Origin of the sequence: Vibrio sp. OPT24, assembly GCF_015163545.1 — a bacterium.
In the GTDB taxonomy this organism is placed as follows: domain Bacteria; phylum Pseudomonadota; class Gammaproteobacteria; order Enterobacterales; family Vibrionaceae; genus Vibrio; species Vibrio cyclitrophicus.
Genome location: NZ_JADDYI010000053.1, coordinates 1,350,542 through 1,402,206, shown reverse-complemented (window position 1 = coordinate 1,402,206; position 51,665 = coordinate 1,350,542). Strand labels below are relative to the sequence as shown.

Here is a 51,665-nt window from a genome sequence, read left to right as displayed (position 1 = left end):
CCCCCCCCCCCCCCGCAGTGCGGAAATGAACTGCTTAGTCGCAATAGATTGTGGCGTATGTTCTGCACAGAGAGTCGATACCGAGAATTGTATGTCCGGCTGTAGTGACAACACACAAACCGAGTCGTCATGTTGATACTGCTCTGCCGTCCACGGATCCACAATCGCAAACCCGGCTTGGTATTTAACTAGTTCAGCAGCCGCGCTATATCCACGCACAGATATTGGATAATGATAATGCTCATCTCGCGCCACAAGGCTTTGATGCAACAGCAGCCCTAATGGGTCACGGCTATCGAGCCCGATGATTGGCAAAGGATAATTGATCAGATCATCGAGGGTTAATTCCAAGGGTAAATGATCAACCGTATTAGAAGGAGCCAAAACCTTGAGGGATTCGGTTAAGAGCGTTTCATTTAATATGGTAGGCGGTGCTTCGTCCCCAAACGCAATAGCAATATCAAGCTCATGCTTTAATAGCCCAGCGCACAGTTCATCACGGTTTGCTGTCAGCAACTCAAAAGAGAGATCTTGCTTACTGCCATTTTGCTCGCGAGACATTTGGGCGATTACCGGAGTCAGTAATTTAGTCGCTAAAATCGGCGGCGCACCAATACGTAAATGCTGATGGCCTTGCTTCACTTTGTTGGTCAAAGATCGAAACTGACCCAGTTGCTGATACACTTTTTCAGCTTCGGGCAACAAGGTTTTTGCCTCTACCGTTGGCACTAGTCGCCCTTTAACACGTTCGAATAAACCAAACCCGAGTTGTTGCTCGGTGTGCGCCAGAATACGGGTCACGTTAGGCTGAGACACATGCAAACTGCGCGCGGCTCCAGATACGGTTCCAGTCTGCATAATGGCGTAAAAGACTTCCAACTGTCTTAGGTTCAAATTGATGTCCTTATGGTTCACGAAACCAGTTTAGGCTTGGCTTTCTAGTATTGGCTAAGTTGTCTATCTGTTTAATTAGCTAGCTATTTATCTATCCATTCTGCTATTTGCGTGAGTTTATTTTAATAACTCTTTTATCTTAGGTTGAAGTATCTCAGCCCAAACTTGATAAGCCTTAGCATTCAAATGCAAATCATCACAACTGTATTCATTGGATAGTAATTTATTCGGTGCTAGCACACGGTTTACATCCAAAAACTCGATATCATGTTGTTCGCAATAAGCCTGTAGTCTTTTGATGAGTTCTGAAACTTGAGGATTCAACCCTTGCAGTTTAGATCCTACATAAAGCGTTGATTGCACCAAGATTCGAATATCGTTTTCTTGCCATACCTTAAGCATATCAACATAGTTCTGATAGATATGCTCAACGCTGTAACCTTGTGCAAGATCGTTAATTCCCGCCATAAAACACACCAGCTTTGGCTTCACATTCAACGTGGTATCAATACGGCGCAACATACCGGTTGTGGTATCGCCTGCAAGGCCACGGTTGACCATTGATACATCACGGAAAATATCCGCCCACGGTGCCCATTCAGTAATCGAATCACCAAACATGACTAAGTCTGCATTCGGAGAAAAATGGCGATGATTATCTGATGTCATTATGTAACGGCTCATGCTGTGGCCTCGCTGTTGAATCTCAGATTGAAGTGCAATCGATTCGAGGATTTCACTATCTGGTGTAGTACTATCAAACTGAGCAAGTAACCCTTCGATGTGAGGCTTGAAAGGGCTAAGACGAGTACTTAGTTGATGCTGTTCTTTAAGGGAAGATAATCGCTCTAACAAAGCATATAGAGATTGGTTTTGACCGACTTCTTGGAATAACTGATATAAATCGAGGACAGGATGTTGTTGCAGTGCGGCAAGTAATTGCTTGTCTTCCATGGTGTTATCTAACCCTTCAATTATCTGATGATGAACTCAAGATAATATCCGATTGCGGACGGGATAGATAACACTAGAAGCAGAGAGTTACTTTTCTTTAACCAATAAGTGATTGCGATTATCACGGCTTCTCTTAATGAGATCGTTGCTCTCATCTATTTCATCTGACTTAGCAAGGCGGTCATAAAGCAAAACATTCACGGTTGCCGCTAAATTCATGCAACCAACCGTTGGCACATACACAACGTGATCCGCTCTATCGGCAACATCTTGAGAAATAGAACCGTCTTCAGGGCCAAAAATATAGATAGCGTTTTCTGGGTGTTTAAAACGCGGAAGTGGTGTTGCACCCTCAGCAAGTTCCACACACACAATTTGTGTTTCAGGCTCAAGGTCGTCTAAAAATGACTCAACACCAGTAAGCGGGATCGTACGCGCTGCGCTTTTAGTGTCGGTATGGAATTTAGCGGCTTTTTCGTAGCGTTGCCCTGTATATTTAACTTCGTCGACTTGATAACAACCAGCCGCACGCATAACAGCGCCAACATTCGTAGGACTCTTTGGGTTAGTTAAACCAATAGTCACATGGCTTTTGTTCATGAATCTTCTCACTTAACGAATAGACATAGCAGGGTGCTACAAAGCGTCGCATTCTAACAAAGCAATGTCGAATGCAAAAGCACATAAACGCACCAAATAACGACGTGCACTGCCCTTGATTACATAGGCCTGTGAGCAAGAAAACAGAACCACCTTCATATTTACCAAACAAATGCTATTTGGGATAACAATTAAACAACAAGTTCATTTACATTTTTAAATCACATTAATAATCTGTTGAAAACTGCATTGGACAATCGCACAGGAACCGTGACATGACCCTAACCATCAAAAACCGCCTCTATATTCTCTCTTTCATACCTTTGTTACTCATGGCGATTGGTATGATGAGCGTGACTTATATGAAGAGCACCGAGCTAACCGCACAACAAGTAGAATCGACGCGTAGCAATATGATGGCGATGAAAGAAAAAGAACTCAAAGCGTACCTGCAAATGGCCTACTCTGCGATCAGTCCATTTTTGGACAGAGGCGCAACGCTAGAAGAAGCTTTACCAACATTGAGAACATTAGAATATGGCGAATCTGGTTATATTTTTGGTTATGACTCGAAAGGTGTCCGAGTTGTGGTTGGTCAAAGTAACGATGGCATCGGTAAAAACTACTATGACCTTCAAGACAAGCAAGGCAACTACTTAATCCGCGACCTGATCAAGAATGCTAAATTAGGGGAATTCACGACTTACTATTTCCCGAAGCCGGACCAATCTGTCGCGCTACCTAAACTCAGCTACTCAGTATTTGTGCCGCAGTGGGATTTGATGTTGGGTACTGGCTTCTACACTGATGACATCGACGCTGTTATTGCCGAAATGAAAGAAAGCTCAAATGCCGCGCTACAAAGCTCATTAACGGCTATCGCGATTTTCTGTGGCTTTATTGCCCTTATTGTCGCGATATTTGCTGTCGCGGTGAATCGCACTATCATGCAGCCACTTGAGCAGTTTGACCGCTCAATTAGTGCTTTTGCCAGTGGCGAAGCCGATCTCACGGCCCGAATGGAAGCATTCAAAGCCCCAGAATTCACCAAGCTTAGCGAAAATTTCAATGCCTTCGTTGCTAGCCTACAAACCATCATTCGCAGCGTAAGTGATGTTGGCCAGCAAGTTGTCGCTGAAACCAGCAGTATGTCTTCTCGTGCCGCACAGGTTGATGAGATTGCCAGTGGCCAACGTGAAGAAACTGAACAAGTCGCGACGGCAATGACCGAGATGACGACTACCGCACAAGAGATCTCGAGTAATGCGAGTCAAGCTGCGGATTCCGCGAAACAAGCAGAAAACAACGCTAAAGAAGCTCAACAGATTGTCAATGCGGCTGCAAACTCGGTTGCAGGCCTTGCCAGCGAAGTATCAGAAGCGAACACTGTGGTATCAAGACTAGAGGGTGATGTACAAAACATTTCGTCTTCATTGACAGTCATTCAAGACATTGCGGAACAAACTAACTTATTAGCATTGAATGCTGCAATTGAGGCCGCACGTGCCGGTGAACAAGGACGTGGATTTGCGGTGGTAGCTGACGAGGTTCGTAAGTTGGCAAGTCGAACCCAAGAAAGTACAGGTGACATTCACAAGATGATTCAACAGCTAAAAGCCGCTTCAGATGCTGCCGTAAAAGCCATGGATTCGAGCCAAAATCGAAGTGCTCAAACCGTGGAAGAAGCGAATGCCGCTGCTGCAGCACTGGCGAAAATTCAGGCGTCGATTGATACCATCATGGATATGAATTCACTGATTGCCACCGCGACGGAACAACAAAACATTGTAGGCCAAGAGATCTCACAACGTATCGTCGTAATCTCAGATCAAAGCTCGCAATCAGCATCGCTGGCGAATCAGAACCGCACTGGTAGCCAAAACCTAAACAGCCGCGCGAATGAGCTTTACCACTTGGTGGATCGCTTCACGGTCTAGGACATTTACGGTCTATTAAATAGCAAGTAAACGCAACTTAACGTTAAGACTTTTCACACTAAATAAAAACGGGCTTCAGAATCTCTAATCTGAAGCCCGTTTTTTTTATCGGTGGTAGCTTTAGATCATAAACTAATCCAATTGTTCAGAAAGAAAGTCTACTAACAATCGAACCTTAGAAGATAGGTTGCGATTTTGCGGATAAAGCGCCCAGATCCCCTCTTTATCGTCTCGATAGTCAGACAGTACTTCAACCAACCCTCCTGATTCTAGATCTTCACTTACGTAGTATTCAGGCAACTGTACCAAGCCAATGCTCTGCTTGGCTGCATCTAACAAGGCTAAACCACTATTGCACTTAATGCGCCCATTAACACGAACCGAACGAGGTCGGCCATTTTCTTTAAAACGCCAATGTTCGAAACCACCGACTAAACATTGATGATTGTTCAATTCAGAGAGCGTATGTGGCTCACCATACCGTTCAATGTACTCTGGGCTGGCACATACATAGAGTTGGCGTTGAGAGAGCTTCTTTGCCACCAGGCTTGAATCTTCTAAGCGACCAAGACGAATCGCTACATCAACACCAGAATCGATAAGATCAAGTTTTTGATTAGTCAGCATCAATTCAAGTTCTACCTGTGGATGAAGCTTTAAAAATTGATGTAACAGAGGCGCGAGTTGGCGCTCACCATAAGTCACAGGCGCGGTCACTTTAAGCAACCCTTTAGGTGTCGACTGCATCTGCGTGACCGCAAGTTCAGCAATTTCTAAACCTTCGACCAACAACTTACATTGTTGATAATAGAGTTGCCCAGCCTCTGTTAGGGAAACCTTACGTGTCGTTCGATTAAGCAGTTTTACTGCCAAACGTTCTTCGAGGTTTGCCACTCTACGGCTGATTTGAGCCACTGATGTAGCAAGCTTCTGCGCTGCACCAGTAAAGCTTTCACGCTCTGCTACTGCAACAAACTCACTTACCCCTTCCCAATTAGCCATGCCTTTACCTTATGCTAAACAACGGTTACCCATACAGTGTATTGAAGTTATAAATCAGTGTCACTTGCTTGATATGCTCTGTACATAAACCTTCGCTATCTGCAATCGTTCAAAACGATCTCAACCAAGCCCTGACATTTCTAAATATTTCTCACTGAACACTAACAAATTTAGTATTTCTTCTGACACTAGTCTTACCACTTCATTGATATGTTGGTTCTGTACCGCAACACAGGTACTTCAACAAAGAACAAAGTAAGGTACTCATATGAAAAAATTAATCATACTTGCATCAACTCTTGTACTCAGCACGACAGCGTTTGCAGCAACTAAAACAACGATTCAAGAAACAACGCTAAAATCTGATACTTTTGTTACTGAAGCGGAAGCATACGATGCAGGAACCAACCTTATGGATGAGCTAAGCACAAAGACATCTTTTGAGCTTTCTAGAGAACTGCCACAGTTCCAACAAACAACTAAGTACAATTCATTCAAGATTGATGATGCGAATATGGAAGTGAAAAAAATCACCAACATGAGCGGCGACACCCATTATCAAGCTAACGTAAAAGTTGACTACCGTTACACATATAAAGACGGTCGTAGCAGCTAATACTGACTAGATCGGCAAAGCACCTGCGTGCCTAAAATAAAACCCCGTATCTAAAAAGTCTTTATATAAAGAATGCTCGTATATAAAAATAAAGCCCGCACTCATTGAGTGCGGGCTTTTTAGTGTTCATTTTGGCTATTTTTTAATAATTCATTTTCGATAAATCTTTTTAGTTGTCGCTACTCACTATAGATTGACCGTCTAGCCAGTAACTCTCTTGAACAGCATCTCTTAGACTTCGAATTGAGAAACCAAACCATCTAGCGCTTCACATTGCTCCGCCAAAGCCATACATGCGTTTTCTGCACTGTTCGCCATTTCCACCATTTGCATAGTGCTTTCAGCTATACGTTGAACGTTCTGGTTCACTTCTTCCGATACTTGAGATTGCTGAGAAGCCGCAGTTGCGATTTGCGTGTTCATCTCATTCATCATACCGATAGAGTTACGAATTTCACTCAATGACGACGCAGCTGTACTCGCTTGAACAATGGTTTTCTCGCCACTAACTTTACTTTCGTTCATCACGCTCACCGCTTGTTTAGCGCCAACTTCTAAGCGTTCAATCATCGACTGAATTTCACCCGTACTGTCTTGAGTTTTACTTGCCAAGGCTCTAACTTCATCAGCAACAACAGCGAAACCACGACCTTGTTCACCAGCACGTGCCGCTTCAATCGCAGCGTTCAATGCAAGTAGGTTAGTTTGTTCAGCAATGCCTCTAATTACACCAAGAATAGAAGCAATGTTCTTAACATCACTGTCTAGTTCATGAACAACACCACTCGCGTTTTCGATATCATGCGCCAAGCGCTCAATCGAACTCACCGTTAAGCCTAAAGTTTTATCTGCAGATTCCACTTCTCTATTTGCCGTATTGCTTGCAGAAGCCGCTTCTAACGCATTACCACTTACGGCAACGCTGGTTGCTTGCATCTCATGAACTGCAGCAGCAACTACTTCACTCTCTTTCTGTTGATTAGAAGAAAACTGAGCCACACCTTGAGTCAGTGATTTGATGTTTTCCATCTCAGAACGTACAGCGTTAGAAGTGGTAATAACCTGTTCGATGGTCACATGAATCTTGCCAACAAACTGGTTGAAAGCAGAGCTAAGTCGAGCAATTTCATCACTCCCCTCAACGCTCATACGTTGAGAAAGATCACCATCGCCAGAAGCAATTTCAACCATCGCTTTTTCAACATTTTGAATCGGTTTAACGATAAAGCGATTCGACAACCATAACGCGAAAGCAGCAGCCAGGATCGCCACACCCATGCCGACTTCAATGATCACCTTGCTTGATTCAATAGATTCATCGGCTTGTTGACGAAGTTCTTTCTGCTTCAATTCGATCAAGGTTCTGATGTCACGAAGTTGATCTCGAATAATCGCAAACTCAGCATCTAACGCAGGAGAGTAATCAATGTTGTATTGGTATGCATTCTCAGGGTCGGCAAACATAGGTTCGTGCAATGCCACCCACTTGCTCATCGCGTTAACAAGCTTTGATAATTCACCACGAGAAGATGGATCCAACACCCCTGCTTGATATAAGGTTTCGACACTTTGAAAACGAGGCACCGCTTTGTAAGCATTGTCTTTAAATTCAAACTTTTGGTACTCAATCGCCGCTTGGTCTTTTGCTAATAATAGACCTTGAGCAGAAGCGATAACTTGGTAAATATCACGATAGCCATCTTCCAAATTATCTAACACTGGCTGAACCACATTATTCAACTCATGGTTGATTGCAGCTTGAGCGTTAGATTTAAGAACATTAAGCACAGTAACAGTAGAAAAAACGATCACGATAACCATTAATGGGATCGCAATTTTACTCTTAATTGAAAGGTTGTTGATACTCATAAGGGGGCTTATAACCACACAATAAATAGGGACGCGCGCATAATATACAGTATCAATTTAAAAGCTAGCTAAAAGTTTGTGAACCTAGTCGCATAGCAAACGTTACCCTTGAATCGACTGTCTATTATTCAACCAAAGGTCAACATTAAAAAGTAGAGCCAAAGACATTTTTGCACTTATTTACCACAGACATGCTCAAATACTGGAGAAGTCATAGAAATAGCACCATAATGTACGGCTCAAAAGTAAATAGGTATGAACATGAAAATTTGTGGTGTTGAAATCAAAGGTAACGATGCTGTCATCTGTCTTCTTTCTCTGTCAGATGGTGTATTTAATATCCCTGATTGCCGAGTTTCTAAAGTTGCGATTAGCGACGCAAACGACACGCAGAATATGAAAGACTTTCAATTCTCTTTTGCAAAGTTGATGGAAGATTACCAAGTAGATAAAGTTGTAATTCGTCAACGCCAAACAAAAGGCAAATTTGCTGGCGGTGGCTTTGGCTTCAAACTAGAAGCAGCAATTCAACTGATCGACGGCCTAGACGTAACGGTTGTATCACCTGCTGACATCAAAGAGAGCCTAAAGCGCAACCCTCTTATGATGAAGTTCAAAGAGACTGGCCTTAAGCAATACCAAGAAGCACCGTTTACAACGGCTTACGCTTGCTTGATGCAGCGCTAATCAATAGACGCTAACCAATGATTAAAACGGAAAGAGCCTGAAGATTCAGGCTCTTTTTATATCTATCGATCAAGTGCTGCTTGCCTACGAACTTTTAGTAACTCTGGCTTTTTCACGACCAAATATACCGCTGTCGCTGACAACGCGAATCCCATTGCGCCGTAGATATCAAACGACTCTCCAAAAATAAGCCAAGCTTGAATTGCCGTCGTTGGTGGTACTAAATAAAACACCGATGCTACACTCGAAGAAGCCCCATGCTCCACCATGTACAACAACAACAGAATAGCAATGCAAGATAAGACAATCACTAACCAAGCTAACGTTAGTGTAAATTCAATAGTCCAATTCACATGCATGGTTTCGTAACGCACGGCGAAAGGTAAAAATAGCGAAGCCGCAGCAAGATATTGCACCATCGCACCACCGACCATGTCTGTCCCTTTGCAGAAACGCTTTTGGTACAATGTACCGACCGTGATACCCACCAGCGAAACCAAACACAACAACGTCGCCATGCCCTTTTGGTCATCAGATTGCCATTCAATATTGCCCATCAACACCAAACTAATACCCGCAAAACCGAGGGCTAATCCTAGCCATTGTGCGAAATTAAAACGCTGCGAACTACAGCTGATCATAATCAATGCGGTAAGAATCGGTTGTAAGCCAACAAGTAGAGAACTCAACCCGGCAGGCATACCCATATCAATCGCCAGATAGGTGCCACCAAGGTAGAAACCATGAATCAAGATGCCGACCACACAAGCATGGAAGAATGCGCGACCAAGAGGGATACGACGCTTAAGGATTGCAATCAAAACCAAGAACAGCACCACGTTGGCTACCATCCTCAGGGAAAGTAATGTTGCGGGTTCCGCGTATTCCACACCAAGACGTGCACCGACAAAGCCTGACGACCACAATATTACAAACACAAACGGAATCATTTTAATCAGCATTACAAACCTCTGGTCAACTCTTCATCAATGCTGTTACCTTAGTTGGGTACAGATAACTAATAAAGATACAGATATAACACTTTAAATGGTTACAGATTGAGAGTGAGCAACGAGGGAGAAAAACGTGGAAGCAGAACTCAGCGGCAATAAATACCTTGCTACCGAACAACATATTAAGGCTCAGATCGATAAAGGACTCTTTCAACCAGACGATCGCCTTCCCTCAATTCGTCAATTAAGCGAGCAGCTTGGTGTGAGTAAAAATACCGTGATTCGCGCCTACCAAGAACTGGAAGCGACAGGCTGGGTTTATTCAGTACCTAAATCAGGCTATCGTGTGAAAGCGCCCAATACCACCAGCTGGGATGCACCAAGCCAACCTCAAAAAGTTGACCTCTTATCTGTCACTAAATCAGTTCTCTCTCGCCCCAAAGGTCGTTTAAAGCTTCTAGCTGGCTCTGCCCATCCCAACATCAATAACCCCGCAATACGAAGCTTGTACGCTGAGATCGGTCGCCACAGCCGATTGCAAACTCAGTTACCCGGTTACTACCAATTGCCTCCTGGTGACGAGCAATTAGTAAAACAATTGTTAAAGATCACCCACGATCTAGGCGTACCTGCGGGATCGAAAGAGATTGCGATTACGCATGGCGCACAACAGGCGATCAGTTTGGCTTTACGCGCGCTCACCAAACCGGGCGACATCGTGGCGGTAGAGTCACCGTGTTACTTCGGCAATTTGTTGTTGCTCGAGTCGCTAGGTTTAAAAGCCCTTGAAATACCAAGCAGTGTTAGCCACGGAATCGACATCCCTTCTCTACAAAGTGCACTGGATAAATGGGATGTAAAAACGCTAGTGCTAACACCAAACTTTACCAATCCAACGGGCTCACGGATGCCATTATCTAATCGAAAAACGCTGTTGGAGATAACCGGAACTTTGCCGATTATCGAGGATGATGTGTTTGGTAGCCTGGCGTTTGATGCACCTATTGCCAGCCTAAAAGAGCTTGATGACCAAGATCGAGTTATCTACGTGAATTCGCTCTCTAAAACCTTAGACTCACGCCTACGTATAGGTTGGTTGCTCTCGGGGCGTTACCAAGCTCAAGTCGAAAAATATCTCCTTTGTGACAACATGGGGAGCTCAAACCTGATGCAATCCGCAGTAGGTCAGTTTCTCACTACAGGCAAATACCGCAGTCATCTTTCTAAAATGAAACGACTCTATCAAACCAATCAAAAGCAGTTCCAAAGCCTATTAATCCATGCATTAGATAGCTACCCTCACCTTGTCGGGCGTTACCACCTATCAAAACCTGAAGGCTCATTTTTAAACTGGATAACACTACCGGAATCGGTCGACAGTTATTCCGTCTATCAAGATTGCTTAAAACATAAATTAGGTATTTTACCTGGTACTGTCTTTGGCACACACGACCAATACAAACACTGTTTGCGCTTCACGGTCGCGAACATTGAAGAGAACAAAGATTGGAAAGAAGGGATAGTGACACTGGCTATGATCATCGCTAAACATACACATTAACCGTTCACTTTCCTCAATTAGAACTGACACCAACAAAAAAGCCCCACTCAACCAAGCGGGGCTTTCACTATATCCATAGCCAAAGGCTAATTAGCGTAGCCTTCAAGCAACCTACTCTCTAAGCAAGTTGATATTTAAGCGATTAACCTTCCCAAGCAAACTGTTCAAATACTTTGTCTACTGGTGTTTGAGCAACGTGGTTTACGTAGTTACTGATCACTTTCTGCGACAAGCCAAGAATCACTTCTAGCACTTGTTGTTGACCGTAACCCGCAGCGAAAAAAGCTGCCATTTCACTTTCTGGCACATTGCCACGATTACGTACCATACTTAGCGTGAAATCATGCAGTGCTTGAAGTTTTTCAGTTGGCAGTGCAGCACGGTTACGCAGTGCTTCGGTAATCGCTGGGTCTACATTCATTGAATGTGCGATACCCGTATGTGCAGGAACGCAGTAGTGACACTCATGTTCAACGTTGATAGTTTGCCATACCACTGTCAGCTCATCGGCATCAAAAGATGACTCATTAAATGCTTGATGAAGCTGTGTGTAAGCTTTCAGAGTATTTGGTGATTCAGCCATCACACCAAAAAGACCAGGAACTCGGCCCATTTGTTTTACTGCACCCTCAAGAATAGGTTTGCTTTGTTCTGGTGCTGATTCTACTGAATGAATTTTAAAGTTGCTCATGTTCTATTCCTTTCGATTCTTTATCTTAATTTGGTTCACAATCGGAGTGATATGAGACTGTTCTCCGTTGGCGTGAAAACAATATAGAACAAACAAGAACGATCGTTCAAGTTTTATTTTGAACATTCGTTCAAATAGGCTGAATTTATCGAATCAACAATTATGGAATAACTATATTCATTTGAACAGTTCTAACCCTAACTGCATGATTTAAAATAAAAAACCAACCAGGTAACACCTGATGGGTTTTGTTCTAAGTCTGAATTATTACTTAAATCAACGCTCCAATATTAACGGCACAAGCCCTCAGGTGATCTAATCACATTTAATCTCATCACAAGGTTAGACATTTTCACCTTCAAACTGGTAAAGATCTCTAAGCGTGTCTTTTAGCCATAGAACGATTGGGTTATAAGCATTGCGTTTATGCCAAATCATGGTGAACGGGATTAGCAGCTTTTTGGCATTCTCTTCATCTAGAGGAATAGGCAGACAAGTAAGATTAGGATGAAGTTGTTCAACGTAACGTCGGCAGTAATTCGGTGCCACGGTAGTCATGGTGTGGTTTGACTGAGCCGCCATAAACAAAGACTGCTCAAAACCCGCTAGCGTAAGTGCGATATGTCGGTCGAGTTGCAAATCTGTGAGAATTTCATCCAACGCCCATGCTTCACTTTTCTCCCACACAATATTGATGTGAGGGTATTTGAGGAAAGCCTCAAGGTTCCACTCTTCTTGCAAGGCTGGGTGGTCTTTTCTCAGATACACCACGGGCAAATCGTGGAACAGCACCTCGAAATCAATGAAGTATGGCAGTGCGTCTAGAGATTCTTTCGAACGTGGGTGGCTTTCTCGCCCTGAAAATCCAATATCAGATTCGCCACGTACGATGGAATCTATCGAATCGTAATCCCAATTACGCATTTTAATCTTCGCATTGGGATAACGTTGATACACACTTTGCGTCAATTCGTTCAGCATGATCAATAATAACGGAGATTCAGCTTCTAAGTTTAAACGTAAATCCTTTGGGGCATCGTCGCCACGAGTAGTGAGTATTTGACTACCAATCTGCAACCAGTCTTGAAGATCTTTCACCATGCTCAGTGCAAGTGGTGTTGGCGTTAAGCCCCTCGGCGTTTTCACAAATAGAGGATCATCGAACCAGTCTCGCAGCTTAGTCAGTGATTTGCTTACCGTTGAAGGCGTTACGTTAAGCTTTTTGGCAGCTTTTGAAACACTCTGTTCTTGCAACAGCAATTGCAGAGTGAATAACAAATTCAGATCAAGACGGGCTAGTGGCTTCTTCATAATCACTTTTTACTTGGGAAGGACTTATCCATAGTATTAGAGCAATACTGATAACTCCACCAGCAGCCAATATAAATACCAACATATTCAATGCACTTAGCCCGATAACGCCCATAAGCCAGATAAACAGTGCTGAAGTACATACTTGGGAAACTCCGAGTATTGAACTTGCCACACCTGCGCGCTGTGAATAACAGCTCAATGCTTGGCTCATCGCGACACCAAAACCCAATGAGAAGCCGCCGCACACAAAAGCAAAGCCCAACAACGTCACGTAATGCCCTAACCCACCATCAATCGATGCGAGCAACAAGATAGCCGCAACGACAAAGCAAACTTGTGAAGTCAGCATTAAGTTCTTTTGCTTAAACACATTCAAAGCAAATGGTGCAGAGAATGACACCAACATACTCACCAATGCGGTTAATGCCATAGTGTAAGAATACTGACCTCGGTCGAAGCCAAGCTCTGTCATAATCAACAGTGGAGAGACATTCACATAAGTGAGAATTGCGGTCACTCCTAGGCTGGTCATGATCACTCGGCTGATAAACAACGGGTCTTTGAACGTTTCAGTTGAAGTCGGTTGAAATGTCTCAGATAAAGAAGCTTTCGCTAACACCGACCCTATAACTTTAGGTTTAGTCTCTTTTAGCACGAGCACCGACAACAAACACACCACCACACCCATGCTCGCCATGGTCGTGAACAAACTCGGCCACGGGTAAACCGTCATGATTAAGTGGCCAATCACAGGCGCAAGCACTGGTACGATGCAGGTAATGCCATTCATCATCGACAGCACCTTAGCGCGTTTTTGGTCATCCAATACATCTCGCAAGATAGCGAACGCCACCACATAACAAGAGCCAGCCCCCACACCTTGAAAGAAACGCACGAGAAGAAATGGTTCTGCACTGGTCACAACACCGCCGAACCTCGAAGAGGTAGCAAAGACAATTGCACCGAAAATAGCGACAGGTTTTCTTCCTACACTGTCGGCAAATTTACCGGCAAACAACATGGTGGTTGCCATTCCTGCGAGATAAATAGAGAACGCGGCATGAAGCTGAGCCTCAGACGCATTTAGGTCCGCGGCAATTTGAGGCAACCCAACTAAATACAAATCAATAGCCGTCGGATACAAGAGAACAAGCGTAAAACTACAAAATAGAAAACGGTACATAACACCCCCACATAATTGGTGTGAGGATAATAAGAGCGAAACGCCAAACTACCGAGTGGCATCTACGACAACAGATCTTTCCATTTACGACAAACCATAATGCTACAACTGGATCCTCTCCTTCTTGACGCTCACCAATTAACTCTCATCAGATAAAGAAATAAGACAAGACTCCATAAAAGAAGCGAGGTTTGACTGGCTTTCACTTAAATTAATGCATCCATTAAACATCCGTATCAAGCGAATTACTAAACGGCTATTAATTTGAAAAAGTTATCAAAAAGCTAAAATAAATCACAAGGTGAATACCAAAAATCACCAACCATATACACCACAAATTCCTCTGAAATGATTTTAGAAAAATTCAAAAATTATTAGTATTTAACCCCTAACTTTAGTGAGTAATTTGATAGTCTTGGCAACAAATATTTACAATCCAACTAAAAATTAATTGGGTACCTCGAGGTTGTTTTCTTGAATATGAAATTATTCGGTAGTTCTTTGATTCTGTCAGGAACTGCATTAGGGGCTGGTATGCTTGCCATTCCCATGGTCCTGGCCCAATTTGGCTTCATGATCAGCTCTGCGCTGATGCTACTTATCTTTATCGGCACCACTTACTCAGCTCTTCTACTGGCAGAAGCGTGCACTAAAACTAAAGACAACAGTGGAATGAGCAGCGTTGCTTACCTAACTCTGGGCAGCAAAGGTAAACACTTTATCAATGCACTCTTTTACCTGCTGCTGGTATGCATGCTGATCGCTTATATCTTGGGTGTTGGCGATATCATTCATAAGCAATTGCTCGATGTGGGCGTAGACATCTCTGCATCGGCTGCTTATACCGTTTTCAGCCTATTAATGGGTGTGATTGTGGTAGCGGGTAAATCGTATATCGACAAGTTAAATCGCAGTTTATTCATCATGATGGTGGTGATGCTATTTATTGTTATCGCCTCTTTGTTTAGCAACATTCGCCTTGATTACCTGACTCAATCCAGCAAATACACGGCTAACGATGTGGTGCAATACAGTGCGGTTATCTTTACTAGCTTTGCCTCTATGGTGGTGATCCCGTCCCTGGTTATCTACAACCGAGAAGCCACTCAAAAACAGATCCGCAATATGATTCTGCTGGGCTCGGTGATTCCACTAATCTGCTACCTAACTTGGTTATTTGCGATTATCGGCAACCTTGGCACAGATGCAATCAGCCAATTCCATAATATTTCAGAACTGATCTCAGCGTTTAGCGGACAGTCTGCTTGGCTGAAAGTCGTGATTGCTTTGTTCTCAGCATTGGCATTGGTGACCTCTTTCCTTGGTGTGTCGATGGCACTTTACGACCAAAACAAAGATGCCGTCACCAATAACAAACTGCTAGCTTACGCTCTGACCTTTGTATTGCCTTTGGCACTCGCTGAACTGTTCGCGAGCCAGTTTGTGAGCATGCTGGATTATGCGGGCATGGTATTGGTGTTCTTAGCTATATGGGGCCCTCTCGCGATGGTAGTTAAGGTTCGTAGACCTGATTTCCCTCACCTTCAAACTGAAGGCAGCTATACTGCAGCCGGTGGCGACACGGCACTTATCGCAACATTCGGTTTTGGTGCTCTGATCTTTATATCTTGGTTCATGAGTTAGCCCCCAAACGAATGACATACCGACTGTCATTTAAACGATAGTCGGTACCAAAAAGCCTTGAACATAGAACGAGAGCCTAGAGCTTAACTATGTAAATCAACACGCCGACGATAAACATGAATGCCATTCTTACCTCAATGTAGAGAAAGCAGGATATCGAGATATTGCGATATCTTACTTTAAAGAGTATATTTCACGTTAGTCGAAAACAGCAGCCAAACGCCATGTCAGATATGAATGAAGTTTTAAAGTCAATCAACAACCCAGTACGAAGGGATATTCTACACTGGCTAAAGTCACCGCATGAGCACTTTAACCTAGAGAAACAACTCGTTGATATCGACGTTGAAGGGGTATGTGTCAGCATTATTCAAGAGAAAAGTGGCTTATCCCAATCGACCGTCTCGTCTTATCTTTCTAACTTGCAACGTGCAAAGCTGGTTACTTCAAAACGCATTGGCTCGTGGACGTACTACAAGCGTAATGACGAATACATCGAGAAGTTTTTAAAAGAGTTATCTAACTCACTCTAACAAGCAGAATCAAAACAGACTGGGTGGATAACGCCGCCCATTTTAATCTTGTCTATTTTTAGAAGATTAGATATCGAAATTTCTCAATATCTAGCTATGTAGATATGTAATTAAATAGAAAAAATATACGAAAAATTAAACGGAGTTGGTAAACATGAGCAAGTCTATTCAATCTTTTAATCCTAGTAATGGAGAACTGCTTGGTGAAGTCAATAGCGCCTCTAGAGATGAAGTCGTTCAAACGATCCGCCAGTCAAAGTCAGCACAAAAGGTATGGAAAAAACTCCCGATAAATGAGCGCGTGCGAACCATTATTAGAGCTTACCAACACCTTGATCAGTATGCAGATTCCCTCTCAGAACTACTTGCTCGCGAAATGGGTAAAGATATCCGACGCGCCACTGGTGAAGCAACAGGCGCAATTTACATGGGGCAGCATTATGCAGAAGAAGCACACCGCGCGCTCAACACTCGCAAATTGTCAGGGTCAACAGAGCTTCAATACCGCCCACTAGGTGTTGTCGGAGTTATATCTCCTTGGAACTACCCTGTGATGATGGCAAACAACCTCATTGTGCCAGCACTGGTCGCGGGCAATAGCGTGATTCTAAAACCTTCAGAAGAAACGCCTCTCATCGCTGAAGCATTCTTTGGTGAGCTGCAAAAACACCTACCCGAAGGCGTATTAACAATTTTGCATGGCGACCGAGAAACTGGTGAGGCATTAGTCGAAGGCGACATCCAAATGATCGCGTTCACTGGCTCAAAAGCAACAGGCCAAGACATCATGCGACGCGCAGCGAGCAAGGTAAAACGCTTGGTCATGGAGCTAGGTGGCAAAGACCCAATGATAGTGATGCGTGATGCCAACCTAGAACAAGCAGCTCGCTTTGCCGTCGCAGGCAGCTTTGAGAACTCAGGACAAATGTGTACTTCGATTGAACGTATCTATGTTGATGATCGTATCGCTGAAAAATTTGAACAACGTGTCACCGAGATCGCCAACATGTACCAGATTGGCCCGTGGGATATGCCTAACGTAAACATAGGACCGATCATCAATGCCACGCAGCATGGAAAAATCGTTGAACAATTAAAAGACGCACAACAAAAAGGGGCAACTTTCCTTCTAGGCGGGATTGAACAACCAGATCGTTATATCCGTCCTACTGTTATCACTGGAATGACTCCTGAAATGAAGTTAGAAACAGAAGAGACTTTTGGACCAGTGGTCGCTATCACTCGCTACTCCAACATTGATGATGCAATCGAACGTGCTAATGCCAGCGAGTATGGATTGGGAGCTGTGGTATTCGGCAACCAAGGTGCCAACGAGGTTGCTGATGAACTTGACGCTGGCATGGTTGGCATCAATCAAGGTCAGGGCGGTAGTGGTGACGCTCCCTGGGTTGGTGCGAAACAGAGTGGCCTTGGCTACCACGGTTCAGTAGATGGTCATCGTCAATTTGCTCAAGTGAAAGTAGTTTCAAAATAAGGATTCATAATGAATAACGAACAGAAATTCTACGTTGTTAGACGAGAAGCAGGCACTCAGTGCAGTGACCTACCAGTCTGGGCACCAAAATCGGCTAATCCATTTTCACTTAATAACAGCGTCAGCGCAGTATCACGCATTGAAGTAAACAATGTACCTGGAGCTTTCCAGCTAAGAGATGTACTTCTTCCTGAAGAGGTTAAGCGGATACTTGATGAAGCGAACCAACTTGGTTTCACAGAAGATGCCGCAGTTTCATTGCCAAGAGAAATACGCCATAACCGAAACCTCAACCTGATCGCCGATCCTAAAACACTCGAAATCATCTGGAACCGATGCAAAGATCATTTCGTTGATAAGTACGACCATTTTGCTGGTGTGAAACCACTTGGAATCAACGGTCGTTTTCGATTTTATCGCTACGATGAAGGGGATTTCTTTAAAATGCACACCGATGGCTCTTGGCCCGGTAGTCAAGTTGTCGATGGAGAACTGATCGATGACTCTTTTGGCGACCGTTGGAGCATGTATACTTTCTTGCTTCTATTGAGTGATGATTTCGTCGGTGGTGAAACCCAATTCATGGTTAACCGTGACGACCCGAGTAAGCCTGCTCGTCGTCAAAGGCATGAGAATGCGGATATAGAATCGGTTAAAACACCTAGTGGTAGTGTCCTATGTTTTCCTCACGGTACTCACCCTGCCCATTGTATACACGGCTCAGCACCAATACTTTCTGGGACTAAATACATTATTCGTACTGACGTATTGTTTGAGCTTTAACTTGTCGTTTTTATAAAGCGCAGTCTTAGTCGCTTCAACCCTAAAAAATGTCCCGCACTAAGCGGGACATTTCGTTATGTAAGATAGCTCTTAACTCTTAACTCTTAACTTTAAGCCATTAGCCATGATCTCGGAAAAATTAACTCTTAAACGTATTCGAGAGTTCTTTTAGTGATGTTGCCAATTCTGCTTGTTCTTTCGCTGTCGCCGCAATTTGAGTCGCGCCCGTCGTAGATTCTGTCGACTTCTGCTCTACCGCCACTACGTTCTGAGCAATGTCTTGTGTCACTACCGCTTGCTCTTCTGTTGCCGTTGCAATCTGCTCTGTCATACTGAATATCTCGCTCACAGCACCAGAAATATCTTGTAGCGTTTGTTCTACGTCTCGCGAATCTTCAACCGCTCTTGATGACATTTTTTTACTGTTATCAATCACATTGAACGCTGTTTGTACATCAGACTGTAGCGAACTAATGAAGCCTTCAATTTCCAACGTCGACTCTTGAGTGCGTTGAGCCAATGTACGGACTTCATCAGCTACAACAGCGAAACCACGACCTTGTTCACCAGCACGAGCCGCTTCGATCGCAGCGTTTAGCGCCAACAAGTTTGTTTGATCAGCAACCGACTTAATCACATCGATCACGCTATTAATATTATTACTGCTTTCGTGTAGATGAGTAATTTTCTCAGCTAAGCCGTTAATCTCAGACGCTAAGATTTCAATCGATTCATAAGAGTGTTGGACCGTGCTCAAGCCCTCTTGTGACTGTTGATCCACCATTTTCGCCGAAGTCGCCGTTTGCTGCGTTTTAGCCGCGACTTCATTCACGGTTGCCGAAAGCTCCTCAGTTGCCGTTGCAATCAGCCCAATTTGGTTTTGTTGCTCAACCAAGGTATTGGAGTTGTATTGGCAAGTTTGCGCCGTCTCTTCTGCTGCCGAAGCGAGTGTTAAGCTCGATTGAGACAAGTTGTCGATCACCTGCGAGAACTTCTCTAAAGTTTCGTTAAGCGATAAAGATATCTGGCCAAGCTCGCTGCTACCTACGTAAGTCGCACGAACTGTCAAATCATTATCATCACGAACTTTTGAAAGCACTAAAGTAAGGTCTTTCACTCGTGTGGTTAGATCGGTTATAGCCTTGAAGCTAACAAAAGTTGCAAACAAAGTAATCACAACAAACATCGCGATACTCGCCATCATGGCAGTCTGCGCTTCTGTCGTTTTTTGTTCCGTGAGTGCGATCAGTGAATCAGCTAACTGGTTCTCTGTTTTCTTCAACTGAACAATACGCGCCGTTGATTGTGCAAACCAGTAAACAGGGTCAACATCAAAACCACTCATTTTCGATTGTGCAAGCTGTCGAAGTTTTTCAACTTCTGCGACAGATCGATCATTCAATTGTTGCTCAAAAAAACTCACATTGCTTGGGGTGCTCAGCACTTTAAAGTTAGAGAAATAGGTATTTTGCTCAGTCATTAAAGAGATAAACCTCACAAGCATACCCGGGCCAAACTCATTTTTAGAGAAGGTATTATTGAGTACAGCACGTTCAATACCAGCACGCTCTTTGCCTTGCAAGAAGTTGTAGTAAGCGATGGTTTCTGTAGTAATGGTGGCATCCGAACTCAACTCTGCAATCAATGCCGATACGCTCAATAACTTTGCGTTAAGTTGAGTGTAGTAACCTAGAGCCTCAGAAAGTGGGATAGATTGAGAGTCGACTCGATTACGAATAGAAGTGATCTGATTGAGGCTTCGGCTGATTTCTGTATTCAACTTTGTGATTTGCGGTAAATCGATATCAGCCGACTGCCAATATTCGCTTCTCTGGTCACGTCGAGTATCCGCACTTGCTCTTTGTGAACGTAGTTCACTGACAAACTGAGTACCCTGTGAGCCGATAAAACCGGCAGTCATTCCACGCTCTTTCTGTAACTCGTGCACTAATTCACTGTATACAACCGACAAACGCGTCAGTTGGTTTAATGATGACATTTCACTGGTGGTCTCTACGCCTTTTGATATCGCAGAAACACTAAGCCATAGAAAGCCTAAGATCGGCAAAATAAGCAAAGCGATGATTTTTTGCTTAAAAGACATATCGGTTAATTTCATTTTTATTCCCTAGCAGCTAACAAATCTCTTTCTGGTTGTAATTAGACACACTTATATATCAGTGTGCCCTTGTTGAGATCATATAATTATTCAGTTTTAGTAATTACCATTCCCTATCGGCGGCAATCGATAAACCTAACACTTAACCTTGTAGAACTCATTGACTTGTTTATAAAACTGTTAGCTATGCAACTTAAGCGGAAAACAAATACGATCTTCAACATTTTTCCGGCGCAAGTGACTGAAAATTGACAGGTTTCACATAACCACAAAGTGGTAGACCACACTAACTGTACAAGCCTTATCAAGCTATGTCCTCACGACCGTCTATATATTCAACATCAACTATGTATAATGCCGAGCTCGTAAAATTAACGTAGATGCATAATTAGAGGTTTTTTATGGATTGTCCTGCTTGCGAACAAAACATTGGATGGGAATGGGTAGAAGAGGCAGCAATTGAACCCAACGAAGAATTCAACTGCCCAGAATGCGATGAAATTTTAATGTATACCATTGATGAAGGCACCTATTACGGTGCGCAACATAAAACCGTAGAAGTTGTTGACGCATAAATTGCAGCCTGCAGTTACACACTAGCCATTTTGTTTCAATCATTTAGCAAATAACTAGACTAAGCAGCCTGTTTTCTTACTGGTGTGGCTTTACTAGAACGAGCGTTCAGCATAAAATATTGAGTATGTGTTCAGTTTAATGAAGTAGATGTTATGGCTAAAACGGCAAAGTTCGATAGACAAGATGTAGTAGACAAAGCAACTAACCTGTATTGGGAAAAAGGCTTTCACGCAACATCTATGCGTAACCTACAGGACGTGATTGATATGCGCCCGGGAAGCATCTACGCGACTTTTGGCAGCAAAGAAGGACTGTTTAAGGAAACTCTTGCTCGCTATACCGAACTTGGCATCCTCAATCTGAACCGCTTTCGCAATGAAACTGACTCGCCCATTCAAGCACTCGAAAACTTTGTAAGACGCGTTGTTGTCGAGTCTAAACAGAGTTCACCTAACGGCATGTGTATGCTGGCAAAAACGGTTGCTGAACTCACTGATGAACATTCAGAATTATTGGAAGAAGCAAAGAAATCACTAAAGATCATGGAAGGTGAATTTGCTAAAGTGATTGCGGAAGCACAAGAGCTAGGTGAGATAAGCAAAGAGCGAGAACCCGCTCAACTTGCTCGTCATGTTCAGGTTCAAATTGCAGGCTTGCGTACCTACGCGAAAACCTGTGACGACATCGATTTGCTTAACTCAATGGTTGAAGACGTATTTAAGTATCATCCTTTCTAAAAGCTGAGCTTATTTAGAAGCCATACAAAAAGACTCCACTGTTAGCCTAAAGCGCTAGAGTGGAGTCTTTTTAGTTTTGATCTAGTTAAGTTAACTTTACAGTTTGAGGGTTACACCTTTCTCATGATCAACGCTTGCGCATTAAGCATCGCCTCTTTGGTGCTGACGTCTAAGGTTTTGACGTTCGCAAAGCGCTCGACTTCTTTAATCGCCACATCGTGCGCGAAGATCACCAACCTCGCTCGTTCGATGTCTTTTGGTGTGATGCGATTACCAATCCCGTTAGCACCTTGTGTTTCGACTTTAATCCGAACCCCAAGATGATGCGCCGCTTTTTCCAGAGACTTAGCCGCTAAGAAAGTGTGAGCAACACCAGACGGACAAGAAGTGATCGCGAGTACATCCGCTTGCCCTTCTTCCGTCACCGAACCACCAGCAAACTGGTTGGCACTCGCCTCACCTTCGACCACCTTCTTTTTCAGCAATATTACGATTAAAGCGGTGGTAAGCGCACCCGCGAGCGTGCCAATGATGTAGCCAATCTTGCCATCAACTACTGGCAACACTATCCAGCCACCCCATGGTGCATGGTTGACCACATGGAACATGAAGCCAACCACATTACCGACAATGCCACCAGCCACGACTGCAGGTAGAACACGTGCAGGGTCCGCAGCAGCAAATGGAATCGCACCTTCACTGATGCCGATCATTCCCATGATGCCAGCGGCTTTTCCGGCTTCTCGTTCGTCTCGTTTGAATTTCTTCGGTGATATGAAAGTTGCCAATGCCATACCCAATGGCGGTGTACAAATCGCAATGCCGACGCCTCCCATCAACCAAGGCTGGGTATTCACCTGCGTTTGAGCAAACAACGTAGCAACCTTGTTGATTGGGCCGCCCATATCAAAGGCCGTCATCGCGCCTAAAATACTGCCGAGCACCATCTTTCCTGAACCCGCCATGCCCGTGAGCATTTGGTTCATTTCAAGCATTACTTGAGCTATCGGAGAGCCAATCACCCACATCACCGCACCACAAGTGACGAAGGTGCCAACGAGTGGATAGATGAAGATAGAGCTTAACGAGATCATACTGTCTGGCAGCTTGATCTTCTTTAGTAGGTTCACCACAAAACCCGCAAAGAAGCCGACCACTATCGCCCCAAGAAAGCCTGTGTTGTATTGATTCACCGCAACCCAAGAACCAATCATACCGGGCGCTAAACCCGGTTTGTCGGCCATTGAGTAGGCGATGTAGCCGCCTAATACGGCAGTAAAGAGGGTTAAGCCAGCGATGCCCATCTGCGCGATATCTGCCAGCACGCCACTCTCTGGTACTGCGCCGTGACCCGACATCATCACCGACAAAGACAACAACACACCGCCCGCGACCACGAATGGGATCATGTGCGAAGTTCCGTACAGCAGGTGTTCTTTTAGACGATTAAGAGATTGAGCCCAAGGGCTAAGTGGTTCGACGTAAACTTCATGATGGCTTGAGGCGTAACTATCGAACGATTCAGAATTAGCTTCGAGAAACAACTCTTGAGCTTCCTCGACCGACTCAACCGCCTTTAATTTTGTAACAAAGTTATCTTCAATCAGCTTGGTCGAGATCTGAGCCAGTACCTCGATATGATGGTCATCATTGTTGTCAGGCGAAGCGAGCATGAAGAACACATCAGACAGTTCACCACCATCAGCACCATAATCAATACCCGCTCGGCTAATCCCAACCGCAACGGCAGGCTTAGCAACCGCGGTACTTTTCGCGTGTGGAATGGCGATACCATCGTCAAAGCCCGTATTACCAATGGCCTCACGCTTCCAAATGTCATCAAGGAATTCACTTTTATTGGAAAGCTTACCAGCACGGTCGAGCAGTTCGACAAGCTCTTCAAATACCGCCTGTTTTGAGTCTGCTTTCAATTCCAAGCAGATAATCTCGGGCTCGATAATGTCAGTGATATCCATGTGCTGCCTCGTCCGAGTACCAATTTGAATGAATGAGATAAAGAGGTTAATAAGATGAAAAGATTAACGGTGTGGGGGCACTCAATATATAGGACGAAAGGTGCATTAACTGGATTATTGTAACCAAGAACTCAGAGTGTGACTTTCACCTTGGAATAAAAAACGCCAATCCATAAAATCCACAGAACCCATAACAATATCGCCCCTCCCCTATGCGAGCTTTCCATACTGGATTTCCCACGCAAGATAGCTTTTGCAAAATAGCTTCTGAAAGGTAGCTTATGTAACGTAACAGGGACGAGATTAAGCCGAGAATAATAATGAGAATTGTAGCGGTAACTGCGTGCCCTACAGGCATCGCACACACCTATATGGCAGCTGATGCTTTAAATAAAACAGCCCCTAAATTCAACGTTTCAATCAAAGTTGAAACACAAGGCGCTATGGGTATTGAAAACTTACTCTCTGCACAGGACATTAGCCTCGCAGACAAGGTGTTGATCGTCTCTGATATCGACATTGAACAGCCAAGCCGCTTCGACCCAGCTAAAACCTTATTCATTCCAATGGAAGAAGTGTTGTTGAGTGTCGATAAAGTCTTTATTAAGCATTGTCGAACCTAAACCTTTCATGAACGAATATCAGATCACCTTCTTCGTTGACGATCCTGCAGCTAACTCACACGTTGCGCAGCCACTTAGCCGCTTAGCAAAGAAATTCAAAAGTACCATCCGAATTATCAACATCACTCAAAATCGAACGGCTGATCTCTCCAAATCTGTTGCAATGTTGCAAGTGGGCCTACTTCGTGGCGATTTGTGCCAGATCACTGCCATTGGCATCGATGCCGAGCTAGCGTGTTTCGTTCTTAAAGATGTGATTGCTGAGCATTACGCCATGGTCGGCTCACAAGTGAACCATGAGTTCTCGAAAGACTTAATCCAGCGCATGCCGCAGATATGCCCGCCTTGTGACATCAAGTGGCACCATGCCAAAGCACAAACTCAACTGACCAAATTTGAATGCTTGAAAGGGCTTGCTCATCTGGTGTATCCACAAGATCCGGATGAACTGATTCTGGCGTTTATTAAACGAGAGGAACGCTCTTCGACGTGTGTGTCACCTGGGATCGCACTGCCGCATGTGATGTTTGAATCGACTCAAGATCTCTCGATTGCAGTCATTGTCAGTGATGATCCTATTGATTGGGCATCACGCATTGGTGAAGTGCATGTTGCCATCGCTTTGGTACTGCCTACCAAGCCACAGCGAGAGCACATTGTGGCGGCCACTAATCTAACCAGAAACCTGCTTCACGATCAGGTCAACGAGCGTTTACAAAAGACCCGTAGCAGTGTCGACCTACAGGCCCTATTGATGTACATCTCTTCACGCCTGATTTAGTTCATCTCCCCTTTTAAATTCATTTCCCTAATCAACTAAGTTACTCACTCTATTGGTTATAATCTCAATGGCTCACACAATAAAAAACGGCTGAGCAATCACGCTCAGCCGTTCTATTTCTAAATTGCCTATCTTGTAGGTTTAGTTACCTAAGCCGTTTTGTTCTCTTGTTTCGCATCTTCCACCGAGTCGTCCACGGCTTTCACCAACATTAGACCAACGATAAACACGATACCGCCACATAGCACGAACATCATTCTTCCCCAGAATGGGTTCGGTAGAGCAAACATCGCCATTACTGCCACACCAGATACTGCAATCAGTGAGCCCAGCATGTGACGTTGTTTGTTATCCAATTTCTTCTGTGCTGTTGATTCAGAAACCAACGGTGTCGCAAGATTGTTGAAGAAGGTGTCTACATCTTTCTGACGAGACGCTTCTAGTGGTTTGTAGAACAGAGTCGACAGAATGAAGAAACCACCTGTAAACGTTAAGTGAGCAATCAGACCTACCGCTACTTTCAAATCAGACCATTCACGGCCTGTTAGCGGCTCTAGGTTGAACCAGTTTTGTAGCATTTCAGCTGTAATCACGAAGCCTACGATGTAAGACACAATCGCGCCAACCACTAGCGTGCCCCAACCTGCCCAGTCCGGTGTCTTCTTAATGAAGAAGCCACAGAATGCTGGAATCGTCATTGGGAAACCGATTAATGCACCAACGTACATCATAGTGTCGAACAAGCTCAAACCTTTCAGCGAGTTGATAAACAGTGCGATAAGGATGATAGCGACACCGAAAACCGAAGACATCAACTTAGACACAACCATCAACTCTTTCTCTGTCGCGTTTGGACGAAGAATAGGTTGGTAGAAGTTGATAACAAAGATACCTGAGTTACGGTTTAAACCTGAGTCCATTGAAGACATAGTTGCTGCAAACATCGCTGCGATGAGAAGCCCCACCATACCTGCTGGCATGTATTGCTCTACGAAGTATAGGTAAGCGAAGTCGCCCGCTTTAGAACCAGCATCTGGGTAATGCGCCGCAAGATCAACGCCTTGCCCTGCCACGAACCAAGGTGGCATGAACCAAATGATTGGACCAATTGTCATCAGAATACACGCCAACAGAGCCGCTTTTTTCGCATTCTTTGAATCTTTTGCAGCTAAGTAACGATAAGAGTTCAACATGTTGTTGGTGATACTGAACTGTTTGAAGAAGATGAAGAATGCCCAGATTCCGAAGATGCTTACGTAGTTCAGATTGTTACCAGAAACAAATGACGCGCCTTCTGCAACAGGGAAATCGTTGATGATTTCAGTAACGCCACCACCCTGCACGATAGCCACGGCTGCACACGTTACCGTTACCGCCATGATGATAACCATCTGCATGAAGTCAGACGCGATAACCGCCCATGAACCGCCAGTAACCGACATCACCAGTACAACAAGACCGGTTAGAACGATGGTTGTCGTCATATCGAAGCCAAAGATGCCCGATGCAATGATCGCCAAGCCATTTAGCCAGATACCTGCAGATACAATACTGTTCGGCATGCCAGACCAAGTAAACACTTGCTCGTTGAAGCTACCAAATCGCATGCGTATCGCGTCAATTGGCGTTACTACACGCAGTTGACGAAATTTCGGAGCAAAGTACAGGTAGTTCATCAAGTAACCAAATGCGTTTGCTAGGAAGATTACCGCGACAGCCATACCATCGGCATACGCTTTACCTGCTGCACCGGTGAAAGTCCAAGCACTGAACTGAGTCATAAACGCAGTTGCGCCAACCATCCACCAAAGCATGTTACCGCCCCCGCGGAAATAGTCACTGGTTGTACTGGTGAACGTTCTAAACATCCAACCTATTGCGATAAGGAAAAGGAAATAAATTCCTACGATCAGAGTATTGAGTTCCATGAATTAAGTCTTCTTTATTATTAATATCTGAAGAGCATATTATCCATAGAAAATTTAATTTGTAGTATTATAAGTCAAGATTGTGATGGGACATATAAACCTGAATATTCGATTTCGAGGCATTAACTACGCGCTAGTAAACAAAGAATAATCCGACATGAAGTAAACATTTAAAATCAATCACTTAAAAGAACCTCAATCAGTAACTCGGACAACAATAACAAGATTTTGTCGTCTCGATAAGTGGTTTTTAATTTACTTAACATTCATTAAATGCATCGCGTTAATACATCAACTATCACACGTTTAATTCAATTAATAGAGAGCGGAAATAATAAGCAACTCGCAAAGCTAACCCTTAATGTTATTAATTAGGGGTATTTAGTGAAGTGGGATAAATAGAAAAACGAGCTTAGAGATGAAGCGTAGGAATAAACACTAGAGGAAAACACAAAGTAAGTGACCACCACAGCTCAGAGCCAGCAGTGATGCTCTAGTCATACAAATTTCGGTCGTATAAGCTCAGGTCAGAAAAGGGAACTTTAGAGTATATTAGATTGAACCACGATATTCGGTTGGGGTTTTTCCTGTTCGGTTTTTAAATACTCGGCAGAAGTAGTTCACATCTTTAAAGCCACAGCGGACTGACACTTCATTGAGTTTGAAGTTGTACTTCTTAAGCATGAACTTAGCGCGGTCGACACGAACACGGGTAATGTACTCCGCCAGGGTCATGTGGCCTTGTTGACGGAACATTCGCGACAAGTGGTTCGATGAAATGCTAAAGCGTGAGGCAATGCTGTCTCGGGTGATTTGGCGGTGGAAGTTCTCTTGAATGTAGATACAAATCCCCTGATACACATCCTGTACTCGGCTATGAGATTTTTCTACGGGCGCTTCCAGCATGGTTTTACTGTATTGCAGTAGAGCTTGCAGCAATAACTCATCCATCGGCTGCTTGTTACTTTCCCTCGCGAGTGAACTGAGCGCTTCAAGAATGTTATCAATCGCAAACCCAGAGCGAGTCTGAATACTGTGCTTTTGAATATCGTAAAAGCTCTCTTCCCCTTTGCGCTTACTCACCAAACTTAAACCAAGCTGACGACGCCCAAACAACATGCTCAACACCGAACAGTCAGTATCCCAGTTCGGCTTATTCCAACAGTTGGGTGGGATGAAAATCGCGTCTCCGGCTTTGGCAATAACGTTGGTTATTTTGCGATCATGACTCTCCATTTCATTAATATACTCTCCGTCTAGCACCAACTCTAAGCGCGGAAAATTCACCTGATAACTGCACGCTGGAGGCGTATGAAAATCTCCAGCAAACCAGATGTTGTGAAACGGTTCTCGCTCATTTAATACAGAGGAGATTAAGTCATGAAATATCATTTTTAAAACTCTTATGGGCAACAATAAGGCTACGGGAATAGATATACTCCTTAGTGAAACATAGTGCTATTGAGCAAAATCACAATTTGAGATCTAGGTTACAAAAATCCAGTTTTAGAAATAAATTTCCAGTGCGGAAATTGATGAAGCACGTTGTTTCCTGGATAACGAAATACGCCCAAGCCCTTATAAATAAAAGCCTCAAAACATCTTAAACTCTGTCAACACAAGCCTAAAAACGACCACTCGACCGATCAAAATCACACTCCATTTATAACGCAACAATCATCCAGTAAATGCATTTTTTCTTCACTACAGAAGCTAAGCCATAGATTCCAAAATACCCCTAACAAAATAAAAATAGAGTAGGGGTTCATTATGATCACAACATTGATCAATCAAGATTTGATTAAGCTTTCGCTTAGCGCTGATTCAAAAGAAGACGTATTTAAAGAGCTGATAGACGTACTTTATGCGCAAGGTCGAATTTCAGACAAAGCACAGTTTCTTGCCGACATTAAGGCGCGTGAAGAACAAGGCAACACAGGGTTTGAAGAAGGCATCGCCCTGCCACATGCGAAAAGCGCTGCGGTGATCAAACCCGCGGTTGTTATCGGCGTCCATAAACAGGGCATCGAATACGGCGCCGATGACGGTCAGCCATCAAAACTGTTCTTCATGATTGCCTCTCCTGATGGCGGCGATAATCACCACATCGAAGTATTGGCAGAGCTTTCTTCAAAACTGATTGAAGAAGGCTTTATTGAAAGCTTTATGAATGCTCAATCTGAACAAGAAGCATTAGAACTACTGCTTAGCAAACCTGAGCCTTCAGAAACGGAAACCAACGTTGAGAAACAAGGCTTCATCATTGGTGTGACAGGCTGCCCAGCTGGCGTTGCGCACACTTATTTGGCAGCTGAAGCGCTAGAGAAAGGCGCGGCGGCTCTTGGCTACGACATCAAGGTCGAAACTAACGGTTCTATTGGTGTTAAAAACAGCCCGACTCAAGAAGAGATCGAACGCGCCGACGCGATTGTCGTGGCTTGTGATAAACAGGTCGACATGGCTCGCTTTGCCGGAAAACGCGTCATCAGCACCAACGTAAAAGCACCAATCAAAGACGCACAAGGCTTGATTAAGCAAGCGCTCAACGCACCTAGTTACCAAGCTGAACAAACGCCGACCAACCAATCTGTTGTAGAAAAAGCCTCACAAGCGCGTTCAGACCTTTATCGTTACCTGATGAATGGCGTATCACACATGATCCCATTCGTAGTCACTGGCGGCCTATTGATTGCCCTTGCACTGGCGATTGGCGGCGAGCCAAGTGAATCAGGCATGGCGATTCCTGCTGGCAGCATGTGGAACCAAATTCTAGAAGTCGGTGTGGTTGCGTTCACCCTGATGATCCCAATCTTGGCTGGCTACATTGCTTACGCGATTGCTGACCGCCCTGCCCTAACCCCTGGCATTATCGGTGGTTGGATTGCTAACAACGGCTCTTTCTACGGCGCTGACGCAGGTACAGGCTTTATTGGCGCAATCATCGCTGGCCTATTAGTCGGCTACTTCGTTAAATGGATTACCTCGTTTAACTACCACAAGTTCGTTCAACCGCTTGTGCCTATCATGATCGCTCCGATCACAGGTTCTCTATTCATCGCGGGTCTATTCATCTTTGTTATCGGTGCACCTATCGCAGGGCTAATGGATGCTCTAACTGCACTACTAACGAGCATGAGTACAGGCAACGTGGTTCTGCTAGGCATCGTCCTTGGTGGCATGGCCGGTTTCGATATGGGCGGCCCGTTCAACAAGGTAGCGTTCCTATTCTCAGTCGGCATGATTGCCAGCGGTCAAACTCAGTTCATGGGTGCAATGGCATGTGCAATTCCTGTCGCTCCACTGGGTATGGCTATCGCAACCAGACTTGGCCGTAAGTTCGACCTGTTCGAATCTTCTGAAATTGAAGCGGGTAAAGCAGCAGGCGCGATGGGCTTAGTAGGTATCTCTGAAGGTGCAATTCCTTTCGCGGCTCAAGACCCGATGTCGGTTATCCCTGCCAACGTACTTGGCTCAATGACTGCTGCGGTAATGGCGTTCTCATTTGGTATCACCAACAGCGTTGCCCACGGTGGTCCAGTTGTCGCTCTATTAGGCGCTATGAACTACCCAATGCTGGCACTTCTGTGTATGGCTTCAGGTGCGGGCGTGACTGCGGTTACTTGCATCGCACTTAAAAATCTACGCAAAGCCAAGCTAACGACAGCAGCGGCTTAAGCCATTTCAACTCCAATGGCTTGAACCCTTCTACTCTCCTTTTTTTAGTCGCTAATACTTTAGTTGCAAATAGGTCGAATAGAGCTCAAGCCATGTTTCCCTTCATGGTGATTTCGATGTCTGATTTTTCTTTAGCGAACGATTCGTTCGTACAACGCTTTTTCTACCCTATGACCAACGTGATTCAAAACTACGCATGGGGTAGCCCTTCTTCGTTTAGCCAACTGTTTGGTATTGATAACCAGTCTGGTGAGCCGCAAGCGGAGATCTGGATGGGTGCTCACCCGAATGGTTGCTCAATGGTCACTGATAACGGGCAGCAGACCACATTATCGAGCTTGATTTCTAAGAACCTCAACCTGTTCTTAAGCGAGAAAGTAGCAAGTCGTTTTGGTGAGCTGCCATATCTATTCAAGGTGTTAGCAGCAGAGAAAGCGCTGTCTGTTCAAGTTCACCCGAACAAGCAACAAGCGGAATCTGGATATGCTCTTGAAGAGCAGCAAGGCATTCCGATGACAGCGGGTAACCGTAACTACAAGGATCCCAACCACAAACCAGAGCTGGTGTATGCCCTAACCGACTACACGGCGATGAATGGCTTTAGGTCGATCAACGAGATTCTTGAGCACTTCCATTACCTTGATATTCCCGAACTGCATTCGATGGTCAATGACCTCGCGGGCGACCAAACGCCTAATGGATTAGCGAGCTTCTTCGCGAGCTTATTGTCTTTGCAAGGTGAACAAAAAGGCATGGCGCTGACCATGTTGCTGGTGAAGGCGAAGCTTTCAGATACACCTGTGTTTCAGTTGATTTCAGAACTGGAAGATCAATACCCAGGTGATGTCGGCCTATTCGCACCACTGCTATTGAACGTGATCACCCTAAAGCCGGGGCAAGCCATGTATCTGGATGCCGAAACGCCCCACGCTTACATCAAAGGGACAGGCTTAGAGATCATGGCGAACTCAGACAATGTGTTGCGCGCTGGGTTGACGCCTAAATACATGGACGTGAATGAGCTGGTTTCTTGTACTCGATTTAATGAAAAGCCTGCGGATAGATTACTGCTCAGCCCTATTGAACAAGGTGATGTGATGGAATACGAAATTCCAGTGGAGGATTTTAAGTTCTCTATCGTGCAAAACTCACATCAACGACAGATCACCACCGAAGGTGCCGAGATCCTATTGCCGCTTGACGAATCTATGGTGCTCACTCACCAATGTGGCGAAACCTGCGTGATAGAGAAAGGCCAGTCCGTGTTCATTCCTGCTTATGCAGAGAGCTATAAACTGGATTGCGCTGGACGCGTAGCGCGCGCTTACAGCTAGCTCCCTTAGAACTCAGTACAAAGTCTTACTGCCCTGCTCATGCGGGGCATTTTTGTTTCTGAGGAGGTCGCTCGGCGTATCAAAAACATAATCAAATATGACCTATCTCGCACTGCATTAATGATGCAAATCACACTTAATTTTGCTGGATACAAATGTACAGTGAAGGGCTTTTATTTGCTATTTCGCGAATGCCGTTAATCCATTAATTTTAATTCAAGAACTTCAAAAGTGAATGAGTTAATAAATGATCACACAGCTAACTAACGTCAACTTAATTAATAACAACCTTCAAGCGAATAATAAAAAAGAACTGTTTGAAGAATTGGCAGGTATGTTATTTGAGAACAACCGAATCAGTAATAAAGAAGCCTTCTTGGCAGACATCGAAATTCGTGAATCTCAAAGCATTACCTCAATGGACGGTATCGCTTATCCGCACTCAAAAAGCAAGGCTGTCACTGAGCCAGCAATCGCTGTCGGTGTTAAGCGTGAAGGCATTGAGTATGGCGATGAAGACGGCATCAATCCAACCGTGTTTTTTATGATCGCATCACCAGACAACGGTGCTGACCATCATATTTATGTACTACAAGAACTGTTTGGAAAATTCAGCGATGAATTTATCCAGAATATCCATAACGCAAAAGATGAACATCAAATCCTTAATATTTTAATTAATTCATAAGGCGTAGAAAATTATGAGCACCCTAGCAAATCAAGCTACGAATACCAGTAGCAATTCTAATAATAGAAATAGTAGTAGCGACTATAAAAAAATCCTCAGTACCATGAAAGGCCATCTGCTTTTCGGAACCTCACACATGCTGCCTTTCATCGTAGCCGGTGGTGTTCTGTTGGCCTTAGCGGTCATGGCATCAGGCAAAGGTGCGGTTCCAGCCGACGGTTTGCTGGCAGACATCTCTAATATCGGTATCAAGGGCCTTGTTCTTTTCCCAATCATTCTTGGCGGCTTTATTGGTTACTCAATTGCAGATAAACCAGCACTTGCTCCTGCGATGATCTCTTCTGGCATCATGGCTGACATGGGCGGTGGCTTCCTTGGTTGTATCGTGGCAGGCTTTATCGCCGGTGGCGTGGTGTTCCAACTTAAGAAGATCCCGCTTTCTGCAAACATGACTGCGCTGGGTGCTTACTTCATCTACCCGCTTCTAGGCACGTTAATCTCTGCTGGTATCGTACTGTGGGGCATCGGTGAGCCAATCAAACTGTTCATGTCTTCAATGAACGAATTCCTAGCTTCAATGGCTGGCGCATCTAAGATGGTTCTAGGCACAATCCTTGGCGGTATGACGGCGTTTGATATGGGCGGCCCTATCAACAAAGTAGCGACCCTATTTGCTCAAACTCAAGTAGACACGCAACCTTGGCTAATGGGCGGCGTAGGCATCGCAATTTGTACACCACCTCTAGGCATGGCACTGGCGACTTTCCTATTCAAAAACAAGTTCTCTAAACAAGAGCAAGAAGCAGGAAAAGCAGCAGCAATTATGGGTTCTATCGGTATCTCGGAAGGTGCTATCCCATTCGCAGCAAACGACCCAATGCGCGTACTTCCTTCAATCGTTGCCGGTGGTATCGTGGGCTGTGTATTCGGCTTCATGACAGACGTTCTATTGCACGCACCATGGGGCGGTCTAATCACTGCGCCAGTATCAAGCAACATTCCAATGTACGTCGTCGGTATTGCACTTGGCTCGCTAACCACAGCCGTTATCGTTGGCTTCTGGAAACCAGTCGCGGTTGAAACAGAAGAAGACATGCTTGAAGCACCAGTACAAGCTCAAGCAGCTCCTGTAGCAGGCGAAGGCGAGTACGACATCGTAGCCGTAACATGTTGCCCTTCTGGTGTTGCACACACCTTCATGGCAGCGAAAGCTCTAGAGAAAGCAGGCTTAGCAGCAGGCCTTAACATTAAGGTAGAAACTCAAGGGCAAAACGGTATTCAGAACCGCATCACTGACCTAGATGTGGCGAACGCAAGACTGGTTATCTTGGCTCACGATATTCAAGTGAAAGACGCTCACCGCTTTGCGAATGCGAACGTGATTGAGTGTTCAACGAAGGAAGCAATGAAGAAAGCTGCGACTATGGTGGCTATCTAAAACCTGAAACAAGTTAGAAGATAAAATTACTACCCCCTAGTAGCTAAAATCCCCATTCGTTTTGTCAGCGAATGGGGATTTTTTTATTGGTAGACCGACAAATCCTTCTCGATAATCAGTCATCTGAGTGTCTGTCATATAATATGAAAAGAAACTCGTTATGTTGCTGAACATGGTTCTGTTTCAGAAGTGATACTTTCTTTTAACTGTTTAGACGGCACCGGATAGCCAAGATAATAACCTTGGGCTTGTTCGCAATTTAACGTTTTTAAAATTGACAACTGTTGGGCATTTTCAACCCCTTCAGCCACCACATGAATGCCAAATCCTCGAGCTATATCAATGATCCCAGACGTTATGGCTCTAGAACGATAATCATCTTCTAACCCATTGATATAACTGCGATCAACTTTAATCTCATCAACATCCAACTTACTGAATATACCAAAAGAAGTGTAACCAACACCAAAGTCATCTATCGAAAAAGATACCCCATGCTTTTTTAATTTTTGAACAGCGATTGCACACTGATCTATATCTTTTAAAATAGCGGTTTCAGTGATTTCAAGACAAAGTAAGCGAGCAAATTCGGGGTCCTTTCGTAGATAATTATCCAGATGGTCCATGTCATCCACGCTATTTAGCTCTACCGCTGAAATATTGACCGAGACACTATTAAGGACACTCCCAAGCAAACCACAAGCTCTTAGTTGTACCGCAGTTTTCTCTAGAACTAACGTGGTCAAATCTCGACAAAAATGATTCTCTTCTGCTAGCGCGACAAAGATATCAGGTGAAACAACACCATAGCGTTCATGCGTCCAACGGGATAACACTTCCACACCTGAGACGAGTCTATTTTCAATGTTGTATTTCGGCTGAAAAACAATATCAATCGCTTTGTCATCAATCGCTTTACGTAACTCTTGCACCATTTCTTGACGCTGGCGTTCAAGCTCTGTGAGTTTGGGGTCATGAAATTCAATCGAATTTTTGCTTTTTTTTGCTTCCGTTAAAGCATGAGTCGCTGACGCCATAAGTTGTTTGGCATTATGACCATCCGAAGGAAATAGGGCGGCACCGATACAGCAAGTTGCGTTGGTATTATAACGATAAGCACATTGGTTAAATCTACGATGTACGAGAGCAATGTAGGATTCAATATCTTCTTTATCATTGAGTTTGACTAAACACGCAAAACCATCGGAGTGTACCCGAGACGAAAGCGGTAGATGCTCAATAGGAAGTTCAATAGATCGTGCGATATCTTTTAAAAATGAATTAGTGTTTTCAAACCCAATCTGGTCAGCGACAGATTTGAAGTTATCAATGTCGAGTAAGAAGAGGACATAATGATCAGTGACCTGGGATTTTTTCAGTCTTTTGTTTAAATATCGATAAAAAACTGATGGGCTATGAAGTCCAGTTACACTATCAAGGTCGTTGGCGCTCTCTAAATCACGATTATTTTTCCGAACCATTATCCACAATAAAGTAGACGTCAGAACGATAAAGATCAGACCTTTGATTGTCTGTGCTAAAGCATGTTCTTGTAAGTCATTTGATAGTGATTCAACCGCAAGATCAGAGAAAAAAACCCATAATGATGACAGTATTAAGTAACTGAGTACTATATTTACCGGATATCGTTTTATCTTATTCATCGTTAGCTGCTGTCTCTCAATCTAATGTGTCATGACTCATATGTTATAAATTGTCCATAACGTAGCACTAACATAAGTCACAATCTACCGTTCGAGCTTTTATTTTTTAACCTTAGTTTGGCAATTTTCATCACAGCTCTAAGCAACAAAAAATTTTAAGGTTAAAACATTACAAAAACAATTTGTGAGAATGCTAGGTATCCACTGAACTAACTCTTAGTCAAACTAGGAGTTGCTTACCGCTTTTGTTGGTATCGAGTAATTGTTATGTGACTCTTCAATCACAATGGTATTTCGTCCTTTGAGCTTTGCTTGATAAAGAGCTCTGTCCGCGCGCGCGACACAGTCTTTCCAATTTTCATTTTCTGATAGCAAGCTAATACCAAAACTTGACGTAATTTTCAGGGATGGTTGTTGCTCAAGTCTGATCTTCTGAATCGCCGAGCGTAGCTTTTCTGAAAGCGCAGCGGCTCGTTCCAGGTTCGAATTGGGTAACCAGATAAGAATTTCATCTCCTCCAAGCCGGAAGACCGTATTAGGTAAATCGATTAACCTCAATACCGTTGTCGCTAAAGCTTTAATCGCATCGTCACCTACAAGATGCCCAAACTGATCGTTCACTTGTTTAAAGTTATCGATATCCAGTAATACAATGCAAACCGGCTTATAATTCACCTGTACTTGATGTTTTTTTACTGCCTGATCCAGAGCTCGACGGTTCTTTAGTGCCGTAAGAGGATCCTGTTGTGAAAGGCATTGAAGTGAATGTACGAGCCTCGCGTTTATCAACCAAAGCATTGAGAAGGACATAGATACAATAAGAATAATACTTAAAATATACGTATATTCATTTAAGTAGTTCGCGCTGATAAGGCTATTCATCTCGTTCAATGAAAAATGCGTTTTTATAGCTCGAAAAGTCATAAAAAAGCTATAAATAATAAAAGGCAAAGCCATCATATTTACAGCCAACGAAAGATCATTCCTTTTCCCGTTCAGTATCACTATAGCCGAACTTGCGGTTACGAATGCTAAGTAGAGACTCATAACAATAATGCGGTTTTGAATAGACTGTTCGTAATAAGTAAATTGAACAAAACTTACTAAAACCAAAAACAGTGCAATGCGACTATATTGAACAATCTGACGTGAATGACGACGAAAAACAGTCAAACTATGTAGTACCAAATGAAAACCATAAGCAATGGTTAAATTTCCAACAATAATACTCATAAAGTCCGAGATAGAGCCTCTCAAGCTTAATAGTATGGTACCACTGCCAATCACGAACATAGATGATGAAAAAAGGGAAAGCCCCAGGACTTGTTTCTGAGCTGACTGGAATAATAACAAGCCAATACTAAAGATAAGTGAGAATATAATGAAAATTATACTTAGAGTTCTTATATCTAACGGGAGATTATCCATATTTTTCCTTAAATAGGATAGAAAATCATATCATATTGCTTTTATTAAACATGACATGTTGCTTTCTACCTTCCTTCTCTCATTTCAATTTTTCATCAAGCAAATTAAAATGCACTAAACTGCATAGCACCGCAACAATACAGGCGGCCGAGTATAGCAATTTTTAATACAAATCACATCTCTGAACCATTTCTCCTACCTTGAGAGATTTTGTTCTATGGAACGAACTGATATAAGGGTTAGTAAAAAATCAAATAGCTCCATAAGCGATAATCCAGTTCTTTAAGTTACTGCCTTTCTTAGTTAATCCATTATAAATAAAGTGGGTAACAGTTGAAATATGTCACTACCTGAAATAGGGTTAAACAGGTATTTTCATAATAAGAACATCAGAAGGACATTGATCAGATATTGATGATCAACGTCCCTTTTCTTCTATTTCTTATTTCTATTTTTATTTTTATACTCAATGCCTTCGCTTCGTCATATCAGAGCTCGCATCAGGATTATCTATTCTTTGATATAAAGATCCTTAGAATAGATGCGCCCTTCAACGTTGTTCTTAGCAAAACCACCGACACTTGGTCGCACTAGGCGGGCCTGCATGTAGTAATAGATTGGCGCGATAGGCATATCTTCAGCCAGTAACTGCTCGGCTTGATCATAGAAACTTTGGCGATCTTGCTCATTGGTTGCGGCTAATGCGCTGTCCATCGCTGAGTCGTACTTGTCGTTGTTGTAACGAGCAAAATTACCCGATGACTCAGAGCGCAATAGGCTCAAGAAGGTCGACGCTTCATTGTAGTCACCACACCAAGACGCTCGCATTACATCAAAATCACCTTGGCGACGTGATACTAGGTAAGACTTCCACTCTTGGTTTTCCAGCTCAACTTGCGCGCCTAGGTTACCTTTCAACATTGAAGCGATGGCCACTGCAATCGACTTGTTCGACTCACTGGTGTTGTAGAGCAATTTGAAATCCAATGGATTAGCTGCATCGTACCCCGCTTCTTTCAGTAGCTCTTTTGCTTTTTGGTCACGTTCCTTTTGAGTCCATGTGCTGTATTCAGGCTGAGTCGCATCAAAACCTGCCGTGTACTCATGGGCAAAAGTATAAGCAGGTAGGTTACCCACCTGAGTGACACCATTGGTGATCACATCACGCATCATTGAATACGATACCGCTTTACGCACTCGTGAATCGTCAAACGGTGGACGCGTGGTATTGAACGCGTAGTAGTAGGTACACAACAAAGGTACCGCGGTAAACGCATCTTGGTATTTGGTTTTAAGCTGCTGCGCCATGTGTGTTGGTACGTCAGACGTGATATCGACCTCGCCCACCGCATAACGGTTAATCGAAGCGTTTTGGTTTTCGAACGGAATGTAAGTCACTTGGGTTAGATTGGTATCTGAGCTATCCCAGTAGTTAGAATTCTTCTTCAGTTCAATCCGTTCGTTAACCACCCACTCATCTAAAACAAAAGCGCCATTCCCTACAAACTGCTTAGGGTCGCTCCACGGCTTATCGCTGTTTTCTAGCGTTGCCTTATGAACGGGCATCATAGATGTGTGACCCGTCATCGCAACAAAGTATGGCACTTTGCTATCAAGATCGAACTTCACCGTGTGTTTATCGACAGCAGAGATACCGAGCTCTTCGACGGGCTTTTTACCTTCTGCTACGTCAGCAATATTGTTGATTTTGGTAAGCTTGAGATACCAAACATTCGGCGAAGCAAGTTTCGGGTCTACCGCACGTCTTATCGCATACACGAAATCATCGGCTGTCACCGGATCGCCATTCGACCATTTAGCATCTTTACGTAGGTGGAATACAAACGTCTGGTTGTCTTCGGTTTCCCAAGATTCCGCAACACCAGGAGTAATGTTGCCATCGCGATCTTGAATCACTAAACCTTCAAATAGGTCTCGTAAAATGTGCATTTCAGGCAGGCCTTCAGCTTTCGCAGGATCGAGTGTCGCCGCTTCTGCATCATTGGCACGAACTAAGTGTTGCTCTTTTGCCAATGAAACACCAGCAGGTAAGGTTTCAGCAACGGCTGTCACTGCGATAAAAGGGGTCAATAGAGATGAAATGAGTAAAGCCGTTGAATGTTTTTTAAAATCCATGTTTGTTTGCTCTCCTAGCCTATCTTTGAAGCAAGTAATAAAATTAACAATGTGACGGTTGACGAGTTTTGACGCTATGGTTTATTAAATAGAGGTCATCTAAATAGTAGTTATAGCAATCAAAGTAAGTAAGTGTTCAAAAATAGCGCAGGAAAAAAGCTTGAGAACAAGGCGGCTTTTTTCGATAAGTAGTTATTCTACAATCAAAAAATCTAACGACGTTATCGAGATTTTTAACAAGCTAGGGTGAACAGTTATTTACTACGATTGGTTTTACTATTTGATAGTACTTGATCAATCAGGAGATTAAGGTGAGTTTAATTCCAAGAACGGAAAGAGCTGCGTTTTCGATAAAGCCGCTGTCATATGGAAAATCGGTGTTAGGTGCGCCTTTGCTCTACTTCCCCGCACAAATAGAAAGCGAATCTCGCGGGCTGATTTTAGCAGGCACACACGGCGATGAAACCGCTTCTATCGCGGGTTTGTCTTGCGCCCTAAGAAGCTTGCCTGCCGCCAACTTACGACACGATGTGATTCTGTCGATGAACCCAGATGGCAATCAGCTAGGTACCCGCGCTAATGCTAACCAAGTCGATTTGAACCGCGCCTTTCCGGCTCAAAACTGGACTGAAAACGGCACCGTCTATCGCTGGAGTTCCCACACACCTGTCAGAGATGTCAAAGTGAAAACCGGCCAAGCCAACCAGCTCGAACCAGAAGTGCAGTCACTCATCAACCTCATTGAGCAACGCAAACCCAAGTTCGTCATCTCTTTCCACGAACCTCTCGCCATGGTCGACGACCCAAACCAATCAGAACTCGCCTCTTGGTTAGGCAAACAGTTCAACCTACCAATCGTCGAAGACGTTGATTACGAAACCCCAGGCTCATTCGGCACTTGGTGCCAAGAAAGAAACCTACCGTGTATTACCGTAGAATTACCACCCGTTTCTGCGGATTTGACTATCGAACAGTATTTGGATGCGTTTGTGGTGGTGTTGAGGTGTGAGGGTATTGTTTAGAGAAACACGTTTGGGATATTTCTGAGTTAGAGAGAGGCGTAAAAGAGTTTCATATGTTTTACGCCTTTTTGTAGATTAATTTAGAGCTAGCTAATAAAAAACACTAAATCGCCAATAGATACGATTTCACAGACGCAAGACGTAAAGTGGCCCCACCAATGATGTCTATAAAACCGAGTATAGGGTAAGGCTTAGACGCACTGATCCATGCTGAGCCTGTCGCGCCAATCGGTATTTTTTTCATCGTTTCTTCATCAATTTCTAAAATAACGGTTCGACCAATTGCTGGAGAGCCCCTTTGAATGTGTGCCGAAACTCGCTGCTCTTGTGGTAGTAAATTTCCTTGAGCCTCACCGGTTGCTTTTACTTTACTGTGAACTCGAGAGCGGAAAATTTGCCCTGGAAAAGTATCAATAAAGAACTCGCTAAACTGACCTTTTTCGATATTGGCAAACGCTTGATCAGGGATACGCATTTCGACAAACTTCTTCGATGTATCCCACACATGCAGAGAACCAACTCGAGATCCATCAGCAATAAAAACATGGGTGATCATGCCATCAAATGGCGCTCGAACCGTAAGGCGGTCAAGGTCAAACATCAAGCTTTGTTTCTTAGCGAGCAAACCATCTTTCTTGGCATGCAACACGTTCAACTCAGCCATAAAAAACTCAACGTTGTCTTGAGTTTCTTCTAACTCTTTAAGGCTAACATGTTGCTCTAAGTTCTGGTTACGCGATAGGTTTCGCTTAGCTTGGGCCACTTTCACTTCTTGAGCTTCAATGGTTCTATCAATTTCAATCAGACCAGAATCAACCTCAGAAATCGACGCAGAGATCAGATCATCTTTGAGAGTGTAAAGCACTTCGCCTTTTTTCACATCGCTATTGTGATCAACGTATATTTTGTCGATGTGTTGACCAAGTGTTGGAGACATCACAGCATGGGGGGCTTTGACGGTGGTTGAATTGGTCAAATCAATCGGCGAATAAAAACGATGGCCGACAAACAAACTCACCAGTAACAGCAAGCCAATCACAACAGACACAAAGTAATTCTTTGGGGTTCGTTTGATTACATTAAATTTGAATAACAACCAAACCACTAATATGTAGGGGAGCATAATCTCTTTCATTACGAAGCGCCTCTAATCCACTGTTGTAATTTATCCCAGTCCGTCACAATCGCGAGCACCGCAATAATCCAGAGCGGTTTGTAAAACATGCCCAATATGCACAGCCAAAAAATCAACTTGGCCTGAGCCAAACCACGCTCTTTAGCAAGGTGTTTGGGAATAGAATGGACATACCATAGCTTGCTCAATGTCCATACAAGGATGCCCAACGTGACTGCCACAATGAACCACATGAACAACGTCGATTCTAGAATGTTGTAGACCGAAGGATACGCATCGTAAACCAAGGTAGTTGGATGAATCTTCATACGATTTCCTAAATTATCATCCCGTCTCTAAGGCAAAGCCATTGGACTATTCCAATCACTTAAGCACTTATGTACTTATGTACTTATGTACTTATGTACTTATATATTTACGCACTTAAGCACTTAAGCGCTGAGCCCGGAATGAACGAAAAAAGCCGTCTATCAATACCCATTGTCATCGGTATCAATAGACGGCATACACTTTATTGTTCTAGGTACTTAACACGAACTTCTTTGATTTTGCCGTCAAATTTGAACGGCATATCATCATAATAAGCTTGTGATACTGGCGAGCCTAAATCAGAGCCAATATCAAACCCATCATTGAATGAGAAGAACGAAGGCGCTGTTTTTGGAACCACACCAGAGGCGAACGTTTCACCATTCACCTTGATGGTGATATCGAAAGGCGTAAACGGCCCCGGCTTAGTCGCTTTAGATTCAACTTCTATCGTCACTTCACCTTCTGGTAACACTTTCTCAGATTGGATATGTGTGTGTTCCATCAAAAACAGGTTGTACTCATAGTTAAGTTTTCCGTCTTTCACGTACACCGCCATACCACCTGAGAATGCACCGACCGCGTAGAGCACACCATTCGTATCAGGAGTAACCACCGCATCAAACTCGACGAGCGTAGAACGGTTGCCGACTTTTGGTGCTGCAATTTCAGGGATTCTGGTGATTTCATCAGGATACGTCCATTGCGTATATTTACTCTCTGGCGCATCTTGCGGGCTGTGTGCTGCAGTAGACCATAATGATCCACCAATCGGGAATGCTTTGTTATCCTGCGCTTCTTGCTTGAAAATCGCCTTCATTTCTTCCAGTTTTTCAGGGTACTTATCAGCCAGATCAACCGCTTGAGACCAGTCCTCATCAATGTGGTATAGCTCCCATTTATCAGTTTCAGGGCTCCACTCTCTAAAACCTTCGGGCATACCTTGAACCCAAGGTGCTCTTGGCCCAAACGCACTCGCAAACCAACCATCATGATAGATACCGCGACTGCCTAAGATCTCAAAGTATTGGGTTTTCTTCTGCCCTTTCACATCCGCATCGTCAAACGAATAAGTCATGCTTTTACCATCGATTTCATCTTGAACATGACCGTTGACCACTTTAGGTGGTGTAATGTCTAAGATGTCGTAGATAGTAGGCGCGATGTCGTTAACGTGATGGAATTGCGAGCGTGGCGTCGCATCGGGTTCAATTTTCGCTGGCCAACGCACCGCAAGAGGTTGACGTGTTCCACCAAAATGAGCCGCAACTAACTTGGTTGATTTATAAGGGGAGCTGCCTGCCCAAGCCCATGCCGCATGAGCCATGTTCTCGAATTTAGGACCGCCTAGCTCATCAATTGAACCGACCTTGTTCATCGCTTCAATTTGTTGCTTTGTCGTGGTTGGAATGGCGTTTTGAGCGAGCAATTCAGCAAGCGTGCCGTTTTGCCCTTCCGATGACGCGCCATTGTCACCCCACAAGTAGAAGAAGACAGTGTTGTCTTTGTAGCCAAGCTCATCGATTTCATCGACCAAACGACCAACCTGAGCGTCGGTATGCTCAATGAAGCCGGCGTACACTTCCATTAAACGTGCTTGGAATGCTTTTTCATCTTCAGGTACATCGTCCCACGCAGGCATACTTTCTGGCCTTGGTGTTAGCTGCGCGTTTTCAGGAATCCAGCCCATTTTCTTGGCTTTTTCGTATACGTCTTTTCTGTATTCATCCCAACCAGCGTCGAATTTGCCCTTGTACTTATCAGCCCATTCTTTGGTTACATGGTGAGGGCCGTGTGCCGCACCACTAGACCAATACATCATGAAAGGTTTGTCAGGCTGCAAAGACTTGTGCTGACGCATCCATTTGATCGCTTGATCCGCAAGATCTTCACTCATGTGATAGCCTTCGCGGTGGATTTTTTCTGGATCAACAAACGTGGTGTTTTCCACCATAGTCGGTTCATATTGAGATGCACCAGCACCAACAAACCCATAGAAATATTCAAAACCATAACCCGTAGGCCAATTATCAAAAGGCCCCGCAGCTGTGGAATCTAACGGGTGAGTGTTGTGCCATTTACCAAAAGCAGAGGTTGAATAACCGTAGTTTTTAAGTACTTCAGGAAAGGTCGCACTGGTTTTCGGGATCACCCCTGCATAACCATCCCAATCGTTAGCATATTCCGCAATAACACCCGCGCCAACACGGTGATGGTTTCGACCAGTAAGCAATGAAGCTCGTGTAGGCGAACACATCGCTGTCGAGTGGAAACGGTTGTAGGAAATACCTTCACCAGAGATTTCATCTAATGTAGGCGTATCGATTGGACCGCCGTAAGTCGACGTTTGGCCAGGACCTACATCATCGATCATCACGATGACGATATTAGGAGCATCTTCAGGTAAATGGTTGGAAATAGGACGCTTGTTATGAGTAGATTCAGCAAGAGTATGTTTGGCCACCGAGGTCGATGGCTGACTAGGAAACGGTAAGACCTCTTGTGCGACAGAACCCGCAGCAAAACAAGACATCATGATGGCACTAAGCTTTTTCATTCGGACACCTTTGAGAACAGGAATTAACTCCGGTCTACCTGTTGTGCTAAAGACATCCGTATACCGTCATTTAGCGAAGCAAAATAGATCAGAGATGTAAAACTCAATGGCGAGGGGTCAAAGAAAATAGCCTCAGCACCAATGTAGTTTTTCAGTGCTAAGGTTATTCAAAAGGGGGATATGCAGGTAGAGCGTGGCGTTTATATCAGCAATAAGTGGGGTTTATAGTACTAATCCGCGCATCCTAGGTGTGCTCGAATAGTTTCTCTAACTTTTATGTGGTTTTCTGTTTTTTGATAGCGTCGATGGTAAGCCAGACAGTATTCCAATGGCTTATGCTCTATCGGGTTTTCCAGTACTTGAAAATTTAAACGCTCTTGCCAATTGAGTGCAAGATGTCGAGGTACGATCGCAACTCTATCGCTGATGGTGACATCAAGCAGCATCGCTGAAATTGAATGGGTCTTGCATTGGATATTCCTACTTTTTGGACTCTCCAAGCGGATATGTTCGAATCCATCCATTCCTTTCCATTGGGTAGCTAATGCGACATGCCCCTCTTCATAGAATTGATTCCGTGAAATATGACCATGAATTCTTGGATGGTCACGACGGCACACAATAACGGTCGATTCGCTGAATAACGGCTCAGTGACAATGGAGTGGTCTTTGACCATAAATATACCCACGGCTAAATCGACAGATAACGATTTAAGTTGGTGCAGCAGTATTTCCTGATCTAATGGAGTATGTTCTATCATCATTGACGGTAGAACGGGCAAATCCAATGCCAGTGCCTCGTTCACATAAACCGAATAAGTAAAACGCTCACTCAAGGCATTTTGTATTTCATCAAACCCAACGCGAAATCGAGTGGCTAAACGAATGGCCATCGCGGTCGGTTTCATCGTCCGCCCCTCTCGATAAAACAGGGGCTCACCAATCTCTTGTTCCATTCGCTTTATAGATGCACTCACCGCTGGTTGCGTGATACCTATGGTTTCAGAGGCTTTGGTATAAGAGTGATACTGGTAAACTTCTAAGAATACTTTTATCAAATTCAGATCAAAATCCATGGTTTACCTTCTTACTCCGCAGCAATGTTTGTATTTTATACCACTTCCACAAGAACAGGATTGATTACGACCAATGGTCACCGAGCTTTTGCTTACAACTGCTGTCAGCTTCACATCTTGATAAGCCAATGCCCACATGATTTCATCTGCAAAACGACCAACAGATAATAGCCTACGCATTTCTTTCATGTATTGAGCACTGTACTCGAAGAATTTTTTATAGCCTTGGCAAAAATAGTTATGCCCTGGATGTCCGCTTGAACTGCGTTCAAAACGATGTTTTGGACACCCTCCATTGCAGGCAAACTGAAATGGGCATTTTTTACAGTCGGGAGTCAATGTTGTTTGTTTTTGTAGACCGAATTCAATGGCTTGCTGGCTGTTATTGCATTCAGAAATCGATTTATGATGAATATTGCCCAAACGATGTTCAGGGTATACATAATGGTCGCAATTGTATAAGTCCCCGTTCGCCTCAAGAGCAAAAGCATGACCACAACGTTCAGTAAAATGACACATTCCAGACTGCTGTCCGCACCAAGCACTCAACGTACTATCAAACATATTCACAAAAATGGAGCCCACATCTTTGCGTACCCATACATCAAAAATATCACAAAGAAATTCGCCATAGGCTTGCGAAGGCACCGACCATGACGTCACTTCCGCTAAAGGCTCATCGGGTAAGACAAGTTTTAAATCCGTTTCAGAACATGTTTGCTTCGCTCGTTCGACCAACGGAATAAACTGAATATACGTTGAACCAATCTCTTTCAAATGCTGATACACCCGCTTTGGATGCTTTACATTTTCATTATTGACGACGGTAAGCGTATTAAACTCAACACCATGCTTTTTTAACAATTCGATACCTTGCATAACTTGAGCATGTGTTTGTTTACCCGAGCGGGTGACTCGGTAAGCATCGTGTAGATCTTGTGGCCCATCAATGGACACACCGACTAAAAAGTGATGTTTTTTGAAAAACTCACACCAAGCATCGTTAAGCAAAATACCGTTGGTTTGAAAGGTGTGTTCAAGTTTTTTTTCCTTTCCGTACTGTTCACATAACTGCATGGCTTTTTCAAAAAACGCGAGCCCCATCATTGTTGGTTCACCGCCCTGCCAAGTAAATTGAACATGGTTGTTGCTTTGAGCTTCAATGGTCTGCTTTATATAGGAACTTAGCGTGTCATCACTCATTCGCCAGTTTGTTTGACGTTCAGGATAGAGTTGGTGTTTTTCAAGATAGAAACAGTAACTGCAATCAAGATTACAGACAGAGCCGGTCGGCTTGGCCATTACGTGACAATTGTGAGGTGCTTGCATGAGTGAACCTTATAGTCAGCCCATCCATTGTGGCTAATTAGTGAGAAGCGTCCATAAGTGTGTATCACCATTCTATAGGTTCAGTTTCTGGCTAAATAGTCGGTGGTGGTTACATTTACTATAAACAGGATTTATAGTTCATACCTCTGAATAGCTCAAATCCACGACCACCGACAAATATCGACACATTTTAGTGATTAACCAAAGCCTTCTTCTGCTCTCTACTCTTATATTCTTCTGCTTTGGTTCTGGGTGAGTTTAAAGTGTATAACTCGACATCTAGGCTTGTTAAACGAATCAGTGACGATAAGAAAGGGTCACAAAGTGAATACGGTTATCTTCATAACTTCCTGTTGGCTGGAGTGTCACGTTGTCGGCTGTGATATCCGCGGTTCCATTATTTTGATATTGATACGCTAAACCTAACTTGTTGCCAGATTCAAGCTCATACTCACTACCAAACCCAATGCGCCATTGCTGGTCAACGGGCAGTAGTACGTCTCGCTCATTCTCGTTCACTGGAGAAGAGTCGTAGCTAGCGCCACCATAAATCGTAAACTTATCCATCTTATGCGCTGCGCCAACGCCTACAGAATAGGTCCATGTATATTTGTCGTCATAATCTTCCCAGTTTTCAAACTTAGCGTTAACCATTACATCGGTTTGTTTGGAAAGAGCATGCTTAAGCCCCAAGTCGATACTAGTAACCCAAGACAAATTCGCGGTTGGATTCACATCTAGCGACGTTTCAATATCAATTTCATGGTCTGTTTTATGGCGATATTGCAGACCCAAGTGTGTATTGTCGCTCAACGTGTAGTAAGAGCTCAGAGCAAAAGAAGGAGCAACACTGTCACCGGTAGCAAGTTCTTCCAATTGAGTGTTCACGCCACCAACGACGTCTATCTTCATGTATTGAAGAATCAAAGAACCGCCAAGGGAGAGCTTGTCTGTAACTTGATATGAAACACCAGTTGTAATATCGACGACAGCAATAGCATTCTCTGAAATGGCATTGATTGGATTAGCGCCGACACCATTGCTATATTCAGCACCTAAGCCACCCGCGGAATGAAGACTAATTCCAAGTACCGCTTTCTTATTCACTCTTTTAGCATAAGAGGCGTGAGGTGCGATTAATCCCTTTGAGGCTTCAGTGCTTTCTCCTGAATCATCACGAGTGAACTGGTTGAATACATTGATATACTGAGCGCCCGAAACATACGAGCGATCTTCAATGCCAGAAAGTGCAGCGGCGTTTGAGATTGTTGCAGAAGAGTCAGAACTATTTGTAACGTTGGCGGCCCCTGCTGTTGCAACGCTTTTGGTTGTCGCTATTTGAGACATGCTTAAGCCAGCACTATTGACCCAAAAGGGGGAGAGAGTGGCACATGCAACCACAACATTGAGAGCGACTTGCGTCATCTTCATTTTATAGATTCCTTAGGATGTTTCGAGAGAATTTTTCGGCGTATTGCACACATGCAACAAGCCCACACTTGAACCATCCGCAATAAAAGCTAGAGCGTTCACGTAATTAGTAATTAAGTGGCGCCCGAACCTTTCTTGTCATTCAACTCAGCCACAAAACTCAATATTGTCTTGGATTTCGTTTAACTTAGACCAATTTCACTTGTAGATTTTCGATGCCCCGATTCATATCCGCATTTAACGTGTCATCACTCATTTAACAATTGATTAGGTGTCCAGGACAGAGTTGGTGTGTTTCGAAATAGAAAAGGGAGTTGCAACCAAAATGACAAACAGAACCCGTCGACTTGGCCATTAATGAAAACGGTCCATATAAGTGTGTTCCACTATTCTATAGGTTCGGTTTTGGTCTAAATAGTTGGTGGTGATTACATTTACTATAAACAGAATTTATACTTACTAACTTCGCAGTAGCGGGCTGAAGTTGGTTGCTTAGTCGGAGGTAATCTTGGGGAATATATCCACTTAATGAGGTTACTATTTGTAAGTCAGACTCCACTATCTGGAATAAGTGGGAGTAGACAACGTAACGCAGAGTTGGGCACTTTTGAGCTAGAAAGTGCCACGGTAAAAGTTCAACCTGAGAAGATTCTGGACAGAAACTTGCTAGCTCTTCAGCTCTAATTACAGCGTTCCGGTTAATTTTTAGTATCGCAAGCCATCATTAACAGCCAGTAAACGAGTAAAGGAATATTGAAAACCTAAAAAGCGACTGTTCGTTATTGCCTTTCCAACAGTATCTTTCTCAACAAACTTGCCAACTGATCTTGTTCTTGGCTACTAAGTACGCTCAGCATGTTATCCATATTAGCAACATGTGCATTTAATGCTGTGTCCACCAACTCAACTCCCTTTTGAGTCAGGGTAACTTTACAGCTGCGTCTGTCTTCTTCACTGGCAATACGTTGGACAAAACCACGTTTTACCAACTGTTCAATACGTGTACTGACCGCACCAGACGAAAGCATCAGAGTTTGATACAGCTCAGTAGGAGTGACCACAGTATCGCTGCGGCGCATAGTAGCCAAAATATCAAACTCAATACTACTCAGCCCATGTTCTTGAAAAACCGACTCCAAATTCTTCTTCCATATACCACTGGTTCGACGTAATCGCCCGACAACACCCATTGCTGAGCAATCCAGATCCGGCCTGACTGCAAGCCATTGAGCAAGAATTTTATCAACTTTATCTGATGTCATTTTTATCTCTCAAGTAAATATCTTTTCAAAAATATACTTGATTAAAGATTAGGCTTCCATTACTTTAATAAAAGTATCTTTTGTAAAAGATACTTTTATTAAAGTAATGACTAGTCAGTTAAGGAGAGTTATGAACAGGATTCAACAAGTTAAGACAATAGCGTTAACCGCAATTGCACCTATTATCTGGGGCAGTACCTATATAGTCACAACGGAAGCGCTACCTCCAGAAAGTCCGCTTATTGCTTCAACAATCCGTTCGCTTCCTGCTGGTATATTGCTTGTGCTTATTAGCCGAACGGGGCTAACTGGATTGTGGTGGCTCCGTATGGCAGTGCTAGGTTTTCTGAACATCGGGCTATTTTTCTATTGCTTATTTTTCGCGGCAACCTACCTACCGGGTGGCATGGCATCGATGGTGATGTCTATTCAGCCGGTGATTGTAATGATCATGAGTTGGTACCTATTGAGTGCCAACTTCTCTTCACAACAACTGACCGCTAGTGTGTTGGGAATTCTCGGCGTAGGCCTGCTAGTGCTTAACAGCTCAGCCGAAATCAATATTGAAGGTGTGGCTACCGCCATACTTGGAACGCTGAGCATGGCTTTAGGCGTGGTGCTGACAAAAAAATGGGGACGTCCTACGGGCATGACGATGCTTGGGTTTACAGGTTGGCAATTGTTATTTGGCGGCATCATTTTGCTACCAGTCTCGCTTTGGCTAGAAGGCGTTCCAAACCAACTTACGTCAATCAACTACCTAGGCTATGGATACCTAAGCCTGATTGGTGCCGTTTTGGGTTACTTTCTGTGGTTTCGCGGTATCGAGAAACTGCCTCCGGTGACCGTCTCTTTTCTCGGATTTCTAAGCAGTGTTTCTGCCTGTTTTCTTGGATATCTAATCCTAAATCAAACACTGACTTGGCCCCAATTACTTGGTGCCTCTGTAATTCTATTTTCAATTGTGCTGGCTACGCCTCGCTCACCATCAAACCAATCAACTAACACAATTTCAGACCGTAAAAAGGAATTAATATGAATATTACAATCGTATCAGGAAGTCAAAGAGCGCATTCTCAGAGCCTAAATGTTGCCTATTACCTACAAACACTGGCTGAGCCTCATTTTGACAAGGCAACCGTTCTCGATTTACACCAACTGAATCTACCGTTTTGGAATGAAGGAGTATGGCAAGACAGTGAGGAGTGGAAACAATGGAAACCTGTCGCTCAAATCCTTAAGAAATCGGACGCGTTCATTTTTATTACCCCAGAATGGCATGGAATGGCAACGCCGGCATTAAAGAACTTTTTGATGCTGACCACTGACGAGGAACTGGCTCATAAAGCAGCGCTGCTGGTGAGCGTTTCAGCGAGCGTAAATGGTGTCTACCCGATCAGTGAATTACGGATGACGGGTAATAAAAACAATCATGTGTGTTTTCTGCCTGATCATCTGATGTTTCGTAACTGCGAAGATATTCTGACAACTGAACACGAATGTACCGACCTGCATCTGCATGACCGCAGCGAATATACCATGAAGCTACTAGCTGCCTACACTAATGCACTAGCTCCAGTGCATCGCGATATGGTCAATATAGGTAAAAAGTTCCGCTATGGGATGTAGCCACTAGCAATACAAAAGTCACCAGCCCAAACATGTGGTTCTTGTTAAGAACGAAGATGAGTAGTCATACGCTCGCTTATAATTATCCTAATTATT

At 43.8% G+C, this 51,665-nt stretch carries 42 protein-coding genes; 19 read left to right on the top strand and 23 right to left on the bottom strand.

Translation table 11 applies throughout. The annotated features are described in order from the left end of the window. The 3 genes from IQO02_RS19815 to IQO02_RS19805 form a co-directional block, all read right to left on the bottom strand. Positions 1-894, bottom strand: an 894-nt coding sequence (locus IQO02_RS19815; protein ID WP_102344733.1) for a LysR family transcriptional regulator, incomplete at its 3' end; no start/stop codon positions are given. 117 nt (positions 895-1,011) lie between these two features. Next, positions 1,012-1,848: an SGNH/GDSL hydrolase family protein gene (locus tag IQO02_RS19810; RefSeq protein ID WP_010432992.1), complete on the bottom strand. Its 837-nt coding sequence runs from the start codon at positions 1,846-1,848 to the stop codon at positions 1,012-1,014. 87 nt (positions 1,849-1,935) lie between these two features. Continuing rightward, a complete protein-coding gene (locus IQO02_RS19805; RefSeq protein ID WP_010432989.1) occupies positions 1,936-2,448 on the bottom strand; it encodes an RNA methyltransferase in 513 nt (170 codons plus the stop codon). Positions 2,449-2,723: 275 nt separating this feature from the next. Between IQO02_RS19805 and IQO02_RS19800 the strand changes: the two genes are divergently transcribed. Further along, complete coding sequence (locus IQO02_RS19800) at positions 2,724-4,385, top strand: methyl-accepting chemotaxis protein (protein ID WP_102282605.1); 1,662 nt, start codon at positions 2,724-2,726, stop codon at positions 4,383-4,385. A gap of 132 nt (positions 4,386-4,517) precedes the next feature. Here IQO02_RS19800 and IQO02_RS19795 read toward each other — a convergent pair whose 3' ends face one another. Continuing rightward, positions 4,518-5,387, bottom strand: coding sequence for a LysR family transcriptional regulator (locus tag IQO02_RS19795; RefSeq protein ID WP_010432983.1), 870 nt, complete (start codon positions 5,385-5,387; stop codon positions 4,518-4,520). A 268-nt stretch (positions 5,388-5,655) separates the two neighbouring features. Between IQO02_RS19795 and IQO02_RS19790 the strand changes: the two genes are divergently transcribed. After that, positions 5,656-6,003, top strand: a complete 348-nt coding sequence (locus IQO02_RS19790) for a DUF3316 domain-containing protein (RefSeq protein WP_010432981.1) — start codon at positions 5,656-5,658, stop codon at positions 6,001-6,003. 231 nt (positions 6,004-6,234) lie between these two features. Here IQO02_RS19790 and IQO02_RS19785 read toward each other — a convergent pair whose 3' ends face one another. Further along, positions 6,235-7,872 (bottom strand): methyl-accepting chemotaxis protein, encoded by a 1,638-nt coding sequence (locus tag IQO02_RS19785; protein ID WP_010432978.1) that lies wholly within the window; start codon positions 7,870-7,872, stop codon positions 6,235-6,237. 261 nt (positions 7,873-8,133) lie between these two features. Here IQO02_RS19785 and IQO02_RS19780 point away from each other — a divergent pair, with 261 nt between their 5' ends. Beyond that, positions 8,134-8,559, top strand: coding sequence for a DUF3010 family protein (locus IQO02_RS19780; protein ID WP_010432976.1), 426 nt, complete (start codon positions 8,134-8,136; stop codon positions 8,557-8,559). Positions 8,560-8,621: 62 nt separating this feature from the next. Here IQO02_RS19780 and IQO02_RS19775 read toward each other — a convergent pair whose 3' ends face one another. Then, a complete protein-coding gene (locus tag IQO02_RS19775) occupies positions 8,622-9,521 on the bottom strand; it encodes a DMT family transporter (protein WP_010432974.1) in 900 nt (299 codons plus the stop codon). Positions 9,522-9,645: 124 nt separating this feature from the next. On the opposite strand from IQO02_RS19775, the gene IQO02_RS19770 reads away from it, so the two are divergent. Further along, positions 9,646-11,073, top strand: coding sequence for a PLP-dependent aminotransferase family protein (locus tag IQO02_RS19770; RefSeq protein ID WP_010432972.1), 1,428 nt, complete (start codon positions 9,646-9,648; stop codon positions 11,071-11,073). Between the two features lie 142 nt (positions 11,074-11,215). Here the strand turns inward: IQO02_RS19770 and IQO02_RS19765 are convergent, their stop codons facing one another. From IQO02_RS19765 to IQO02_RS19755, 3 genes are all read right to left on the bottom strand, one after another. Beyond that, positions 11,216-11,764, bottom strand: a complete 549-nt coding sequence (locus IQO02_RS19765; protein ID WP_010432969.1) for a carboxymuconolactone decarboxylase family protein — start codon at positions 11,762-11,764, stop codon at positions 11,216-11,218. Between the two features lie 342 nt (positions 11,765-12,106). Continuing rightward, the gene (yidZ, locus tag IQO02_RS19760) at positions 12,107-13,075 is read right to left on the bottom strand and encodes an HTH-type transcriptional regulator YidZ (RefSeq protein WP_065106885.1); all 969 of its coding nucleotides are present in this window, start codon (positions 13,073-13,075) and stop codon (positions 12,107-12,109) included. Further along, positions 13,050-14,261: an MFS transporter gene (locus IQO02_RS19755; RefSeq protein WP_010432962.1), complete on the bottom strand. Its 1,212-nt coding sequence runs from the start codon at positions 14,259-14,261 to the stop codon at positions 13,050-13,052. Before IQO02_RS19755 ends, yidZ begins: the two co-directional genes overlap by 26 nt. A gap of 480 nt (positions 14,262-14,741) precedes the next feature. Here IQO02_RS19755 and IQO02_RS19750 point away from each other — a divergent pair, with 480 nt between their 5' ends. The 4 genes from IQO02_RS19750 to IQO02_RS19735 all read left to right on the top strand — a co-directional run bounded on the left by IQO02_RS19750 (position 14,742) and on the right by IQO02_RS19735 (position 18,716). Next, positions 14,742-15,905, top strand: a complete 1,164-nt coding sequence (locus IQO02_RS19750; RefSeq protein ID WP_016767006.1) for an amino acid permease — start codon at positions 14,742-14,744, stop codon at positions 15,903-15,905. Between the two features lie 224 nt (positions 15,906-16,129). Next, complete coding sequence (locus tag IQO02_RS19745; RefSeq protein WP_102282606.1) at positions 16,130-16,438, top strand: ArsR/SmtB family transcription factor; 309 nt, start codon at positions 16,130-16,132, stop codon at positions 16,436-16,438. 154 nt (positions 16,439-16,592) lie between these two features. Further along, a complete protein-coding gene (locus IQO02_RS19740; protein WP_010432954.1) occupies positions 16,593-17,933 on the top strand; it encodes an aldehyde dehydrogenase family protein in 1,341 nt (446 codons plus the stop codon). Positions 17,934-17,942: 9 nt separating this feature from the next. After that, positions 17,943-18,716 (top strand): oxidoreductase, encoded by a 774-nt coding sequence (locus IQO02_RS19735; protein ID WP_016790107.1) that lies wholly within the window; start codon positions 17,943-17,945, stop codon positions 18,714-18,716. A gap of 139 nt (positions 18,717-18,855) precedes the next feature. Here IQO02_RS19735 and IQO02_RS19730 read toward each other — a convergent pair whose 3' ends face one another. Next, the gene (locus tag IQO02_RS19730) at positions 18,856-20,835 is read right to left on the bottom strand and encodes a methyl-accepting chemotaxis protein (RefSeq protein WP_010432949.1); all 1,980 of its coding nucleotides are present in this window, start codon (positions 20,833-20,835) and stop codon (positions 18,856-18,858) included. A gap of 401 nt (positions 20,836-21,236) precedes the next feature. Here IQO02_RS19730 and IQO02_RS19725 point away from each other — a divergent pair, with 401 nt between their 5' ends. Further along, positions 21,237-21,410 (top strand): hypothetical protein, encoded by a 174-nt coding sequence (locus tag IQO02_RS19725; RefSeq protein WP_010432946.1) that lies wholly within the window; start codon positions 21,237-21,239, stop codon positions 21,408-21,410. Between the two features lie 153 nt (positions 21,411-21,563). Further along, on the top strand, positions 21,564-22,148 hold the full coding sequence (locus IQO02_RS19720) for a TetR/AcrR family transcriptional regulator (protein WP_010432944.1): 585 nt from the start codon (positions 21,564-21,566) through the stop codon (positions 22,146-22,148). A 110-nt stretch (positions 22,149-22,258) separates the two neighbouring features. Here the strand turns inward: IQO02_RS19720 and IQO02_RS19715 are convergent, their stop codons facing one another. Then, on the bottom strand, positions 22,259-24,124 hold the full coding sequence (locus IQO02_RS19715; protein ID WP_193838626.1) for a fructose-specific PTS transporter subunit EIIC: 1,866 nt from the start codon (positions 24,122-24,124) through the stop codon (positions 22,259-22,261). Between the two features lie 320 nt (positions 24,125-24,444). On the opposite strand from IQO02_RS19715, the gene IQO02_RS19710 reads away from it, so the two are divergent. Continuing rightward, positions 24,445-24,747 (top strand): PTS fructose transporter subunit IIB, encoded by a 303-nt coding sequence (locus tag IQO02_RS19710; RefSeq protein WP_010432939.1) that lies wholly within the window; start codon positions 24,445-24,447, stop codon positions 24,745-24,747. Positions 24,748-24,754: 7 nt separating this feature from the next. Next, positions 24,755-25,528 (top strand): PTS sugar transporter subunit IIA, encoded by a 774-nt coding sequence (locus IQO02_RS19705; protein ID WP_016767002.1) that lies wholly within the window; start codon positions 24,755-24,757, stop codon positions 25,526-25,528. Positions 25,529-25,677: 149 nt separating this feature from the next. On the opposite strand, the gene IQO02_RS19700 is transcribed toward IQO02_RS19705, so the two are convergent. Both IQO02_RS19700 and IQO02_RS19695 read right to left on the bottom strand, forming a co-directional pair. Further along, positions 25,678-27,456, bottom strand: coding sequence for a sodium:solute symporter family protein (locus tag IQO02_RS19700; RefSeq protein WP_010432926.1), 1,779 nt, complete (start codon positions 27,454-27,456; stop codon positions 25,678-25,680). 552 nt (positions 27,457-28,008) lie between these two features. Then, positions 28,009-28,848, bottom strand: coding sequence for a helix-turn-helix transcriptional regulator (locus IQO02_RS19695; RefSeq protein ID WP_010432923.1), 840 nt, complete (start codon positions 28,846-28,848; stop codon positions 28,009-28,011). A 378-nt stretch (positions 28,849-29,226) separates the two neighbouring features. On the opposite strand from IQO02_RS19695, the gene IQO02_RS19690 reads away from it, so the two are divergent. The 4 genes from IQO02_RS19690 (at position 29,227) to IQO02_RS19675 (ending at position 34,591) form a co-directional block, all read left to right on the top strand. Next, entirely contained in the window at positions 29,227-31,131 is a 1,905-nt protein-coding gene (locus IQO02_RS19690) for a PTS fructose transporter subunit IIABC (protein ID WP_016787569.1), read from the top strand. 116 nt (positions 31,132-31,247) lie between these two features. Beyond that, positions 31,248-32,465: a mannose-6-phosphate isomerase, class I gene (gene manA / locus IQO02_RS19685; protein WP_010432916.1), complete on the top strand. Its 1,218-nt coding sequence runs from the start codon at positions 31,248-31,250 to the stop codon at positions 32,463-32,465. 247 nt (positions 32,466-32,712) lie between these two features. Beyond that, positions 32,713-33,153, top strand: a complete 441-nt coding sequence (locus tag IQO02_RS19680) for a PTS sugar transporter subunit IIA (RefSeq protein ID WP_016787567.1) — start codon at positions 32,713-32,715, stop codon at positions 33,151-33,153. Positions 33,154-33,166: 13 nt separating this feature from the next. After that, positions 33,167-34,591, top strand: a complete 1,425-nt coding sequence (locus IQO02_RS19675) for a fructose-specific PTS transporter subunit EIIC (RefSeq protein WP_029189318.1) — start codon at positions 33,167-33,169, stop codon at positions 34,589-34,591. Positions 34,592-34,749: 158 nt separating this feature from the next. Here the strand turns inward: IQO02_RS19675 and IQO02_RS19670 are convergent, their stop codons facing one another. The 3 genes from IQO02_RS19670 to IQO02_RS19660 all read right to left on the bottom strand — a co-directional run bounded on the left by IQO02_RS19670 (position 34,750) and on the right by IQO02_RS19660 (position 39,819). Further along, entirely contained in the window at positions 34,750-36,255 is a 1,506-nt protein-coding gene (locus tag IQO02_RS19670) for a putative bifunctional diguanylate cyclase/phosphodiesterase (protein WP_016766994.1), read from the bottom strand. A 225-nt stretch (positions 36,256-36,480) separates the two neighbouring features. Then, a complete protein-coding gene (locus IQO02_RS19665; RefSeq protein ID WP_050613238.1) occupies positions 36,481-37,683 on the bottom strand; it encodes a sensor domain-containing diguanylate cyclase in 1,203 nt (400 codons plus the stop codon). A 510-nt stretch (positions 37,684-38,193) separates the two neighbouring features. After that, positions 38,194-39,819, bottom strand: a complete 1,626-nt coding sequence (locus tag IQO02_RS19660; protein ID WP_065106886.1) for an ABC transporter substrate-binding protein — start codon at positions 39,817-39,819, stop codon at positions 38,194-38,196. Positions 39,820-40,139: 320 nt separating this feature from the next. On the opposite strand from IQO02_RS19660, the gene mpaA reads away from it, so the two are divergent. Further along, a complete protein-coding gene (mpaA, locus tag IQO02_RS19655) occupies positions 40,140-40,841 on the top strand; it encodes a murein tripeptide amidase MpaA (RefSeq protein WP_231109877.1) in 702 nt (233 codons plus the stop codon). Positions 40,842-40,944: 103 nt separating this feature from the next. Here the strand turns inward: mpaA and IQO02_RS19650 are convergent, their stop codons facing one another. The 7 genes from IQO02_RS19650 to IQO02_RS19620 all read right to left on the bottom strand — a co-directional run bounded on the left by IQO02_RS19650 (position 40,945) and on the right by IQO02_RS19620 (position 49,940). Next, the gene (locus IQO02_RS19650; protein ID WP_016795820.1) at positions 40,945-41,976 is read right to left on the bottom strand and encodes an HlyD family secretion protein; all 1,032 of its coding nucleotides are present in this window, start codon (positions 41,974-41,976) and stop codon (positions 40,945-40,947) included. After that, positions 41,976-42,284, bottom strand: coding sequence for a hypothetical protein (locus IQO02_RS19645; protein ID WP_016785541.1), 309 nt, complete (start codon positions 42,282-42,284; stop codon positions 41,976-41,978). The genes IQO02_RS19650 and IQO02_RS19645 overlap by 1 nt, the downstream gene beginning before the upstream one ends. A gap of 203 nt (positions 42,285-42,487) precedes the next feature. Beyond that, positions 42,488-44,842: an arylsulfatase gene (locus IQO02_RS19640; RefSeq protein WP_016795819.1), complete on the bottom strand. Its 2,355-nt coding sequence runs from the start codon at positions 44,840-44,842 to the stop codon at positions 42,488-42,490. Between the two features lie 230 nt (positions 44,843-45,072). Next, positions 45,073-45,918 (bottom strand): LysR family transcriptional regulator, encoded by an 846-nt coding sequence (locus tag IQO02_RS19635; RefSeq protein WP_010432889.1) that lies wholly within the window; start codon positions 45,916-45,918, stop codon positions 45,073-45,075. 3 nt (positions 45,919-45,921) lie between these two features. After that, positions 45,922-47,247, bottom strand: a complete 1,326-nt coding sequence (locus IQO02_RS19630; RefSeq protein ID WP_102282607.1) for an anaerobic sulfatase maturase — start codon at positions 47,245-47,247, stop codon at positions 45,922-45,924. Between the two features lie 297 nt (positions 47,248-47,544). After that, positions 47,545-48,678, bottom strand: a complete 1,134-nt coding sequence (locus tag IQO02_RS19625; RefSeq protein ID WP_016795545.1) for an OmpP1/FadL family transporter — start codon at positions 48,676-48,678, stop codon at positions 47,545-47,547. Between the two features lie 779 nt (positions 48,679-49,457). Beyond that, positions 49,458-49,940: a MarR family winged helix-turn-helix transcriptional regulator gene (locus tag IQO02_RS19620; protein WP_010432882.1), complete on the bottom strand. Its 483-nt coding sequence runs from the start codon at positions 49,938-49,940 to the stop codon at positions 49,458-49,460. A gap of 130 nt (positions 49,941-50,070) precedes the next feature. On the opposite strand from IQO02_RS19620, the gene IQO02_RS19615 reads away from it, so the two are divergent. Both IQO02_RS19615 and IQO02_RS19610 read left to right on the top strand, forming a co-directional pair. Next, on the top strand, positions 50,071-50,979 hold the full coding sequence (locus IQO02_RS19615) for a DMT family transporter (protein ID WP_016785536.1): 909 nt from the start codon (positions 50,071-50,073) through the stop codon (positions 50,977-50,979). Further along, the gene (locus tag IQO02_RS19610; RefSeq protein WP_016795543.1) at positions 50,976-51,569 is read left to right on the top strand and encodes an NADPH-dependent FMN reductase; all 594 of its coding nucleotides are present in this window, start codon (positions 50,976-50,978) and stop codon (positions 51,567-51,569) included. The genes IQO02_RS19615 and IQO02_RS19610 overlap by 4 nt, the downstream gene beginning before the upstream one ends. The last annotated feature ends 96 nt before the right edge of the window (positions 51,570-51,665 follow it).

What these genes read in the sequence shown, in the direction of transcription:
- IQO02_RS19810 (WP_010432992.1), bottom strand. Translation starts at nt 1,848, where the DNA reads ATGGAAGACAAGCAATTACTTGCCGCACTGCAACAACATCCTGTCCTC.
- IQO02_RS19805 (WP_010432989.1), bottom strand. Translation starts at nt 2,448, where the DNA reads ATGAACAAAAGCCATGTGACTATTGGTTTAACTAACCCAAAGAGTCCT.
- IQO02_RS19800 (WP_102282605.1), top strand. Translation starts at nt 2,724, where the DNA reads ATGACCCTAACCATCAAAAACCGCCTCTATATTCTCTCTTTCATACCT.
- IQO02_RS19795 (WP_010432983.1), bottom strand. Translation starts at nt 5,387, where the DNA reads ATGGCTAATTGGGAAGGGGTAAGTGAGTTTGTTGCAGTAGCAGAGCGT.
- IQO02_RS19790 (WP_010432981.1), top strand. Translation starts at nt 5,656, where the DNA reads ATGAAAAAATTAATCATACTTGCATCAACTCTTGTACTCAGCACGACA.
- IQO02_RS19785 (WP_010432978.1), bottom strand. Translation starts at nt 7,872, where the DNA reads ATGAGTATCAACAACCTTTCAATTAAGAGTAAAATTGCGATCCCATTA.
- IQO02_RS19780 (WP_010432976.1), top strand. Translation starts at nt 8,134, where the DNA reads ATGAAAATTTGTGGTGTTGAAATCAAAGGTAACGATGCTGTCATCTGT.
- IQO02_RS19775 (WP_010432974.1), bottom strand. Translation starts at nt 9,521, where the DNA reads ATGCTGATTAAAATGATTCCGTTTGTGTTTGTAATATTGTGGTCGTCA.
- IQO02_RS19765 (WP_010432969.1), bottom strand. Translation starts at nt 11,764, where the DNA reads ATGAGCAACTTTAAAATTCATTCAGTAGAATCAGCACCAGAACAAAGC.
- yidZ (WP_065106885.1), bottom strand. Translation starts at nt 13,075, where the DNA reads ATGAAGAAGCCACTAGCCCGTCTTGATCTGAATTTGTTATTCACTCTG.
- IQO02_RS19755 (WP_010432962.1), bottom strand. Translation starts at nt 14,261, where the DNA reads ATGTACCGTTTTCTATTTTGTAGTTTTACGCTTGTTCTCTTGTATCCG.
- IQO02_RS19750 (WP_016767006.1), top strand. Translation starts at nt 14,742, where the DNA reads ATGAAATTATTCGGTAGTTCTTTGATTCTGTCAGGAACTGCATTAGGG.
- IQO02_RS19745 (WP_102282606.1), top strand. Translation starts at nt 16,130, where the DNA reads ATGTCAGATATGAATGAAGTTTTAAAGTCAATCAACAACCCAGTACGA.
- IQO02_RS19740 (WP_010432954.1), top strand. Translation starts at nt 16,593, where the DNA reads ATGAGCAAGTCTATTCAATCTTTTAATCCTAGTAATGGAGAACTGCTT.
- IQO02_RS19735 (WP_016790107.1), top strand. Translation starts at nt 17,943, where the DNA reads ATGAATAACGAACAGAAATTCTACGTTGTTAGACGAGAAGCAGGCACT.
- IQO02_RS19730 (WP_010432949.1), bottom strand. Translation starts at nt 20,835, where the DNA reads ATGAAATTAACCGATATGTCTTTTAAGCAAAAAATCATCGCTTTGCTT.
- IQO02_RS19725 (WP_010432946.1), top strand. Translation starts at nt 21,237, where the DNA reads ATGGATTGTCCTGCTTGCGAACAAAACATTGGATGGGAATGGGTAGAA.
- IQO02_RS19720 (WP_010432944.1), top strand. Translation starts at nt 21,564, where the DNA reads ATGGCTAAAACGGCAAAGTTCGATAGACAAGATGTAGTAGACAAAGCA.
- IQO02_RS19715 (WP_193838626.1), bottom strand. Translation starts at nt 24,124, where the DNA reads ATGGATATCACTGACATTATCGAGCCCGAGATTATCTGCTTGGAATTG.
- IQO02_RS19710 (WP_010432939.1), top strand. Translation starts at nt 24,445, where the DNA reads ATGAGAATTGTAGCGGTAACTGCGTGCCCTACAGGCATCGCACACACC.
- IQO02_RS19705 (WP_016767002.1), top strand. Translation starts at nt 24,755, where the DNA reads ATGAACGAATATCAGATCACCTTCTTCGTTGACGATCCTGCAGCTAAC.
- IQO02_RS19700 (WP_010432926.1), bottom strand. Translation starts at nt 27,456, where the DNA reads ATGGAACTCAATACTCTGATCGTAGGAATTTATTTCCTTTTCCTTATC.
- IQO02_RS19695 (WP_010432923.1), bottom strand. Translation starts at nt 28,848, where the DNA reads ATGATATTTCATGACTTAATCTCCTCTGTATTAAATGAGCGAGAACCG.
- IQO02_RS19690 (WP_016787569.1), top strand. Translation starts at nt 29,227, where the DNA reads ATGATCACAACATTGATCAATCAAGATTTGATTAAGCTTTCGCTTAGC.
- manA (WP_010432916.1), top strand. Translation starts at nt 31,248, where the DNA reads ATGTCTGATTTTTCTTTAGCGAACGATTCGTTCGTACAACGCTTTTTC.
- IQO02_RS19680 (WP_016787567.1), top strand. Translation starts at nt 32,713, where the DNA reads ATGATCACACAGCTAACTAACGTCAACTTAATTAATAACAACCTTCAA.
- IQO02_RS19675 (WP_029189318.1), top strand. Translation starts at nt 33,167, where the DNA reads ATGAGCACCCTAGCAAATCAAGCTACGAATACCAGTAGCAATTCTAAT.
- IQO02_RS19670 (WP_016766994.1), bottom strand. Translation starts at nt 36,255, where the DNA reads ATGAATAAGATAAAACGATATCCGGTAAATATAGTACTCAGTTACTTA.
- IQO02_RS19665 (WP_050613238.1), bottom strand. Translation starts at nt 37,683, where the DNA reads ATGGATAATCTCCCGTTAGATATAAGAACTCTAAGTATAATTTTCATT.
- IQO02_RS19660 (WP_065106886.1), bottom strand. Translation starts at nt 39,819, where the DNA reads ATGGATTTTAAAAAACATTCAACGGCTTTACTCATTTCATCTCTATTG.
- IQO02_RS19650 (WP_016795820.1), bottom strand. Translation starts at nt 41,976, where the DNA reads ATGAAAGAGATTATGCTCCCCTACATATTAGTGGTTTGGTTGTTATTC.
- IQO02_RS19645 (WP_016785541.1), bottom strand. Translation starts at nt 42,284, where the DNA reads ATGAAGATTCATCCAACTACCTTGGTTTACGATGCGTATCCTTCGGTC.
- IQO02_RS19640 (WP_016795819.1), bottom strand. Translation starts at nt 44,842, where the DNA reads ATGAAAAAGCTTAGTGCCATCATGATGTCTTGTTTTGCTGCGGGTTCT.
- IQO02_RS19635 (WP_010432889.1), bottom strand. Translation starts at nt 45,918, where the DNA reads ATGGATTTTGATCTGAATTTGATAAAAGTATTCTTAGAAGTTTACCAG.
- IQO02_RS19630 (WP_102282607.1), bottom strand. Translation starts at nt 47,247, where the DNA reads ATGCAAGCACCTCACAATTGTCACGTAATGGCCAAGCCGACCGGCTCT.
- IQO02_RS19625 (WP_016795545.1), bottom strand. Translation starts at nt 48,678, where the DNA reads ATGAAGATGACGCAAGTCGCTCTCAATGTTGTGGTTGCATGTGCCACT.
- IQO02_RS19620 (WP_010432882.1), bottom strand. Translation starts at nt 49,940, where the DNA reads ATGACATCAGATAAAGTTGATAAAATTCTTGCTCAATGGCTTGCAGTC.
- IQO02_RS19615 (WP_016785536.1), top strand. Translation starts at nt 50,071, where the DNA reads ATGAACAGGATTCAACAAGTTAAGACAATAGCGTTAACCGCAATTGCA.
- IQO02_RS19610 (WP_016795543.1), top strand. Translation starts at nt 50,976, where the DNA reads ATGAATATTACAATCGTATCAGGAAGTCAAAGAGCGCATTCTCAGAGC.